Genomic DNA, 56,337 nt, shown 5'->3' with positions numbered 1-56,337 from the left:
GCCGGCACGTTCGGGATGATGGGAATGCTCGCTTTCATATTCATGCTGTCTATGCGCCCGCTTCGCAAAGCGTCTTGCCGAACAACAAACGCCCGCGCAGATGCGATACATCCGTGCGGTTCTGAATCAGCTCGAAGTACCACGCGCCGTCTTTCACGTCGCCGTATAGCACCGCGCCGATCACACGTCCCGCCTGCAGCACCACGCGCTTGTAGACGCCACGGCGCGGATCGCGCAACACGAGGTCTTCGCTATCGTCGCCGCCGATGAAGTCGCCCGCGGAATACAGGTCCACGCCCGTGACCTTGAGCTTCGTCGCGGTCGCGCGCTGCACATAACGCCGATGCCCCGCGCCCGCGAGATGCGCGCCCGCCACGCGCGCCTGATCCCAGATCGGCGCAACGAGGCCGAACGTGGCGGAACGATGCTGCACGCATTCGCCGACCGCATACACCCGCGGATCGAAGGTCTGGAGCGTATCGTCGACGACGATAGCGCGATCGCAATGCAAGCCTGCTGCTTTCGCGAGCGCGATATTCGGGCGCACGCCAGCGGTCATCACGACGAGGTCCGCGTCGATTTGCGTGCCATCGGCGAAGCGTACCGCGCGCACGCGCTCGTCGCCGATAATCTCCGTCGTCTGTGCGGCCATCACGAAACGCAGTCCCTTTTCCTCGAGCGAACGCCTGAGCAAAGCCGACGCGCTCGCATCGAGCTGACGGTCCATCAGGCTGTCGCTCGCATGAACGACCGTTACCGACATGCCCTGCCGCTGCAGGCCGTTCGCCGCTTCCAGCCCGAGCAAACCGCCGCCGACGATCACCGCATGACGATGATCGCGTGCCGCTTCGAGCATTACTTCGACATCCTGTATATCGCGGAATGCAATCACGCCGGGCAGATCGCAACCGGGCACCGGAATGATGAACGGTTTCGATCCCGTCGCGATCAGCAGACGATCGTATTGCGCCTCGACGCCGTTCTCCGAACGGACGATGCGCCGCGCGCGATCGATCTCGACGACCGCATCGCCCGCATGCAGCGTGATGCCGTTCGCCGCATACCAGTCGCGCGTATTGATGATGATGTCGTCCATGCGCTTCTCGCCCGCGAGCACCGGCGAAAGCAGAATGCGGTTGTAATTGCCATGCGGCTCCGCGCCGAACACGGTGATGTCGTACAGGTCGGGCGCGATCTTCAACAGCTCCTCGACGGTGCGCATGCCCGCCATGCCATTGCCGATCACCACGAGCCGCTGACGCGCCATCACCCCCGCCGCAGCCGCAACCGCGTATTCGGTCTTCATGCCGCGATCCAGACCTTGCCGGCCGCGACGCGCGCGCGATACGCATTCACCGAACGCTCGGGCGCTTCGAGGCATTCGCCCGTGCGCAGATCGAAGTGCTGCTTGTAGATCGGCGACGCGACGACGATGCGCTCACCCACGCTCCCGACGATGCCGCGCGACAACACGGCCGCTTGCGAATGCGGATCGAAGTTGTCGATGGCATACACGGACGAATCGCCCGCGACGTGAAACACGGCCACTTGTGCGCCGTTGACGAGCGCGCAGACGCCCGTGTCCGGGACGATGTCGTCGAGTGCGCAGATGGGCGTCCAGTCCTGTTCGATGCGATCGTTCATGGTGTGGTCCTCTCGTTCAGACGGTTTCAACGACTACGGGAATATCGATGCGCTTCATCGTGCGTTCTTCAGGCGTCGCAGGACGAATCTGGCCGCGCTCTTCGACGAAGCGAACGTTCGCATCGCGCTCGTCGCTGTTCACGAAGTGACGGAAGCGCTTGCGCGTATCGGGATCGGTGACGGCCTTCTTCCACTCGTCCTCGTAGCTGTCGACGACATGCTGCATCTCGGCTTCGAGTTCGGCGGCGATATCGAGCTTGTCGTTCACGACGACATCGATCAGATAATCGAGGCCGCCTTCGAGGTTGTCGCGCCATACGCTCGTGCGCTGCAGCCGATCCGCCGTGCGCACATAGAACATCAGGAAGCGGTCGATATAACGCACTAGCGTGTCCTGATCGAGATCCGACGCGAGCAGTTCGGCATGACGCGGCTTCATGCCGCCGTTGCCGCAGACATAGAGGTTCCAGCCCTTCTCCGTCGCGATAACGCCGATGTCCTTGCCCTGCGCTTCAGCGCATTCGCGCGTGCAGCCCGACACGCCGAACTTGATCTTGTGCGGCGTGCGCAGGCCCTTGTAGCGGTTCTCCAGTTCGACCGCGAGCCCGACCGAATCGCCGACGCCATAGCGGCACCACGTCGAACCGACGCACGACTTCACCGTGCGCAGCGCCTTGCCATAGGCATGCCCCGACTCGAAGCCCGCTGCGATCAGTTCTTCCCAGATGAGCGGCAGTTGCTCGACGCGCGCGCCGAACATATCGACACGCTGACCGCCGGTGATCTTCGTATAAAGACCGTATTTCTTCGCAATCTGCCCGACCGCGATGAGTCCATCCGGCGTCACTTCGCCGCCCGGCATGCGCGGCACCACCGAGTACGTGCCGTCGCGCTGGATATTGGCGAGGTAGTAGTCGTTGGAATCCTGCAGGCTCGCGTGCTCTTTCTTCAGCACGAATTCGTTCCAGCACGAAGCGAGAATGTTCGCCACGGCCGGCTTGCAGATATCGCAACCGAGTCCTTTGCCATGCTTGGCAAGCAGCGATGCGAACGTGCGATGCCCTTCCACGCGCGCAATGTGATACAGCTCCTGCCGCGAATAAGGGAAGTGCTCGCACAGATGGTTGTTCACGGCGAGTCCCTGACGCGCCATCTCCGACTTCATCACCTGCGTGACGAGCGGCACACAGCCGCCGCACGACGCGCCTGCTTTGCACGCGCTCTTCAACGCGCCGATACTCGTTGCGCCCGCGCACACGGCCGCGCAGATTTCAGCTTTGCTCACGTTGTTGCACGAGCAAATCTGCGCGGCATCGGGCAATGCTTCGACGCCGAGCGCAGGTCTCGCCTTGCCGTCGCTTTGCGGAAGGATCAGGAACTCGGGCGCTTCGGGCAGCTCGATCCTGTTCAGCATCATTTGCAGCAGCGTGCCGTATTCGGCTGCATCGCCGACCATCACGCCGCCCAGCAGATACTTGCCGCAACCGGACACGACGAGCTTCTTGTACACCTGCTTGCGCTCGTCGCTGAACTGGTACGAACGGCTGCCCGGCGTCTTGCCGTGTGCATCGCCGATGCTCGCGACATCCACGCCCATCAGCTTGAGTTTTGTGCTCATGTCCGCACCGGCGAACGCGGCTTCGTCGCCCATAATTCGTTTTGCGACGATGCGCGCCATGTCGTAGCCCGGCGCGACCAGTCCGAACAACTGGCCCTGCCACAACGCGCATTCACCGATGGCGTAGATGTCCGCATCGCTCGTGCGGCATGCGTCGTCGATGAGGATGCCGCCGCGCGGACCGATCTCGAGTCCCGCTGCACGCGCGATATCGTCGCGCGGACGAATACCCGCCGAGAACACGATCATGTCCGTGTCGAGATGCCCGCCATCCGCGAAGTTCATGCGATTCACGGCGTCTTCGCCATCGACGATGGCAAGCGTGTTGCGGTTCGTATGCACCGTCACGCCCAGTTCTTCGATCTTGCTGCGCAAGACGCGCCCGCCGCCTTCATCGACTTGCACCGCCATCAGGCGCGGCGCAAATTCGACGACATGCGTGGTCAACCCCATGTCACGCAGCGCCTTCGCGGCTTCGAGTCCGAGCAGTCCGCCGCCGATCACCGTGCCTGTTTTCGCGCGGGCGCCGAACGCCTGCATCGCTTCGAGATCTTCGATCGTTCGGTAGACGAAGCATCCATCGCGCTCCCGCCCTTCGACCGGCGGCACGAACGGGTACGAGCCGGTTGCTATCACGAGCTTGTCGTACGCAAGCGTCTCCCCGGTCGATACCGTGACCGTGCGCGCCGCGCGATCAATCGACGTGGCCTTCGCGTTCAGCTTCAGCGCATAACCGCTGCGCTCGAAGAAGCCCTCTTCGACGAGCGAAAGATCGTCCGCGGACTTGCCCGCGAAGAACTCCGACAGACGCACGCGATCGTATGCGGCACGCGGCTCTTCGCACACGACGGTGACATGCAGCGCATCGTTGCTGCTCTGCGCGAGACACTCGAGGAACTTGTGGCCGACCATGCCGTGGCCGATGACGACGATTTTCATGACTGGACCTTGCCTCAGTGGGCGACGCTGTTGTTGACGGCGAGTGCGCTTTCGCGCAGCGCGGCTTCGCGCGCCTTGTGTTCGGGGGAGAAGCGCACGGCGAGCGCACACAGCGCGGAACCGGCGACGAGCACGCCGAGCAGCGACAGCGTCTGCTGCACATCGCCGACGCCTTTCATCAGGAAGCCCGCCGCCACCGCGCCGACGTTGCCGCCCGCGCCGATCACGCCTGCCACGCCGCCGAGCGCCTTGCGGTCGATGAACGGCACGAGCGCATACGTCGCGCCGCAGGCCATGTGCGTGAAGAGACCGAACACGAGCATCGCGATGATGGCGAGCGCCGCGCTGCCCGCATGCGCAAAGGCATAGAGTCCGATGCCTTCGCCCGCGATCAGCGCGAACAGCAGCGTCGCGCGAATATCGAGGCCGCGTTTCGCGGCGGCCTTGTCGGAAAGCCAGCCGCCCAGCGCGCGAGCGAACAGCGCAAGCAGTCCGAAGCTGCCCGCCGCCATGCCCGCTTCGCCGAGCGTGAGCTTGAAGTGATCGACGTAGTACACGGCCGCGATGTTATGGATGAACACTTCGACGCCGAAGCACGCGCCATACGTCACGAAGAGCATCCACACGCGATAGTTCGTGCAGGCGGTGACGAAGCTGGCCCAGCCGCCTTTCTTGCCGCCGTCGATGGCGATGCCCGCACGGCGCAACTCCGCGAAATCGCCTTGCGGGCAGTCCTGCGTGTAGCGCCAGTAGAAGAACGCCATGACCGGCATCGCGATGCCCGGCACGATCAGCGCGATGCGCCATGCCGATGCCTCGCCCGCACCCAGCACGATCGCCGCGGCGACGAGAAGCGGCACGATGGCCTGCGCCGCGCCCGCGCCCGCATTGCCCCAGCCGGCGGTCGTCGCGTTCGCGGTGCCGACGACGTTCGGCGCGAACATCACCGACGTGTGGTATTGCGTGATGACGAAGCTCGCGCCGATTGCGCCAATCGCGAGACGGCACCAGAGAAAGCTGTCATATCCCGTCGACAGCGCCGCGCCGATCACGGGCAACGCACCGGCGAGCAACAGCGCGCTGTACACCTTGCGCGGGCCGAAGCGATCGCACATCGGGCCGACGACGAGACGCACGAGAATGGTCACCGCCACCGCCGCGATGTTGATGTTCGCGATTTGATCCGCGTTCAAGCCATATTCGCGCTTGATGAGCGGCATCAGCGGCGCGCATGCGAACCATGCGAAGAAGCATACGAAGAACGCCATCCACGTGAGATGGAACGCGCGCATCGGCGCACTGCGCATGCTGAAGAGATCGATTCGGGTGGCTTTATCCATTCTCTTGGTCGCAAAAAGAAAGGCGTCCCGCGCACCGAGCCTTTCGAGCCAGATGCGGGGGACGCCGTTGTCCAATGCCCGTCTGGCTCTACGAAGCCGGGGCGCTATGTTCAGGACGGATCGCCGTTGATCCGATGGCAGGACTAAAGGCAAGGCCTATGCCATGCGCGTTGCATCAGGCTGAGAGCCTTATGCGGCATGGCTTTGCGCGATGCGTGCACTGAGCGCGGGCATCGCAATCACGCAGCTTTGTGATGCGGCGCGGCACAGGCGTGGTGCGACGCAGCACTGATGACGTGCGGTGGTCGCTTGTGTCTCCGAACTTTGTACGATCCGGTTAGCCCGTTCGACGATCACCCGATGGAGGCATCCACGCGCCGCACGGGTGCGTCTCGCGCATGATCGGTGCGCGTTCAAGAAAAGGACATGCCGTAAAGCCTTATCGCGCTGAAATGGCCCGCTTATTGCATTGGTGAAAGCGCCACCGGCAACGGCGCTGGCGGCAACACAAGAACATGGAACTCAGGACAATGGCGTCCCTCGTGCCCGACACGAGCGGACGCTTTGCGTGTTCGCCGGGTCGAACCGTCTCCCGATACAAGCAAACACGACACGACGATGACCTCCGGAAAAGTCACCCTTCTCAGTGCAGGCCCCGGCGATCTCGACCTGCTGACGATCCGCGCCGCGAAAACGCTCGCCGCCGCCGATGTCCTGCTCGTCGACGACCTCGCCAACGCGGACATCGTGACGCTCGCGCCGCAAGCTCGCGTGATTCGCGTCGGCAAGCGCGGCGGCTGCAAGTCCACGCCGCAAGCGTTCATTCAGCGCCTCATGCTGCGTTATGCGCGAAAGGGGCTGCACGTGGTGCGCGCAAAGGGCGGCGACGCGCTGCTGTTTGGCCGCGCAGGCGAAGAGATCGCCGCCTTGCGCGATGCGGGGATCACGGTCGATATCGTGAACGGCGTGTCGTCGGGATTCGCGGCGGCGGCGGGCCTGGGCATTTCGCTCACGCATCGCGATCATTGCCAGGGCGTGACGTTCGTCACCGCGCACATGCAGGATCACAGCGAGCCCGACTGGCGCGCGCTCGCGGCCACCGGCATGACGCTCGCGATCTATATGGGCATGAGCCGCATCGCCGGCATCGCGCAGAGCTTGCTCGACGCGCTGCCGGCGACGACGCCCGCGGCGGTCGTGCAGCACGCGGGATCGTCGAAAGAGAAGCGGCTCGTGACGACGCTCGGGCGTCTCGCCGACGACGCAGCCGCCGCCCGCCTCGGCAGCCCCGCCGTCATTTTCGTGGGCGCGGCGATAGGCGAAGCCGCCGAATTTTCGGCGCAGCGCGAACGCCAGGGTCACGGCATGGCGCACGCGGCATGATCCGCGTGATTCGGCCTATGCCATTCGGCCAGATGTTCAGCGAAGGTGCATCGCGCTAAAGTCCAACGAACGGATACACCTCTAAACGCCTCACGATGCTTCGCGTTCTTCTCGTCACCGACACCGACAAGCCCATCGGCGATCTGCGCGACCAGCTCGCGCGTCTCGGCTATGAGATGCTCGCGGAAGCTGCCGCGCCCGCTCAGTTGCATGCGGCCGTGGAGAGTCAGAAGCCGGACGTCGTCATCATCGATACGGACTCGCCTTCGCGCGACACGCTCGAACAGCTCGCGGTGATGAACAAGGCCGCGCCGCGTCCCGTGCTGATGTTCAGCAACGACGCGGACCAGCAGTTCATCCGCGCGGCGGTTGGTGCGGGCGTGACCGCGTATTCCGTCGAAGGTCTCGCGCCGGAGCGGCTCGCGCCGATCATCGAAGTCGCGCTTGCCCGCTTCGCGCATGAAGCGCAGTTGCGTCAGCGGCTCGAGCAAGTCGAAAGCGAACTGGCGGAACGCAAGGTCATCGACCGGGCGAAGCGGCTCCTGATGGAACGGCGCGGCATGTCGGAGAACGACGCTTACGCCACCCTACGCAAGCGCGCGATGGATCAGGGCGTCAAAGTCGCCGAGATCGCGCGCCAGCTTCTTTCGCTTGCCGATCTGCTGCGGTAATCAAGAACCCCGAGCATCCATGAATTCGCCTGTCACGCCTCCTTCCGCCAGCCTCACGCCCGAACGCCCGCATGTGCGGCTCGGCTTCGTCGCCCTGAGCGACGCCGCGCCGCTCGCCGCCGCCGCTTTGCGCGACATGGGGCGGCGGCATGGCATCAGTATCGAACTGTGCCGGCAGCCCTCGTGGGCGGCGGTGCGCGACAAGCTGCTGTCGGGCGAACTCGACGCCGCTCACGCGCTGTACGGGCTCGTCTACGGCGTGCAACTGGGCATCGGCGGGCCGCGGGCGGACATGGCCGTGCTGATGGTGCTCAACCGCAACGGTCAGGCGATCACGCTGTCGAGTCCGCTTGCGGACGCCATCGAGCGGGGCGCGAGCGTGAAAGACGCACTCGCGTCGCTCGGACGCCCCCCGGTGCTCGCGCAGACGTTCCCGACCGGCACGCACGCGATGTGGCTCTACTACTGGCTCGCGACGCAGGGCGTGCATCCGCTTTCGGACGTGCGCAGCGTCGTGATCCCGCCGCCGCGCATGGCCGATGCGCTCGTCGAAGGCGCGCTCGACGGTTTCTGCGCGGGCGAACCGTGGCATGCGGTGGCCGAGGCGCGCGGCGCGGGGCGCACGGTCGTCCATACGAGCGAGATCTGGCCGGATCACCCGGAGAAAGTGCTCGCGTGCCGGCGGGATTTCGTCGCGCTGTATCCGAACACGGCCCGCGCGCTCGTTCGCACGATGCTCGACGCATGCGAATGGGTGGATGCGCAGGAGCATCGGCTGGAAATCGCGGACGCGCTGGCGGCGTCCGGCTTGCTCGGCGTGCCGCGTGAGCTGATCGCGTCGCGGCTCGGGCCTGTCGAGGGCGTCGCGCCGCTGCGTTTCTTCGATGGTGGCGCGGTGAACTATCCGCGCGTGTCCGACGGCCTGTGGTTCATCACGCAGTATCGTCGATGGGGCATGCTCTCAGGCAATGGCGACGACGACGCCGTCGCCGCAGCCGTCAACCAGACCGCGCTGTATGCGCAGGCGGCGCAGGAAGCAGGCGTCGCGCTTCCCGCCGAGCGTCGAATCTCGACGTTGTGCGACGGCCGCGTATGGGACGGCAGCGACGCGAAGGCGTATCTCGCCGGGTTCGACATGCGCGCATAGGAGCGTCGATGGCGCGCCGACCGCCTACCATTAGGGTTGCCATGCAGCGATCCTGAAACGGAGGTGCGCCATGCAACTGTTCGCCATCGGCATCGAGAAGCCGAACAACACCAACTTCATTCTCGGCCAGTCGCATTTCATCAAGACGGTCGAAGACCTGCACGAGACGCTCGTCGGCGCGGTGCCGGGCATCCGCTTTGGTCTCGCTTTCTGCGAGGCATCGGGCAAGCGGCTGGTGCGCGCGTCGGGCACGGACGAGGCTCTCGTCGAGCTGGCCACGCGCAATGCTGAGAATATCGGCGCGGGGCATAGCTTCATCATCGTTCTCGGCGATGGCTTCTTCCCTGTCAACGTGCTCAATGCGGTCAAGGCGGTGCCCGAGGTCTGCCGCGTGTTCTGCGCGACGGCGAATCCGACGCAAGTGCTCGTCGCGCAGACGGACCAGGGGCGCGGGATCATCGGCGTGGTGGACGGACTGCCGCCGCTCGGCGTCGAAAGCGCGGACGACGTGCGGTGGCGGAAGGACCTGCTGCGGCAGATCGGGTATAAGGCTTGAGGGCTTGAGGGCTTGAGGGCTTCTGATGGGCCGGGCGGGCGCGATTGTCAGGCGTCCCCGGAGCCGTCGCGCAACCGGCCGGGGCCGCGCCTTGACTTGCCCGCGCAAATCGCGAGAATGAGGCCCGCCCCGAAGCCGGGCGGCATCGGCCAGCGAGCGCCCGCCAGCGGCGGAACGGGCCGCCCCGCGCGTTTTCCCTCGCGATGCGCGACATCATGGACAATATCGGGATGCGGTGCGCTTGCACCCAACGATTTCGCGAGGCGGCAGCGCATCTGGAACAGCATCCACGGCGATCGGCGCGATTCCAGCCGATGCGCCACCGAACACGCCCACCGGCGCCGCTCCGAGGATAAGGTCGTCCCCGGAGCGGTCGACAAGAACACAGGAGCATCACATATGACCGACATGAATCCGTCCTTCTTCGGCCGGCTGTCCATTGCCTTCGGCGCCTTCTTCGGCATCCTCGGCAACAGCAATTTCGCGGGCCGCGTCCAGCGGCTGCGCGAAACACAACATGCGCCGGAAGCGCCGGACATGCACGTCCCGACGCCCGCGGCGGCCCCGGTTTCGACGCCCGCGCCATCGCCGCTGACGGAAGCGAACCCGGTCGCCGCGCTTCAGTTGCTGGGTCTTTTGCAACGGGACGCGCGCTTCATCGATTTCGTCGAAGAAGACATCGCCAATTACGGCGACGCGGACATCGGCGCGGCTGCGCGACTCGTCCACGATGGCTGCCGCGCCGTGCTGCGCGAGCATTTCACGATCAAGCCGGTGCGCAGCGAAGCCGAAGGCAGCCGCATCACCCTGCCCGATGGCTTCGATGCGAGCGCCGTGCGGCTCACGGGCAACGTCGTCGGCAAGCCGCCGTTCAACGGAAGCATCAGCCATCGCGGCTGGAAGGTCGAGCAAACGCGCCTGCCGAAGCTCGCGCAGACGCATGACGCGAGCATCGTCGCGCCCGCCGAGGTGGAGCTATGAGCGATTACAACGAACCGCATCGCGAGCAGGCTCGCTTTTCGATCGGCGTCGATCTCGGCACGACGCATTGCGCGCTGTCGTACGTCGACATGTCCGCGAGCGACGGCGAAAAGACCACGCAAGGCGTGCTGCCGATCGCGCAACTCACCGCGCCCGGCGCCGCCGAAGAGCGCGAGTTGCTGCCGTCGTTTCTTTATCTTCCCCATGCGAACGAACTCGCGCCGGGCGATCTCACGCTGCCGTGGACGCAGGAGCGGCCGTACATCGTCGGGGAACTGGCGCGCAGCCGTGGCGCGGGCACGCCGATCCGCCTCGTGTCGAGCGCGAAAAGCTGGCTCTGTCATCCCGGCGTGGATCGCCGCGCGGCGATTCTTCCCGCCGATGCGCCCGAAGAAGTCGAGCGCGTGTCGCCGCTCGAAAGCTCGGTGCGCTATCTGACGCATCTGCGCGAAGCGTGGAACTACGCGCATCCGGATGCGCCGTTCGATCAGCAGGACGTCACGGTGACGATCCCCGCCTCGTTCGATCCCGCCGCCCGCGAGTTGACCGCCGAAGCGGCCGCGACCGCAGGCTACGGCCGCATGACGCTGCTCGAAGAGCCGCAAGCCGCGCTGTATAGCTGGATTCAGAAGTCCGCTGGCGGCTGGCGCAAGCAGGTCCAGGTGGGCGATGTGATTCTCGTCGTCGATGTCGGCGGCGGCACGACCGACCTGTCGCTGATCGCGGTCGTCGAGCGCGAAGGCAATCTCGAGCTGCATCGCGTGGCGGTCGGCGAGCACATCCTGCTCGGCGGCGACAACATGGATCTCGCGCTCGCGCACGTCGTCGCGCGCAAGCTCGCAACCCAAGGCACGCAGCCCGATCCGTGGCAACTGCGCGCGCTTACCTACGCGTGCCGTTCGGCGAAGGAAACGCTGCTGTCCGATCCGAACACGGACACCGTGCCGCTCGTGGTGCCGAGCCGCGGGTCCAAGCTGATCGGCGGATCGCTGCGGACCGAACTCACGCGCGCCGAACTGACGCAGATTCTGCTCGAAGGCTTCTTCCCTCACGTCGATGCCGCCGCGCGTCCCGTCAGCCGTGCGCGCGTGGGTCTGACGCAGCTCGGCCTGCCGTACGCGCAGGACGCCGCCGTCACACGTCACCTTGCCGCGTTCCTCGGCCGTCAGGTGAATGCGCTCGCCGAAGTGGAGGGCTTGCAGCACGAGACGCCCGCCGGTGCGACGCTGCTTCACCCGACCGCCGTGCTGTTCAACGGCGGCGTGTTCAAGTCGCCGCTACTGGTCGAGCGCGTGATGACCACGCTCAACGCGTGGCTCGCCGCCGAGAACGCGCCCGCCGCACGGCTGCTCGAAGGCGCGGACCTCGATCTCGCGGTCGCGCGCGGAGCCGCTTATTACGGCTACGTGCGGCGCGGCAAGGGCGTGCGGATTCGCGGCGGCACGGCGCGGGCCTATTACATCGCGGTCGAATCGGCGATGCCGGCGGTTCCCGGCCTGGAGCCGCCCGTGCAGGCGCTATGCGTCGCGCCGTTCGGCATGGAAGAAGGCACCGAAGCCGCGTTGCCGGCGCAGGAGTTCGGGCTCGTCGTCGGGGAGCCGGTGCGGTTCCGCTTTTTCGGATCGTCGGTGCGCCGGCAGGACACCGTCGGCACGCTGCTCGATTACTGGCAGCCGGACGAATTGCAGGAGCTCGAAGAAATCGAAGCATCGCTGCCGACGGAAGGCCGTACGTCCGGCGAAGTCGTGCCGGTCAGGCTGCACGCCCGCGTGACCGAAGCCGGCACGCTCGAACTCGAAGCGCTGCCGCGCAATTCGCCGGAACGCTGGAAAGTCGAATTCGATGTGCGCGGCAGCGTCGGCGCGGATCAGGGCATGGGTCTGTAAGTGTCCGCCGCGCGCAAGAAGAAGCCGGTGCAGGCGCGCTTTCGCGTCGGCATCGATCTCGGCACGAGCAATACGGTCGTCGCTTACGCGGCGTCCGGCTCGAACGATATCCGCATCTTCGAGGTCGACCAGTTGATCGCCGCCGGCGAGGTCGCGGCGCAACCGCTGCTGCCGTCATTGCGTTATCACTTCGCGCCCGGCGAACTCAAGTCCGAAGACCTGCAATTGCCGTGGGGCGAGATGGAAGCGCCCGCCGTCATCGGCAGGTTCGCGCGGACGCTCGGCGCGCAGGCGCCGGGGCGGCTCGTATCGAGCGCGAAAAGCTGGCTGTCGCACGCGGCCGTCGATCGCCTCGCGCCCATTCTTCCGTGGGGCGCGGGCGACGACATCGAAAAGATCTCGCCGGTGGTCGTCAGTGCAAGCTATCTGGCGCATGTCCACGCGGCGTGGAACGAGCGCTTCCCCGACGCGCCGCTCGATGCGCAGGACGTCGTGCTGACCGTACCCGCTTCCTTCGACGAAGGCGCGCGCGCCCTCACGCTCGAAGCGGCGAAGATGGCGGGGCTCGAAACGCTGCGGCTGCTGGAAGAGCCGCAAGCCGCGTTTTATGACTGGCTGTTTCATCATCGCGAGACGCTGAGCGACGAACTCGCCGATACGCGGCTCGTGCTGATCTGCGATGTCGGCGGCGGCACGACCGATCTCACGCTCATTCAGGTCGAAGCCAACGCCAACGCCGGCGGTGAGCCGCTGCTGACGCGCATCGGCGTCGGCAACCATCTGATGCTCGGCGGCGACAACATGGACCTCGCGCTCGCGCATCTCGTCGAGAAGCGGCTCGCGGGCGATGACGGGCGTCTGTCCGCGGCGCGTTTGTCGCAACTCGTCGAACGCTGCCGCGCGGCGAAGGAACAATTGCTGGATGAGCACGCGCCGGCGTCCACGTCGATCACGCTGCTCGGCGCGGGATCGAAGCTGATCGGCGGCGCGCGCTCGGCGGAAGTGACGCGCGAGGAAATCGAGCGGATCATCGTCGAGGGCTTTTTTCCGCTGGTTTCAGGCAACGAGCGGCCGGGGCGGGCGCGCGGCGGGCTCGTGGAGTTCGGGCTGCCGTACGCGAGCGATCCGGCCATCACGCGCCATGTCGCCGCGTTTCTCGCGCAGCACGCGACGCAGGCGCGCGAAGCGTTGAGCAAAGATGAGCCAGCGGACGCCGCGCAAGAAAGCGGCGCGGATGCACGCGATGCGCCCCCGCTCGCCGTCCCCGACACCCTGCTCCTGAACGGCGGCGTCTTTCGCGCCGGGCCGCTTGCACGCCGCATCGCCGATACGCTCGGCAACTGGCGCGGCGCGCCCGTTCACGTGCTCGCCAACGACCATCCGGACGTGGCCGTCGCGCGCGGTGCGGTCGCGTATGCGCTCGCGCGTGCGGGTCATGCGCCGAAGATCGGCGGCGGATCGGCGCGCAGCTATTTCCTGCTCCTCGACGAGGAAGGCGACGCCACGCGCGGCGTCTGCGTGCTGCCGCGCGGCACCGAAGAAGGCCAGCCGATTCATCTCGCCGATCGCACCTTCGCGCTGAGGCTCGGCTCGCCGGTGCGTTTTCACCTCGTCTCGTCGGTGGCGGATACCGCGTACAAGGCGGGCGAGATCGCGGACGTGAGCGCATCGGCGGGCGACTTCGTGCGCCTGCCGCCGATCGCCACCATCGTCGATGCGCGCGGTGAGGCGCGCGCCGGTGCGAGCGTCGGACCGCGCGAGACGCCCGTGCAACTGACGACATCGCTGACCGAAGTCGGCACGCTGGAAATGCACTGCATCGCCATCGACGATCCCGCGAAACGCTGGCTCCTCGAATTCCAGCTACGCCGCGACGAACCGAACGCCGACGCGATGCAGACGCAACCGCAGACGCATCCGGCCTTGCCGAAGGCCATCGAACTGATCGACCGGACCTTCGGCACGCGCGCGAAGGACGTCAGCCCCAAGGAAGTGAAGCGCCTGCGCGCGCATCTGGAAGAGGCGCTCGGTCCGCGCGACACATGGGACATCGCGCTGCTGCGCGAACTCTTCGGTGCGCTGTGGGACCGCGCGAAGAAACGCCGGCGCACCGCCGATCACGAGCGGCTGTGGCTCAATCTCGCGGGCTACTGCATGCGGCCGGGCTTCGGGCATCCGCTCGACGAATGGCGCGTCGAGCAGTTGTGGACGCTTTTCGATCAGGGCATTCAGTACGTCAACGAAAACCAGGTCTGGTCGGAATGGTGGACGCTCTGGCGCCGCGCCGCCGGCGGTCTCGACGAAGCCGCGCAGTTGCGCCTGCTCGACGACATGGCGTTCTTCCTTCAGCCGCCCGGCGCGAGCCGTTACCGCCGTGCGGCGGGTGCGGCCCGCGCGGGTTACGAGGACATGGTGCGGCTCGCGGCATCGCTGGAGCGCGTGCCGGTCGAACGCAAGATCGAGGCGGGCGAGTGGCTGCTCACGCGCCTGAAAAAGCCGTCGGAGAATCTGCAGAGCTGGTGGGCGGTCGGACGCATCGGCGCGCGGCAGCCGTTTTATGGCAGCGCGCATGGCGTCGTGCCGCCGGGCATCGCCGAGGCGTGGCTGAAGACGATCCTCGCGCTCGACTGGAAAAAGGTCGAGCCGGCGGCGTTCGCGGCCGTGCAGATCGCGCGCATGACGGGCGACCGCTCTCGCGACGTGTCCGACGAGGTTCGCGCCGCCGTCATCGAACGACTGGAGACGATGGGCGCGGCGCAGTCGTGGATCGCGATGGTCCGCGAGACTGTCGCGCTGGATCGCGCCGACGAAGGCCGCGTGTTCGGCGAAACGCTGCCGGCGGGGCTGAAGCTGATCGGCTGAAGTATCGGCTGCGAAGTATCGGCTGTGAAGCGGCGGCTATGAAGCGGCGGCCAAGAAAGCGGCGGCGGGCCGCATCGAAATGCTTCGCTCTCAGAAGCTTTTTCGCGCGTCCGCCCGCGATCGCTTGAATAGCGGCTACCCGCATCCTATGGTTATCAGTGTGTCGCTTCGACACTTACTGAAGGAGGTCCCTCATGCCATCGCCACGCAAGGCTCAGGCGAGCCATCCCGCCGAAACGGAAATGTCCAGCCGCAAAAAGACAGCCGGCAGCAAAGCGTCCACCACCAAAAGCACGGGCGCCAAGGAAACCAGCGTCACGAAACGCACGACCAAGGCCAAACCGAAGTCGTGAGCATGCGCTGAACGCGCAGCGCCCGCGTTGCGCCGGGCATCGATCGTGGCTGTCCTTCGAAACGGCGAGCACCTTGTCAAGCGCTCGCCGTTCGGCATTTCTGCGCACCGCCCGCTCGCGCACAGCACCCGAAAAGTCCGCCGCCCGGCAAAAAAGACGTTTCTATCCGATCGCCGTAGCCTAAAGTAGTTATTCCCTCCGCTCTCGCCCGACCGGGCCCCGACGATGGCCGTTCCGCAACGCGCCGCCACCGTGCGCACCCGAGGCATGCTCGCCGCCGCCGCGCGTGAAGCCGGCGCGAGCCTCGTGCGCAATCTGTCGATTCCCGCGCCGTTCGCCGACGCAGCGCTCGAAGCGCAATTTCTCGAAGACCACAGCCAGCGCTTCTGCGCGTTTCGGCGCGCATCGGCGCTGCTCGCGCTCGTCATCTGGACGTGCTTCCTGTGGTGGGATTTCAGCTTCGTGCGCGGCAACAAGGCGCTCAACGTGCGCCTCGCCGACATCCTGGCGCTGCGGTTCGCGGGCGTCGCGCTCCTGATTTGCGTCGGCTTTCTGGTGCTGCGGCCGTCGTTCAGATCGCACGCGATGGCGCACCGGGTCATCCTCACCGGCATCTACGGGCTGCTGTGCCTCATCCTGACGATGGTCGCCATCACGCCCGCGCCCTATAACTACACGCAGTATTTCATCGGGCTGTATCTGGCGCTCTTCTTCCAGTTCAGCTTCTTCTACCTGCGCTCGCGGCTCGCGCTGATGGTCGGCGTCGTCACGATGGCCGCGGTCGTGTTCCTGCAGATCACCGTGCGCCTGCTCAATCCGGAAGACTTCTTCGCGGGCCTCTTCTATATGTTCAACGTGGTCGTCGTGGGCCACGGCGTCTGCGCGCACGCCGAGCGGGTATCGCGCGAACGCTATCTGGCCGAGCGCGCGCTCGCGTCGCTCAATGACGAACTGCGCTCCGCGAACGGCTCGCTCGAGCGCAAGAACCGCGAACTCGAAGTGGCGAAGAAGGATCAGGAGACGAAGACGCACGCGCTGCTCGCCTTGCGCGAACAACAGATGATCGCCGCGCAGACCGCGAGCCGCGAGAAGTCGAACTTCCTGGCCGCCGCGACGCACGACCTGCGCCAGCCGATGCACGCGCTCAACCTGTTTTTGCAGGCCGCCGCCGAAGCCATCCGCAACGGCGAGTTCGCGCAGGCCGAGCGGCTGATCGACGAATGCGGGCGCTCGTCGGTCATCCTCGCGCGGCTGTTGAACGCGGTGCTCGACCTGTCGCGGCTGGAATCCGGGCGCGTCGTGCCGCGCTACCACGTGTTCGACGTGCGGGAGATCGTCGAGGAAGCAGCCGAGCAGTTGCGCCCGTTTGCGGCGAGCCGCGGCGTCGACCTGCGCTTGCGTCTGCCGAAAGACGACGTCGTCTGCGTGCGGAGCGACTCGCACTGGCTGTGCCGTGCGGTCGCGAATCTGGTGTCGAACGGCATCAAGTACGCCGACACGGGCAAGCAGACGAAGCCGACGGTCATCGTGGGCGTGGTGCGGTCGCCGACGCGTGCGCGCATCGACGTGCTCGACAACGGCATCGGCATTCCTGCCGATTATTTCGACGCAATTTTTCAGCCGTTCTTTCAGCTCGACAACCCGGAGCACGATCGCGACAAAGGTCTGGGGCTGGGGCTGTCGATCGTCAACGCGGTCGTGTCGATGCTGGACGAACATCGCATCGAACTGAAGTCCGCCGAGGGGCGCGGCTCGCGTTTTTCGCTGGAGATGCCGCAGTGCGGGCCGTCGCCCGACACGCCTGCGGGCCGTGCGCCGGCGCGCACGGAGGCGGCGGAAGCGGCGCAACTGGAGGGGCGTTACGTGTTGCTCGTGGAAGACGATGGCCTCGTGCGCGCGTCGACCGAAGCGCTGCTGGCGCAATGGGGCGTGCTCTACGACTCCGCCGCGACCTTCGAGGAATACGAGGAGATTCTCGAGACGATCGAACGCTTCCCCGACCTCATCATCACCGATTACCGGCTGCGCGACTTCAAGACGGCGCGCGAAGTCGCGATGCTCGCCGCGCTCAGGCTCGGGCGCGCGTGCGCTTGCCTCGTCGTGACCGGCGAACCCGCGGCGACCATCGTGCCGCTCGCGTGCGAACACGACGTGCTGAGCAAGCCGGTCAGTCCGGCCGAATTGCGGCGCGAAATGGTGTCGCTCATCGCCGGGAACTAGCTTTTCGCAGCCGCGAGACGCGCGCCGAACCATTCGCGCAGCGCTTCGACTTCTTCCATGCAGACCGTGTGCGCCATCGGATAGGTATGCCAGTCGACAGTGCAACCCAGTTCGCGTGCGAACTCGCAGGCGTCCTGGCCGAGCTGCACGTCGAGCACGTCGTCGAATGCGCCGTGGGCCGCAAAGACCGGCGCATGGCGGTTGGCCTCGCTGACCGACGCATCGATCAAGCCTTTCGACGGGATGTAGCCCGACAGCACGATCAACCCTGCGAGCCGCTCCGGATGCGTGAGCCCCGCCTGATACGTCATCGCGCCGCCCTGCGAGAAGCCCGCGAGAAAGATGCGCTCGGAGGCGATGCCGCGCCGGTTCTGCTCCGCGATCAGCGCACGCACGCTTTTCACCGACGCATCGATGCCCGCCTCGTCCACGCGCCTCACGATGCCCTCGAAGGAGAGAATGTCGTACCACGCGCGCATCACGTAGCCGTTGTTCGCGGTCACGGCAATTTCCGGCGCGTTCGGAAACACGAAGCGCACGGCGGGGGCATCGGCGAGGCGCAGTTCGGGCACGAGCGGCACGAAGTCGTTGGCGTCCGCGCCGAGGCCGTGCATGAGGATCACGGCGAACTCGGGATTCGGCGCGGTTTCGATTTCGACGGTCGATGGTGAATCGGTCATGCGGACTCCGTATGCCTCAGATGATCGGGACGAGCACCTGCACGATGCCCACGATGGATATCAGCCACACCAGCGACCGGACGAACGGCACGCCCGCCGCATACAGCGGCACGTAGACGAGCCGCGCGCCGAAATAGGTCAGCGCGCCGGAATGCGTGAGCGCGTTCTCGCGTCCGGTTACATGGACGATCAGCACGGCGATCGCGAACACGGGCAGCGTTTCGAAGAGATTGGCCTGCGCGCGCATCAGGCGGCCGGTCAGCTTGCCGGGCGGCGGCGCGGGGCCATCGCGCGGGCCGGCGTTGTAGCGGATGCCCGTCTCGCGGTTGCGCACGAACGCGGGCAACAGCACTTGCACCAGGGCGAGGACGAGCGTCCACGCAAGCATGGTCAGTTCGAAGGTCATCGGGGCTCCGGGGCGGGTGGCGTGGCGGCGTCCATTCTGTCATGTGCGCAGCGCGCGTGCCCGGGGCGGCGGGTCATCCGGCGGACGTCACCGCCGCCGCTTGCGTCGCGCCATCGAGCGCCAGGTCGTGCTTCGCGCGCTGCTCGAAGCGGTCGCCGGTGTCGGCGTAGTCCCATCGTTCGACGACGACGCGCCGCCCGGCGGCATCGCTTGCATCGACGCAATAGCGGATCACGTTCACCGAATTGCCGATGCTTCCCCGCGTGCGCGACGACAGCGCCGTGCCCGCCTGCACCGCCCATAGCCGGCGCGGCAGATTGGCGAACGTATCGTGGAGCGGCAGCACATACGGCAAGTGAATATGCCCGCCGACGATCAGATCCGCGCCCGCTCGCGCCCAGCGCGGCACCGCGCGCTCGCGTCCGTGCAGCAGATTGTCTTCGTCCTGCGCGCGCGTGACGGCAACCGGCTGATGCGTCACGACGATCCGCAACTGCCGCGCAGTCGCCGACTCGAGCCGCGCCGAGACGCGCTTCACCTGCTGCATCGACACTTCGCCGTCCTTGTGCCGATACGGCCGCGTCGTGTTGACGCCCAGCACCATCACATCGCGCGATTCGAACGACGGCTCCAGTTCCGCGCCGAACGCGCGCTGATGATTCGCGTACGGCTGGAAGCATCGCGCGAACACGTTGAAGAGCGGGATATCGTGATTGCCGGGCACGACGAGCGCGGGCGTCGCGCCGAGCGTATCGAAGAACGCGCGCGCCGCCGCGAACTGGCGCTTGCGGGCGCGTTGCGTGATGTCGCCGGAGACGATCACGAGATCGGGCGGCATCGTCTCGATGAGGCGGGACAGCGCCGCGACCACCCGAGGCTGCTCGGTGCCGAAATGCGGATCGGAAATCTGCAGCAGCAAGGTCATGAGCGATTGGCTTCCGCCACGGCGGGTTCGGGCTTCAGGAGCAACAGCGGCTTTTCGGACACGCGGAATTCGAGCGGCAGGTCGAGCCACGCGATTTCGCCATCGGTCGCGATCTTGATGCGGCGGCGCTTGTCCTTCGGCCGCGTTGGCCGCGCCACGGTGATGCGGTCGAAGGTGAAGCTCATCACGTGGTCCGAATCGCTCAGGCGGCCCGCCGCTCCGCGCAGCGTGAGAATCAAATGCGCGAGCCGGCCAACGGGCCGAGGCGCAATCGCGACGAGCAAGCCATATTCCACCGCCTTCGCCTCGGCCATGCCGATCTGCTCCAGCTGCAATCGGTTATTGCCGACGAACAAGGTCGACGAACGCACTTCGCGCGTGCGTCCCTCATGCTCGATATGCAGGCGCAAATGCCGATGCCGCCGCAGCAGCGTGAAGAGCGCCGACCACATCGCGACCAGACGGCTGCGCCCGAACTGTTGCTTGTACGTCTCGCGATCTTCGAGCAGCTTCGGATAGAGGCCGAGACTCGCGTTGACGATGAACATGCGGTCGTTCACATAGCCGACCTGCACCGGATAGGCGCGCGCTTCGAGCAGAAGTTTCGTCGATGCGTCGAGATCGGCGGGAATGCCGTGATCGCGGCTGAAGTAATTGAACGTGCCGCGCGGCAGCACGGCGAACGGCACGCCCGCCGTGAGGGCGGCTTCGGCCACCGTGCAAAGCGTGCCATCGCCGCCCGCGCCGACGAGCACGCCGTCGTCCGTGCGAGCGCGCTCGGCGGCTTTGCGCGCGGTCGCGGCGAGTTCGCGCGGATCGGTGACGACGGAGAGGTCGAAGCGGCGGCCGGCTCCGCCCAGCTCGCGTTCGAGGACGGCGCGGGTTTCATCGACCTGTTTGCGGCCCGAGCCTGCGTTCATCACGACGAAAAACGGCGCGCCGGGCGAAAGCGCGCGTGCGCGTTGCTCGCTTTGAGCAATCGGGGCGGCGTCGGTGGATTCGGCGGGCACGTTCATCGGCAGCGCTCCTTGCGGTCGTCGCGTGTTTGCGCGCGCCGGCGAGGTGGCCGGCGAACCCTGCCGATTATAACGATACGCTTACAGTTTCAGCGCAAGCCGAACGTTCGATGCGATGCTCAGGTGTGTTCGCCGCGAATGTAGTACTCGAGTTGCTGAATGGTGAACTGCTGTTCGGAGATGATGTTCTTCACCAGATCGCCGATGGAGATCATGCCGACGAGCTTGCCGTTGTCGATCACCGGAAGATGGCGCATGCGCTTGTCGGTCATGAGCGCCATGCAGTCGTCCGTGGTCTGGTCGGGGCGCACGTAACGCACGTGCGAAGTCATGATGTCGCGCACCGGCGTTTCTTTCGATGACCGGTCCATCAGCACGACTTTGCGCGCGTAGTCGCGCTCGGTCATGATGCCGACGATTTCCTCGCCCTGCGTGACGAGCACCGCGCCGATGTGCTTGTCGGCCATGAGCTTGATCGCGTCGTAGACCGGCGACGTCTCGGAGACTGTATAGACCGTCTGGTCCGGTTTTGCGTTGAGCACTTCTGCGACTGTTGCCATCGACCGCCTCCGTTGGCTTCGCGTGTTCGCCGGCCCGGCGATGGCCGGTGAGCGCGCGCTTCGTTGTATCCGCGATGCGTTGCTGCGCCTGCTGTCGAGCGTAAGGCTTCCGACGCGATGCCTTCATCGGCATTAACCCGACCATTTGGGAAAAAGTATAGATCAAGCCCGGCGGCGGCATACGCGCTTTGCCCGACTTCAGTTTCGCCGAACCATGCCGCTAATCAGGCATCGCGCGGAAAAAGCAGCAATCCGCGAACGCCGTGCGCCCTGCGCGCGGAACCGCCACTGGTTGCACGCGGCGGAACGAGGCGCGCGTGCGCCCGTTCCCGCCCACAAAGAGGACAAGATGAGCAATTCACAGCAGGATATCGAGCAGCGCGTGCGGCTCGCGGGCAGCAACATGTTCGAGTTGCTCCTGTTCAGGCTCGGCGAGGCGCCGGGCTCGGAGCAGCGGGAGCTTTACGGCATCAATGTATTCAAGGTGCGCGAAATTCTGGCGATGCCGTCGATCACGGCCGTCGCCGGATCGAGCGAGGAAATTCTGGGCGTCGCGGATATTCGCGGGCAGATCATCCCCGTGATCGATCTGGCGCGCATCACCGGATGCCGTCCGAAGAACGGGCCGAAGATTCTCCTCGTCACGGAGTTTGCGCGGACGACGCAGGGTTTCGCGGTCGAGGAAGTCGACGATATCGTGCGGCTCGAGTGGAATCAGGTGTTGTCGGCGGAATCGCATTCGGGCGGACGCACGGTGACGAGCTTCGCGCGGCTGGACGGCAATGTCGACGGGACGCGGCTCGCGCAAGTGCTGGATGTCGAGCGCATCGTGCGTGATGTGTTGCCGGGGCAGGACGTGGATATCACCGAGGCGAGCACCGGCCGTCTCCAGTTGAAGCCCGGCGCGCGCGTGCTCGCAGCGGACGATTCCGGCGTCGCGCGGGCGCTGATCGAGCAGAGCCTGACCGCGATGGGCGTTCCGTACGTGATGACGAAAACGGGGCAAGAGGCGTGGGAAGTGCTCGAAGCGGCGCTCGACAAGGCGCGCAAGTACGGCACCGATGTGTCCGACGAAATCGCGCTCGTGCTGACTGATCTGGAAATGCCGGAAATGGACGGCTTCACGCTGACCCGGCGCATCAAGGCGGATACCGGCCTGCAGCGCATTCCGGTGGTGATTCACTCGTCGCTGTCCGGGTCGGCGAACGAGCAGCACGTGCGCAAGGTCGGTGCGAACGCGTATGTGTCGAAATTCGTGGCGTCCGAGCTTGCCAGCGTGATGCGCGGCGCGCTCGTCGACGCGGGCTGAAATGCATCGGCGCCCGTTGCGCACAGACCTTTTGAGTCTGCTGCAACGGGCGCCGAATGGGTCGCTTCAGTCTTCAGGGCCGGAGGATCATCCGGCCAGACCGGTTCGATCAGTGACCGAAGTAGATCGAGTTCGTGCTGTTGGTGCCTTGCGAGCGGTTGCCCGACTGAGCCAGCGAGTCGCGGGAACCGCCGAACGCGTTGGCGTCGATGCCGTGCGCGTTTTCTTCAGCGGCGATGGCTTGTGCGCTCGGGCCTTGTTGCGAAGCCGGTGCGCCGACAGACGGACGGTAGGACGGAGCCGGACCGTAGCCGCTCGCAAAAGCGGGCGCGGCGATCGAGGCGGAAACAGCGATAAGCAGGGTAGCGATCAGATTGCGTTTCATGGTGTGCTCCAAAGACGGTAGACGTTCGTGTCAGAAAGCGCCGCAGCGGATGGCGAGAAACTGTCTGCTACGTCGATGTAATGCAGTGTATACCCCTACTATCGTTTTTTTATCCCGATATCTTTCAATACACTTTTCACCGTGAGCCAACAATCGCTGGCCGCACGAATGTGCTGAAAACGCGCTCTGCCGTGTGGCATAGGGCTCTCGGGGGACGAACGCACGCGCCATTGCTGCCCCGCCGTTACGCGGGGACAGAATAATGTTTTTGCGCAACGGGGTGCGCAACCGGGTGTTCAGTGAACGAGGCGCTGCATGAGGTTGACCAGCGTCGCGGGCGAGTTGCCCTTCTGGCAGTAGGCGTCAAACCCAGCATTCAGGCCTTGCTGGCGCACCAGTTCCTCGCCGAGCGCAGTAAACGCGATGATGCCCGCGTCGCGCGTCCGGGCGATGCGCCGAAGCACGCGCGCGGTCGCGAAACCGTCGTGCTCGGGCATGCTGATATCGAGGACGACGATGTGCGGCACCCAGCCGTCGATGGCGTGCAGCGCGTCGACGCCGGAAAGCGCGACGCGTGTATCGAAACCATCCGCGGTCAGGGCCGCGGCGAGGGCTTCCGCGCTGGAAGCGTTGTCATCGACAACCAGGATGCGCCAGTTCTGGACCTCGACGTCGACGCTGCGGTTCGTCCACACGGCGCAATGAGGGGAATACAAGTTCACGGACATGGCGATTCGATGAATGGATCGTCCGCCATACAGCACGTTTTGCGCCTGACTTCGATTTCCCTTTCAGGCGTTGCTTTCCTTTTTGCTCTTGCGGCGCTTCGCCGGCGCGTCCTCTTCCTGCTCGCGCAGCCGCGCGTTGGCTTCGACGAGCGAGGCTGCATCGCGCTGGCGCAGCGCCAGATCGAGTTCGCCGATTGCCGCTAGAAGCGACTCGCGCGTGGCGCCGTCGAACGCTTCGTCGCCGCGTTGCGCGACCCGCCGCGCTTCCTTGTCGAGCCGCTTGAACAGCTTCGCGCCGAAGCGCGTGTCCACCGCGCCGTCGCGCGCCAGCGCCGCGAGCACCGATGAAAGGCGTATCAGTCCCGCTGCCGTCGTTTGTGTCACGCCGTCCAGATCGTCCAGATCATCCACCGCGCTTCTCCCCTAGTTGACCGACGGCGTATGCGCCTGAATCGGCGGACCGTCTCGCATCGTTCCATGATACGCCGCCAATATGACAGTCATTCTTGCATGGCAGGCGACCGATGTATCGACCGTTTCGGGCGCGAGCAATGGCACACTAGCGCCTGAACGCGCCAGCCGGCTGCCGCCCGTATTGCACATCGAACGCACGAACGCCCGCATGAATGCTGCCACCCTGCAAAGACCGCCCTACGGCTCCGACTTCACCGGCCTCGTCTGCGGCTTTCGATTCCCTGTCGATGAACCGGGCGAACCGATCGACGCCGAGGCCGCCAGCGAATGGCTCGCCCGCGACGATACGGCGAAGGAGTTCATCTGGCTGCACTTCGATCTCGCGAACAGCGCGTGCGAACGGTGGATGCGCACGCGCCTCGGCGTGCCGGACGCGTTCTTCGACACGCTGCACGAAGGCTCGCACTCGACGCGCATCGAGCATCAGGAAGGCGCGCTGTTCGCGGTCATCAACGACGTCATGTTCAACTTCGAACTGACTCCGTCGGAAATCGCGACGCTCTGGGTTTATACGCATCAAAAGCTGCTCGTCACGGCGCGCATGAAGCCGCTGCGTTCCATCGACTCGCTGCGCGAATCGGTGCGGCGCGGCGAGGTGTTTCGTTCGCCGGCGGAACTGCTCGCCCATTTGCTGCGCGATCAGGCCGATCTTCTCGTGCAGATAGTGCGGCGCACGAGCGCGGACGTGGACGGCATTGAAGACCGCTTTCTTTCGACGCATTCATCGAAGACGCGCTCCGACCTCGGCGCGCTTCGGCGCGTGCTCGTGCGCCTGCAGCGGCTGCTCGCGCCCGAGCCGGGGTCTGTGTTCCGCCTGCTCGCACGGCCGCCGCGCTGGCTGCACGCGCAGGACATTCAGGATTTGCGCGACGCAACCGAAGAGTTCTCACTGGTGCTGAACGATCTCGCGGGCCTCGTCGAGCGCATCAAACTCTTGCAGGAAGAGATCGCGACGCGCATGGACGAACAGAGCAATCGCACGCTGTTCACGCTGACGCTCGTGACCGTGCTCGCGCTGCCCATCAACATCGTCGCCGGCTTCTTCGGCATGAACGTGGGCGGCATTCCGCTCGCGGAGAATCATCACGGATTCTGGCTGCTCGTGCTCGTCGTCGCGACTTTCACGGCCCTCGCCGGATGGTGGGCCTTCCGGCGGCGGCGCGATATGTGAGCGTGTCCGGGCGTTACAGTCCGAGGTCGCTCAGGCCCGGATGGTCGTCGGGCCGGCGGCCGAGCGGCCAGTGATACTTGCGCTCGGACTCCTTGATCGGCAGGTCGTTGATGGACGCGTGACGATGCGTCATCAGCCCCGCCTCGTTGAATTCCCAGTTTTCGTTGCCGTAGCTGCGATACCAGTTGTTCGAGTCGTCGTGCCATTCATACGCGAAGCGCACCGCGATGCGATTGCCGGTGAACGCCCACAGTTCCTTGATGAGCCGGTAGTCCAGTTCGCGCACCCACTTGCGTTGCAGGAACGCTTCGACCTGCGCGCGCCCCGTGACGAACTCCGCGCGATTGCGCCAGCGCGTGTCTTCGCTGTAAGCCAGCGCGACGCGCTTCGGATCGCGCGTGTTCCAGCCGTCTTCGGCGAGGCGGACCTTTTGCGCGGCGGTTTGTGCATCGAACGGCGGAAGAGGCGGTCGGGATTCCATTGCGGCTCCTTGTCGGTAGACGGTAGACAGGTCTGTCTACTCGTCAACACTCTAGGCCAGGTAGACGAACCTGTCTACAATCGACGACATGAACCTCATCGAATCTTCCACGGATGACGCCGGGCTTTCGCCCGATGCGCGCATTCTTCGCACCGCGCACGACCTTTTCTATCGCGATGGCATACGCGCGACCGGTATCGACCGGGTGATCGCGGAATCGGGTGTCGCGAAGAAAACCTTCTATCGCTACTTCGCCAGCAAGGACGATCTGATCGTTGCGTTCCTGGAGTATCGGCACGACAACTGGATGACCTGGTTCCGCGACGCCCTCGCGCGTCACGGCGGCACGCTGTCGGCGCTCGTGCCGGCGCTCGCGGAATGGTTCAGCCATGAGACTTATCGCGGCTGCGCGTTCATCAATTCAGTGGTCGAAGTGGGCGGCACGCTGCCGCAAGCCGTCGATATCGCGCGACGGCACAAGCGCGACATGACCGCCGCCATTCGCGCGCTGATGCCCGCGTCACTCACCGCAAAGGCCGACGCCGAGGCGCTGGCGCTTGCGGTGGATGGGGCGATTGTCGCCGCGCAGTTCGCCGATTCCCCCGCCGATGCGTTGAAGGCGCTTGCCCGGCTCGTGCGCGCCGTGCGGCGGGGCGCAAATGGGGAGCCGCGCTAGCCGCACGCCCCCACTTCTCCGCAGGCGGTGCAGAAATCGCAACCGTCGCGGCGAATGACCGCGTTTGCGCCGCACGTCGCACATTTGCGTCCATGCATCAGTTCGAGGCCGTTTGGATCACCGGGCGATGCATCGGAGTCCGCAGCATCGTCGGTGACGACGTCATCTTCCGCCGTCAACGCGCGCACCGGTTGTGCGCCCTCGCTGCGCTTCTTCGCCAGCACGCGCGACGGCACCTGATTGCCCTCGGCATCGAGAAAGCCGCGCCGATGCAGAATCTGCTGGATCGCGAACGCAAGCGCCGCGACTTCCGAATCGTGCCAGCGTGGACTGCGATGACCGTCGAGCCGCTCGACATCGCCAAGCCGCACCTGGCCCCGATCCCACGACACCTTGCGCATGTCCTGCAGCGTGCGCGCCGCGAAACCGCCGCGTGCTGCAAGCGAAAGCGAACGCATGGTCGCGGTGATCCACTGCTGCGATTCGTCGCGCTGCCCCGTTGGAATGAAGAACTCGATGGGACGCTCGATGGTCACGTCCTCGCCCGCAATGCGCCCCGTCACTTCGATGAACGAGACCGCGAGATAAAGCGACTTCTTGCCGGCCTGCGTCAGATACTCGACCTTCTCGATGATCGCGGGCAACTCGCCGCGCGGCCGATGATCGATCGCTATGCGCAACGGATCGAGGTCCAGCTCGGGGTCGGGTGAATCGCTCGGCGTTGTTTCCGGCGTGACCGACAGCACCGCGCCCAGCGTCTCGTTCGGCCGGTACGTCGCGAGTCCTTTTAGACCGCGTCGCCAGGCATCGAAATAAAGGTCCTGAAACTTGTCGAACGGGTAATCTGCAGGCACGTTGACCGTCTTCGAGATCGACGTATCGACGAAAGGCTGGACCGCCGCCATCATCTCCAGATGATCGTGCGCGGACATTTGCAACGCATTCACGAAGTATTCCGGCAGTGCGTTCACGTCCCCGCCCATCTCGCGATACAGCCGATACGCATGATCCTCGACCGCGAAGCTCTGACGCGATCCGTCCGCCATGCGCTTGGTGCGCTGATACGTCCATGAGAACGCGGGCTCGATGCCATTCGATGCATTGTCCGCGAATGCAAGGCTCACGGTGCCGGTCGGCGCAATGGAAAGCAGGTGACTGTTGCGGATGCCATGCAGGCGAATCGCGCTCTTGATGTCGTCCGGCAGGCGCGATGCGAAGGTGCCTTGCTCGAGATACCGCTTCGCATCGAACAGGGGGAACGCGCCACGTTCGCGCGCCAGATCGACGGATGCGCGATACGCTTCGTCGCGCATCGCGCGGCCCACGCGCGCGGCGAAATCGCGGCCTTCCTGGGTGTCGTAACGCAATCCGAGCATGACGAGCGTATCGCCGAGGCCCGTGAAGCCGACGCCGATGCGCCGCTTCGCCTCCGCCTCCCGCGCCTGTTCGGTCAGCGGCCAGAGCGTGACGTCGAGCACATCGTCGAGGAAGCGCACCTGCGTGCGTGTGGCGCGCGCAAGGCCGTCCCAGTCGAATGCCGGCACGCCGCCTCGCATCTGCGCGAAGGGCTCGCGCACGAGCCGCGTGAGGTTGATCGGGCCAAGATTGCAGCAGCCATAGGCGGGCAAGGGTTGCTCGCCGCAGGGATTCGTCGCGCGGATGGATTCCACCGCGCGCAGGTTGTTATCGCCATTCATGCGCGAGATGAACACGACGCCCGGCTCCGCGACATCGTAAGTAGAACGCATGATCGTGTTCCACACCTCACGCGCCTTGACCTCGCGATACACCCACAGACCGTCGTCGCGTTGACGGATATCCGCCGATGACCGCTGCGCCGGCGATGGCTCCGCCTTGTGCACGAGCTGCCAGATCGCATCGTCGGCGACGGCCTGCATGAATTCATCGCTTACCGCGACAGAGACGTTGAAGTTGTTCCAGCGCCCTTTCGTGTGCTTGGCCGCGATGAATTCAAGCAAGTCCGGATGCGTGCAGTCCAGAATGCCCATCTGCGCGCCGCGTCGCGCGCCCGCGCTTTCGACCGTGCGGCACGATGCGTCGAACACGTCCATGTAGCTGCACGGCCCCGATGCGGCCGAGCCCGTCGAATGCACGCGCGCCCCACGCGGACGGATTGCCGAGAAGTTATAGCCCACACCGCCGCCGCGCCGCATTGTCTCCGCGGCTTGCAGAAGCGCGACATAGATGCCGGGCAGGCCGTTGTCATCGACGCCCTGTATCGCATCGCCGACCGGCTGTACGAAGCAGTTGATGAGCGTTGCATCGATGCCCGCGCCCGCCGCGCTCATGATGCGCCCGGCGCCCAAAGCGCCGCGTTTGAAGTTGTCGACGAACTCCGCCTCGATCTTCGCGCGCACTTCCGCCGGCTCTGCAAGGGCCACACCACGCGCGACGCGCCGGTAGATATCGTCGACGCGCGTCTCGTCGCCCTTGGCGTATTTCTCGAGCATCACGTCGGTGGAAAATTGCTGCGGCGCTATCGCGGTACTGGGATTGTCTTCGGCCATGTCTGATCCTATGGTATGTCGCGGGCTTGCCATGATTCGCAAACGCGATGCCCGACGATAGCGCGATTTCCCCGCCCTCGCCACCGAACCGCTACACTCGCCCTCGCCACGTTCGCCACGATATAAAACCATCGCATGAATTCGCCTCACCTGCCGTTCTTCGGCATTTCGGGCCGCTCGGGCCAGGGAAAGACCACGTTGATCGAGGCGTTGCTGCCGTGGTTTCGCGCGCACGGTCTCACCGTGAACGTCATCAAGCACAGCCATCATTCGATCGAATTCGAGCCGCCGGGGAAAGACGGTGCGCGGTTTCGTCGCGCCGGCGCGGGCGAAGTGCTGATCGCCTCGCCCTACCGCTATGCGATCCTGCATGAACTGAACGACGAAGCGGAGCCGCCGCTTGCTACGCTTGCCGCGCGGCTGTCGCACGCGGATATCGTGATCGTCGAAGGCTTCGCGCGTGAAGCGATGCCTCGGCTGGAAGTCATGCGGCCATCGACGGCGACGGAGCCGCTCTTCAAGACGGACGTGGACATTCTCGCCATTGCAACGGACGATGCATCGTCGATCGGCACGACGCTTCCGACGCTGCCGCTCGATGACATACCGCGCATCGGCGCGTTCATCTGCGAAGCATTGGGCATTGCGTTGAAGCCTTAGGCAAGCCGCGCAATCAATTCGCGATGCTGCGGAAAGCGCGCTTGCAATTCGCCTGGCGCCGCAAGCTCGAACTCACTGAATTCGAAGCCCGGCGCAACGGTACAGCCAACCAGCGCCGCGCCCGTTGCATCGCGGCATTCGGCGGCGAACCAGTCGCCCGCATTGACGACGGCCTGAAAAACCGCGTCCTCATGTACGAGCGCATTGCCCAGCCGATGCGTCAGCAGCGCGCCGTTTGCGTCGAGCACATGCACGTCGACCGGATCGCCCGCATAGAAGTGCCAGACCTCGTCCGAGCGAATGCGATGCCACGCGGAATGCGCGCCATCGCAAAGAAGATAGTAAATGGCGGTCGAAGCCGAACGCGCTTCGTTCGATGCTTCCCGCAACACCCGCTGATCCGCGCGATACGTCTCGCGAAAATAGCCGCCTTCCGGATGCGGTTTCAATTGCAGGCGCGCGATCAGCGCCTGACTGTCGATCGCTTCGTGCATGGTCGATTCCTCTTTCGCAAGTTTCGCGTATTCTGCACGTTCCACGGACGCTTCACTCTGCGTTATGAGCGACATCACCATTTCCGTCACCGACTGGATCGACGAATCGTTCGAGGCCGATGTCGCGGGCGGGCTCGCGGCGTTCAACGCATCGCAGCTTGGACCGAGCGGACATCGCGATCTCTCGGTATCGCTGTATGCCGATGACGACTTCGTCGGCGGACTGGCCGGCTTTACCGCGTGGGACTGGCTTTTCGTCAAATGGCTGTGGATACGCGACGACATGCGTGGCCGTGGACTCGCCGCGCGCGCGCTCGAAGCCGCCGAAATCGAAGCGAAACAGCGCGGCTGCCGCGCCGCCTGGCTCGACACGCTCAACCCGCAGGCCCGTAATCTTTACGTGCGCTGCGGCTATCAGACTTTCGGCGAGCTTGCCGATTTTCATGGCGGGCGCTCGCGCTTTTTTCTGCAAAAGCGCTTCTAACGGGCCTTCCAGACCGCGCATCCGCGTGTGTCGATCCCATCGCGCCTTACATTTTTTTTCGGCGATGCTCAAGCCTGTATGTTCCGTGCCGTTAGCCCGGTAAGGAGCGATTGCTTGATAAACAACTGAACGCGGACTCAGGCCCCCAGCGCGGCGGCCTGAATGCCCTATAAAAATGGCCTGGAGCGCCGATGAGTGTGTTTTCCGCGTATAACGCGACGCCGATTTCGGCTGCAATCGCGGCCCGGACGGACGACGTGACCGAAGTGACCGACGCCCAGCCCATCGAAGCGCTGCTGCGCGATGCCGTGTCGACGGACTGCAGCCGCGAGTGGGCATGGTACCGCGCGGGCGAGCAGTTGCATCTTGCGCATCGCGGTGACGCGTCCCAGAAATGGCCCCGCAGCATCCCGGAAGAAGGGCTGGATGAGCAATGCGCGGCGCATGGCTGGCATCGCTGGCCGACCGGGCGCGGTGAAGCCGTGCTCGGATGGCTCGTCGCGCCGGCGGCGCACAAAAACGATGCACAACTGGCCGGCCTCGCGCGGTGTCTCGGCGAACGCGTGCAGGCTGACGCGCTGGCCCGCGCGCAACTGACGCAACGCGTGTTGTATGAGATTGCCTATCTCGCAAGCTCGGTGCGCGACCGCGCCGAATTTCTTCGCTGCGTGCACGAGCGCCTCGGCACGCTGATCGACGCTGAAAACTTCTATCTCGCGCTTTACGATCGCAAGACCGGCAGAATCACGTATCCGTATTACGTCGATGTCATCGATACCGACGTGCAGGCCGCCGAGAATTACGACATCCTCGATCCATCGCATCTCTCGATGACAGGCCGCGTGCTGACGAGCGGTCAGCCGCTCTTCGTCACCCATGCCGACATTACCGCCGCCGAGCGCGACGGACGCTTCTACTGCCTCGGCGACCGCCCCGAATTCTGGATGGGCGCGCCGCTCAAGAACGCGTCGGACGAAGTGTTCGGCATGCTCGCGATGCAGGTCTACGACGTGTCGCGCATCTACACGGCCGAGGACCGTGCGCTCTTTCTCGTCGTCGCGCGTCACGTAGCCATGGCGCTCGATCGCATTCTTCACCGTGCCGATCTCGAAGAACAGGTTGCACGGCGCACGTCCGAGCTTTCGCAACTCAACGCCGCGCTGCGTCATGGCATTGCCGAGCGCGAGCGGTCGGAGCACTTGCAGGCCGCGCTCTATCAGATCGCGGAACTGTCGAGCCGGCCCGGCGACATGATGGAGTTCTTTCGCAGCCTGCACGGCATCGTCGGCGAGTTGCTCTATGCGCGCAATTTTTATATCGCGCTGATCGAACCGGAAACCGGTGAAGTATCGTTTCCCTATTACGTCGACGAGATCGTGCTCGAACGCCCTGCTCCCCGAAGCGGCCAGCGCGGGCTGACCGAGTATGTGATCGGCGAGCGGCGTGCGCGGCTGATCGACCATCAGGAAGCCATGCGGCTCATCGACGAAGGCGCGTTCGAGACCGAAACGGGCACCGTGCGCCTGCGTTCATGGCTCGGCATTCCGCTCTTCGACGGCGATGTCGTGCGCGGCGTGCTGGCCGTGCAAAGTTACTCGCCGCTCGTGCGCTATTCACTGCGCGATCAGGAATTGCTGACCTTCGTATCGCGTCATATCGATACCGCATTGTCGCGCCGCCGCGACGCTGAAGCCTTGCATGCGGCGAATCTCGAACTCGAAGCGCGCGTGCAGGCCCGCACGCGCGAACTCGATGAAGCCAATGCGCGTCTGCTGTACGAGAACGCGCATGATTCGCTGACGAGCCTGCCCAACCGTAGCCACCTGATGCAGCGGCTTCGTGGCGCATGGGACGACTATCGCACGCGCGGGCACGAGCTGTCGGTGATGTTCATCGACCTCGATCGCTTCAAGGTCGTGAACGACAGTCTCGGGCATCACTTCGGCGACATGCTGCTCGTGCAAGCCGCCGCCCGCCTGCGCGACTGCGTGCGCTCCGGCGACCTGCTCGCGCGGCTCGGCGGCGATGAGTTCGCGGTGCTGTCCGTGAATGCGCCGGTCCACGATGCAGTCGCGATTGCAAGGCGCATTCTCGCTGCCTTCGATCTGCCGTTTCATATCGAAGAGCATGTTGTATTCTCGTCGTGCAGCATCGGCATCGTTACCGCGGACAGTCAGTTTCATACCGAGCCTGCCGATCTCTTGCGCGATGCCGATACGGCGATGTATCGCGTGAAGAATGCGGGACGCGACAGCTTCGTCGTGTTCAATCAGGAACTGCGGCGCGAGGTATCGGATCAGGTGGAACGCGAAGGCGCGCTGCGCAATGCGATGAAGCGCGACGACGAATTGCTGCCCTATTTTCAGCCTATCGTCGATGCCAGGAGCGGCGAAGTCGTCGCACTGGAAGCGCTCATACGCTGGCGTCAGCCGGATGGAAGCATCGTGGGGCCGGGCGAATTTCTGCCGTCCGTCGAAGGGCTCAGGCTGATCGGCCGCCTCGATCTTTATATGCTCGAACGCGTGGCCGCCATTCTTTCGAACGAGCGTTACGCTCACTGGCCGCCGGTGCACGTGAATTGTTCGAGCTATAGCATGACGCGTCCGGAATTCGCGGATGACGTCCTTGCCTTATTGCGGCGCTATTACGTTTCGCCTTCGCGTGTATGTCTCGAACTGACCGAAGGCGCGCTCGTCGCCGAGCCGGATCTGGCGCGCCGCACGATGCAGCGTCTTGCCGATAACGGCATGTCCGTCGTGCTGGATGACTTCGGCTCGGGATTTTCGTCGCTCAGCTATGTGCATCAGTATCAATTCAGCGGTCTGAAAATCGACAAGTCATTCATTCTCGAACTGACGAAAAGCGCTCGCAGCCGCGCGATCGTGCGTGCAATCGTCAGGATGGCCGAATCGCTCGACTTGACGCTCGTCGCTGAAGGCGTGGAAGACGCAGCCACGCTTGCCGTGTTGCGTGAGATGGGTGCGGCGCAGGCGCAAGGCTATTTTTTCGCGAAGCCGCTGCCGTTGCACGCACTCACTCGCGCATCGCTTGCGCCGCGTGCGACGAACAGCGCGGCGCTGTGAAGCGCGTTGCGTTCAAGGCATGCCGCCCATCGACGGCGAGATGATGCTGCCCGGCTCGCCGCCGATCGCACTGTCGCTCGGGACAGCGGCGCGCGTCGATAACGGCGCGTGATCGGCCGCGCAAGTTTCGACGGTATCGCCGCCCAGACACTGCTGGAACGCGTCGGCTTTGTCCTTGCTGTCGAATGTATAGATCGTGCTCTCGACTTTGACTTCCGTGTCCGAGATGCGGTCTGCGCTAATGGTCATCTGCTTGTCCTCCTATTTTATGCGTCGATCGGTGGGAGCAGTGCAGCATCAAACGCGCCCGCAAACGGGTACGCGTGTTGCTGCCGATATCGGCGTTATCGTCACATCGAAAAGGAGGCGTTATGTCTCAGCATCCCGCGCATTCGCAGGATCAGCGGCATGAGGACGAACCGCGCATGGATGAAGTCGCTCAGGCGCTGAAGGGCGCCGAATATCCAATGGGCAAGGAAAAACTCATTGCGCTCGCGCAACGCAACGGAGCAAACGGTGAGGTCCTGGCGCTGCTTCAGAAAATGCGCGATCACAAATACGACAGCGATGCAGCGGTATTGCGCGAAGCCTCGCGCGCCGAATGACTCTCGACGAGGAAACGTGATGGCTCAAACACCCGAAGCACCCGATACGCATGACAAGCCCCACGCACCGGGCGGCAATGAACTGAACAACATTACGCCTGAAGAAGCTGACAGGGTAATCCCTCGTCCTGGTGAGGCACTGGAACGCGATGAAGCGACCGACCCGGACAAAGCGAGCGTAAACCCTGACGACTCAGGCAATCGTCCGAGACCGCTATAAATAAATTAAATGAACGGCCAGGCGATTTCCAATCATGCAAGCGCCAAACTCCGCTAGCATGTAAGAGCGTCGAATTGGGGGCGCGGCTTTGCACGGCGCTTGCAGTAGAACACCGCGCAACGGCCCGGCATCCGTCAGGCCGCTTCTTGCACAAGGAGGCTTTATGAAGTGGGAAACTCCGAGCTTCACCGACATGCGTTTTGGCTTCGAAATCACGATGTATATTGCCACGCGCTAATCGGCAAAAAGAACGGCCGCGATAAGCGGCCGTTCTTTTTGCTTGTCATGCGTTTGCGTTAGTTCGCGCGTGGAGGAACGTCCTGGCCTGTTTGCGGGCCTTGGCCGCCCTTGCCAGCCGGCTCAGGCCGGTCGCCGGAGCCCAGCGGTACCTCAGCGGTCTGATGCGGGTCCTGTTCCAGACGCCGGTTCTCTGGTTCGACTTCGCCCGCATTCGGCTGTCGAACGCCTTGCTTCGGATCGCCACCTGTTGCCGCGCCCGGCCCGGGAAGATTCCCGATAGACCCGCCACCGCTCGCGCCGCTGCCGGCATCGCCGAGTGGCTTATCTGTACTGCCTTCCCCTTCCAAACGTTCGTCGATACCCATTGCAGGCCTCCTGTCGAGTTGATAACTCGAAGCTGAGCAACGAGCATTCCACTCGGGTCTTCAAAGGTCCGCTAATTGCTTCGCGCTCTGCATTAATCGACGGAGGTTGCAAATGCCTTGTTCCCTTCGAACGCCCTTTCGTGCCGCGCGTAGTGCGTTGAACGCCTGACCCTCATGGCGACGATCAGACAACCCGGCGTCGAACCGGATCAAACGCCGGAATCGCTCGATACGTGTCACCGCTGCGCGCTCTACAAGGATGCCACGCAGGGCGTGCCCGGTGCAGGCCCGCGTCACGCGCCATTGATGATCGTCGGCGAGCAGCCCGGCGATCAGGAAGACCTGCAAGGCAAGCCCTTCGTCGGTCCCGCGGGCGCAATGCTCGATCGCGCGCTGGAAGAGGCAGGCGTCACGCGAAAAGACGTGTATGTCACGAACGCGGTCAAGCATTTCAAATGGGAACCACGCGGCAAACGGCGCATGCACAAGACACCGGCACAGCGCGAAATCGACGCGTGCCATTACTGGATGGACCGCGAAACCGCCGATATCGATCCGAAGGTCATCGTCGCGCTTGGCGCAACGGCGCTTAAATCCGTATTGAGCGATTCGAAGGCAAAGTTGCAGGCTTCGATGGGCCATCCGATCGAACATGACGGACGCGTGGTCATAGCGACTTATCACCCGTCGTATGTATTGCGGGCGCCCGACCCTGAGACGCGGCATGCGGCGTATCAGGCCATCGTCGATGCGTTGCGCGAAGCGCATCGTCTGCTCAAGCCTAAACGTTGATCGGGATATCTCATGGCAACGACTCGCAAGAACACGAAGACAGGCAGCACACGCCAACGTCATGCGCTCGCAAGCGATCGCAAGAAGAAGACGGGCAGTGCATCGAAGAAGTCCGCCAAGCCGAAGAATGCCAGTCATCGCTGGTCGCATCATGTGATGGAAACCAGCGATGCGATGGATATCGAACGCGACATCTTCAAGACCGGCAGCGCCGAAGAGATTGCTCAGTCGCTCAAGCATTCTTCGACGGGCAGCACGCGGCGCAAAGGCACGCCGTATCAGTCGGCTATGTCGATGCTCAACTTCTATATCAATCGCGCGGGGCGTAATTTGCCCAAGACTCGCCGCAACACCTTGGAGCGTGCAAAGAAACACTTGCGCGATGCGTTTGGCCGCAAGCCTTGAGCGCGTCGTGACCTAGTGGGAACACAAGTTGCTGTAAGCCGTTCAACCGACAAGGAGACGACCATGGCGCAAGAACCTCCTCTCAGTCCCGGCGACGAAGCCGAACCCGGCGTGCCCGGCACCGGCGAAGACCTCTGCCCCGATTGCAACGGCACCGGCAAGCAAAACGGCGGCGACTGCCCGACCTGCGACGGCACGGGCAAAGTCATACAAGGCATCGGCGGGGGCTGATGAAGCGCCGCATCGATCGGCTGGCGGTCGCAGCGATAACCGTCCTCGCCTTCGTAAGCCCGGCAGCGAGCGCCGACGATTACCCTCCCGGCTTCGGCCCGAATCCGTCGCTACCCGCGCCGAAACGGGCGCTATTGCCGACGGTGAACATTGCGCCCGCAAAACCGTGGGCGCAAGGTCAGAAGCCCGTTCCGGCAGAAGGCTTCGGCGTGACCGAGTTCGCTTCAGGACTCGATCATCCGCGCTGGCTCGCGACGCTTCCCAACGGCGATGTTCTGGTCGCCGAGGGCAACACGCCTGCACTGCACGATGAAAACGCGGGCCTCAAGGGCGTCATCACGAAGAAGGTGATGAAGCGCGCGGGCGCTGCGGGGCCGAGCGCGGACCGCATTACCTTGCTGCGCGATGCCGACGGCGATGGCATCGCCGAAACACGCACGGTCTTCATCGACAAGCTGCATTCGCCCTTCGGCATGGCGCTCGTCGGCGACTATCTCTATGTTGCGAATACCGATGCCGTCGTGCGCTTCCGGTATCAAAGCGGCGACACGCAGATCGCATCACCGGGCGAAAAATTCATCGACCTGCCTGCTGGCCCGATCAATCATCACTGGACCAAGAACATCATCGCGAGTCCGGATGGCAAGCGGCTTTACGTGACGGTCGGCTCGAACAGCAATGCAGCGGAAAACGGCATCGACGCCGAGAACGGCCGCGCGGCAATCATGGAAGTGGATATCGACACGAGAGCACCGCGGCTCTATGCAACAGGCTTGCGCAATCCTAACGGCATGGCGTGGCAGCCGCAGACCGGCGCGTTGTGGACCGCTGTCAACGAGCGAGATGAACTCGGCAACGAGCTCGTGCCCGACTATATGACGTCCGTAAAAGACGGTGGCTTTTATGGCTGGCCGTATAGCTATTATGGCCAGCATGTCGATGACCGCGTGAAGCCGCAACGCGCCGAACTCGTGGATGTGGCGATCGTTCCCGACTATGCGTTGGGCGCACATACCGCATCGCTCGGACTCGCGTTCTACGATGCCAAAGCGTTCCCGCAACACTACTGGAACGGCGCGTTCATCGGTCAACACGGATCGTGGAACCGCAAGCCCAAGAGCGGCTACAAAGTCGTGTTCGTGCCATTCGAAAACGGCAAGCCTTCGGGCCCGCCCGAAGACATACTGACCGGCTTTCTTGGGTCCGATGGGCGTGCGCTCGGACGTCCGGTTGGCGTTGCGGTCGATCATGCGGGCGGCCTGCTCGTCGCCGACGATGTCGGCAACACTGTGTGGCGGGTCGCGCCCGCCTCGAAGTAATGGCCGCGCGCAAGCCTAAAAAGCAGGCTCAAGCCGAGGCCCCGCCTCAGCCAACGCTCTTCGCGCTCGCGGAGCGGCAGATCGTCGGCTTATACGATGCGGGCGTGTTGTCGCCGGCGGTGCTGCATCACGTGGTAGCCGCGTATGCGGATAGCGGCATCGACTGGAACGAGCCGGGCTCCTTGCATACCGTCGATGAACGCACCGTTCAGGAAGCGGTCGTGCTCATCATGATGCCGGGGCGCGCATTGCGTTCGGCGCAGAAGGATTTCGTGTCGGTAGTCGAGCATCTTGCGGGCAAGAGTGCACCGAAGGCGCACGCCACGGACGATACCAACGAAGAGCCTGGCGACGACGAAGACCTGCTCAGCCAGCTAGGCGGCAATCGCAGCGATGAGGGCGGGAAGAAGCAAGAGACATCGTCGCGCAAGTCTGCGGGCTTCAATCCACTGGTCGGCGCGCGTGCACTGCCCAAGCATGCCAAGGGCTAGTGATTCGCTCAATGCGGCACGCCGTCCGCCATCAGATCGCGCAACTCATCCATATTGAACGGCTTGGCGAGAATGCGCACGCCCAGATGTTTTGCGCGTTCGATGTCGTCCGCATAGCCCGTCATCAGCACGAGCTTTTGCATAGGCAGGCGCTGAATGATCTGTTCTGCCAGGTCGATGCCGTTCATCCGCCCCGGCATCTGCACATCCGACAACACGAGATCGAAGCCATAGCCCTCGCCCAATAACGCGAAGGCCGCGTCCGCGCTTTCTTCATGATGGACCGCACAGCCGAATACTTCGAGCACCGCCGTGATGCCCGCCGCAACGTCGACGTTATCTTCGACGAGCAGCACGGACATGCCGCGCAGCGGATGGTCATCGGCAATAGGCGGCTCCGATGCAGTTTGCTCAGGTTCCCTAACTTCTTCTGGCTTCGACGACGCGGCCGGCCCTTGATAACGCGGCAAATACAAGCGCACCGTCGTGCCCGCGTCCGGCACGCTCGTAATGCGCGCCGTGCCGCCCGCCTGCTCGCAAGCCGCGAGCACTTGCGCGAGGCCGAGGCCCGTACCCGTTCCGCGTTCCTTCGTGGTGAATAACGGCTCGAATGCGCGGCGAAGCACTGGCTCGCTCATGCCCTCGCCATTGTCCGTGACGGAGATGAGGATATATTCGCCATCGGGCAAGTCGTTCTCCGCGCCGCGCACGCGCGCGTTCTGGCAACGAATGACGATGCGGCCGCCATGCGGCATCGCATCGCTCGCATTCACAGCGATGTTGACGAGCGCAAGCTCCAGTTCGACCGCATCGGCCATTACGTTCCACAAGTCCGCGGAGCACTCGACCGTGAGCGGGATAGACGGATGCACCGCGCTTTTCACGGTATCGAGCACGCTTCTCAGCCACGCAGCGGGTTCGATGACTTCCTGCTTGCGCGGATGCTTGCGCGCCACGCTCATCAGCCTGCGCGCCAGCGATTCCGCGCCGGCGGTGGCGCGTTCGACCGCGAGCACTTCACTCTCGACATCGTTGAAATGCTTGCGACGTGCAAGCGTCATATTCGACGACACCACCATCAGCAGGTTGTTGAAGTCATGCGCGACGTTCGCGACCAGATTGCCGAGCGCGCCCATTCGCCGCAATTGACGGCTCGACGCTTCGACGGATAGGCGCATCGCGACTTCCGCCTGCCAGCGTTCCCATGCCGCCTGTTCCGAATCGAGGCGACGAATCGAGTAAGCAATCAGCAGCCACACCGCCATGCAAGGCAGCGCGGCAATCGCCGTGACGAGCGCGAGGTTATGCCGCCATCGCGCTTGCACGGCGGAAGTCGCATAACCGGTTGCAACGTAAAGAGGAAAGTCTCCGACACGGCGATAAGCCAGCACGCGTTCGACTTGATCGATTGTCGATGTCATCTGCAAACGGCCGTATAGCTCGTTATTGCGGAACGCCTGTGTGAACGGCGTATCGGGCGCGGGCTGGGCGCCGTTGCCGGCTGCCGGGAAGCGCACGAGCAGGCCGCCATCGCGTCGATAGAGGCCGATGACGAGCGCGTTATCGCCCGCAGCGATCTCGTGATAGAAGTCGGTGAAATAGTCACGCTTCAGCGCAATCGATACGACGCCGAGGAAGTGGCCATCGCGGCTGACGCGTCCCATCGTCGCCGTGAAGACGTCGGAGTTCGCGACCTTCCCGCGCAACGGCAGCGAGAAGTACGTGACGGGTGCAATCGCGCGCGCCGAGCGAAAGTCGTCGCGCTCCGCGATGGAAACTTGCGGCGCGGGATACCAGCGGCTGTTCGCGAGCAGCGCGCCATTCGCACCGAACACTGAAATGGCAGCCACTTGAGGCAGCGTGCCGCTCATGTCGTCGAGCGCGCGATGCAGCGCTTGCTGCCGGCTGGCGATGTCCGCATCGTCGCTATCGCCGAGCGTATCGACGACGCGCGTTTCGAGTTGCTGATTGAGATCGAGTACCTTTAGCGCGTGTTCGTTTGCGACACGCGCGAGACGTTCAGTCAGTTCTTCCGCATCGGCGAAACGGCGCTGATAGTCGTAATAGCCATAGATGCAGAGACACGCCATGGGTATCAGCACCGACGCCGCAAGCACGAGCAGCAGCACCCGCCGCGTCAACGCGAAGTTGCGCGATGGGAGCGGCAAATCCAGGGTCCCGTTCTCGGTTGGGTTCAAGCGTTCGGCCTTTTCGTGTGTCGGCCGTATATCGTAACCGGCGCGTGCGTGTGGCGCATAGCCACGCGCGCGCTGTCAGCGGTCCATCACCCTGCCATTTCGCGATCCGGCGTCGACGAGATGCGATGTATCGCGAGGTCTGCGCCGTTGAATTCGTCTTCGCGTTCGAGCCGCAAGCCGACGGTCATCTTGATCGCGCCATAGACGGCGGCGCCGCCCGCGAGCGCGAGCGCCACCGCGCCCAGCGTGCCGATGCATTGCGACCACACCGACACGCCGCCGATGCCGCCGAAAGACCGTTGTCCGAACACGCCCGCCGCCATACCGCCCCATGCGCCGCACATGCCGTGCAACGGCCACACGCCGAGCACGTCGTCGATACGCCAGCGGTTCTGGACGCAGGTGAACATCTGCACGAACAACACGCCCGCCACTGCGCCGACGATCAGCGCGCCCAACGGATGCATCAGGTCCGAGCCCGCGCACACCGCGACCAGACCGGCCAGCGGCCCGTTATACGTGAAGCCGGGATCGTTGCGGCCCGCGAACCATGCAGCGAGCGTGCCGCCGACCATCGCCATCAGCGAATTGACGGCGACGAGGCCGCTGATCTTGTCGACAGTCTGCGCGCTCATCACGTTGAAGCCGAACCAGCCGACTGCGAGCACCCATGCGCCCAGCGCGAGAAACGGAATGCTCGACGGCGGATGCGCGGCAATGCGCCCGTCCTTGTGATAGCGCCCGTGACGCGGCCCGAGCAGCAGCACGGCAGGCAACGCAACCCAGCCGCCGAACGCATGCACGACGACGGAGCCTGCGAAGTCATGGAACGGCGCGCCGAAGGTCTGCGCAAGCCAGTGCTGAATGCCGAAACGTTCGTTCCACGCGACGCCCTCCAGCAACGGATAGATGAAGCCGACGATCACGCACGTCGCGAACAATTGCGGGTTGAACTTCGAACGTTCCGCGATGCCGCCGGAGACGATCGCGGGAATCGCCGCCGCGAACGTCAGCAGGAAGAAGAAGCGCACGAGCGCATAGCCGTTGTGCTCGGCGAGGATGTCGGCGCCATGCATGAACTGCACGCCATACGCGATGTTGTAGCCGATGAAGAAGTATGCAAGCGTCGACACGGCGAAGTCGACGAGGATCTTCACGAGCGCGTTCACCTGGTTTTCACGGCGGACGGTGCCGAGTTCGAGGAATGCAAAACCTGCGTGCATCGCGAGCACCATTGCGGCGCCCAGGAGCAGGAAGAGTGTGTTGGTGCCGGTTTGAAGGGCCTGCATGGCGCGTGGCTTATCTCGAAAAGCGGCGCTTTTTGCAAGTTCCGGGCCATGCTGGCGCATTTTGCATGCAATTGGTGCTCTGTCCAGGCTGCACGTGCGCGGATGCGGTGCGTCTGACTCTCGCGGTGCGCACGCATTCGGCTCTCATTTGGTGCGCGTGGAACGTTACTGTGCATGCTTCGCACAGTCGGCGTGCATGCGGCATGCCGAATTCAATTTCGTTTTAACTCGCGCAAGCGAGAACACAACGTGTCGATACATTTTTTTCCGAATATTTCCTTAATGTGTAATGATACTGATTCGCATTAACAAATTGCGATCATAGCTTGACCAATAACGCTTCCCGCCCGTCGAACATGATGCGCGGGCGGGCGAGGTCGCGTCATCGCTTTCGGCGACGAATCCCGTTTCGCGCCGGTCGGAAATCACTAACAAGTATCGGGGAACGACATGTTGAGGAAAACGCCGCTTGCAGCGGCATGGGTCACTATTGCCGCGGCGCCGATGGCCGCACCGCTTTATGCTCAGACCGCACCGCAAGGCGCTTCAGTCACGCAAGCAGCATCGCCCGCAACGGAAGCCTCTTCCGCCAGTCAGACCATCGCTCAGGACGCCACCCTGCCGGCCGTTACCGTGAACGGACGAAGCGACGCAGCAGCCGACTTCCAGGCGGAAACGTCGAGCGTCGGCGCGAAGGTGCCGACCGCGCTGCGCGACATCCCTCAGGCCGTCGTCGTCGTGCCGAAAGCCGTGCTGCAATCGCAGGCAGTGAGTTCCTTCTCCGACGCCTTGCGCAACGTGCCGGGCGTCACGCTGGGCGCAGCCGAAGGCGGCCAGATCGGCAATAACATCAACTTGCGCGGCTTCACCGCACGCACCGACATCTATCTCGACGGCTTTCGCGACCGGGGCCAGTACTATCGCGATACGTTCAATCTAGAATCGATCGACGTGCTGTACGGTCCTTCGTCGCTGTACTTCGGACGCGGCTCGACGGGCGGCGTCATCAATCAGGTCAGCAAGCAGCCCAACCTGAAGCCGCGCGCCGACGTGTCGTTGCAGGCGGGCACGCATGACCGCTATCGCACGACGGTCGACATCAATCAGCCGTTGACCGATACCGCCGCGTTTCGCATCAACGCATTCGGCCAGTCGCTCGGCTCGACGCGCGATGAGATGAAGAACAAGGATTTCGGCATCGCGCCCGAAGTGAAGTTCGGCATCGGCACGCCCACGCAGGTGACGCTGTCCGCGCTGATCCAGCACAACTACGATCAGCCCGACTACGGCATTCCGCCTTTGAACGGCCATCCTGCTCCTGTCGACAGGAAGACCTTCTACGGTTTCACTGACGACCGCACCATTCAGGACGTGCAGACGTTGAACGCGCGCATCGAACATCGCTTCAACGACATGTTCACGTTGCGCAACCAGACGCAGTTCAGCCACTACAGCACCGAGGCACGCGCGACCAATGCGGCGGCCGTGCTGACCGGTCCGCTCGGCACATCGCCGGCGCTCAGCAACGGCAATTACACGACGCTGCCGCTTTCGTCGTTGTACGTGCGCTTGCAAGGCAAGGACCGCAACATCAACGATCACTCGGTCTATAACACGACCGATTTCCAGGGCAAGTTCGCGACCGGCTTCCTCAAGCACGACATGCTCGTCGGCGTCGATCTGAGCCACGAGACATACAGCAATCAGAGCTTCACCGCGACGACGCCCGGCCTGCCGTCGAACACGCTGGCCATCGTGCCGCTCGTGAATCCGGCCTATACGACGCGACCATCGAACTATCGCGAACGTGCGACCAATCTTGCGGAGTCGAGCGCGAACGGCATCGGCCTCTACCTGAACGATACGATTTCGATCGGCGAGAACTGGAAGTGGATCGGCGGCGTTCGATGGGACCGCTACGAAGCATCGATCAACAACTCGATCAACGCGCCGCGTTACGCGACGCAAACGAACTACTTCACGAGCGTGCGTACCGGCGTCGTGTGGCAGCCGACGGAATGGCAGTCGTATTACGTGTCGTACGGGACGTCGTTCAACCCGTCTCTCGAAGCGCTCACGCTCACGAACAATCAGCAGAACACGCCGCCCGAGAAGAACCGCTCGTATGAAATCGGCTCGAAATGGGACTTGCTGAACGGCGGGTTATCCGTGACGCAGTCGCTTTTCAACATCGAAAAAACGAATGCACGCACGCAGGTATCGACGGGTGAATACACGCTCGATGGCGATGTGCGCGTGCGCGGCTATCAGCTCGGCGTCGCAGGGCACATCACGAACAAGTGGCAGCTCTTCGGCGGCTATACGTACATGAACGGCACCGTGGAGAAGGCACTCGACGGCACCACCGGCAACACGCTCGCCAACACGCCGCACAACATGCTCACGTTGTGGTCGACGTATAACTTCACGCCCAACTGGGAGTTCGGCGGCGGGCCGTCGTATGTGTCGTCGCGCTATGCGGCGAACAACAATTTCGTCAACGTGGGCGGTTATACGCGCTGGGACGTGATGGCCGCGTATCATCAGAAGCGCTACGATATCCAGTTCAACGTGTGGAATATGACGGACAAGAAGTACTACGACGCCCTCATTCCTTCCGATGGCGGACGCGCGGTGCCGGGCATCGGCCGCACGTTCCTTGCGACGGTGAACTACCGCTTCCGTTGATGCGCACGCGCGCCGTCTCAACGATCCACGAAGCGGCGCGCGCGTCATCTGACTTACCGAATCATGATTCTTTCGATACCGAACGTACTCAGTCCAGAAGACGCAGCAGCGATGCGCGCACGTCTCGATGCCAACGACTCATGGGTCGATGGCCGCGCCACCGCGGGCTATCAGGGCGCGCCGGTCAAGCGCAATCAGCAGATCGCCGAAGGATCGCCCATTGCGCGTGAACTCGGCGATGCGATCGTCGGTGCGCTCGAACGGCATCCGCTCTTCATCAGCGCGGTGCTGCCGAACCGCGTATATCCGCCGCTATTCAACCGCTATGAAGGCGGCATGCACTTCGGCAGTCATGTCGATGGCGCCATTCGCATCGTGCCGGGACATGGTGCGCGCGTTCGCACGGACGTATCCGTCACGCTGTTTCTTTCACGCCCCGAAGACTACGACGGCGGCGAACTCGTCATCGAAGACACTTACGGCGTGCAGGAAGTGAAGCTGCCGGCGGGACACGCAATCGTGTATCCCGCCACGAGTCTGCATCAGGTGCGTCCCGTTACGCGCGGCGCGCGCGTGGCGAGTTTCTTCTGGACGCAAAGCCTCGTTCGCGACGATGCCCAGCGCGCGCTGCTATTCGATCTCGACAACTCCATTCAACGCCTGAATGCGACCAACGGCGATGAAGCGGCCAAGCGCACGCTCGTCGGCTGCTATCACAACCTGCTGCGCATGTGGAGCGAGACGTGATCGCTCAGTGAGGCTGCCCCAATTCCTTCAGCAAGGCTTCATCGCGTGCAATGACATCCGGAAGATGCGCGCGCAGGAATTCAACCCATGTGCGCGTCTTTGCATCGACGAACTTGCGCGATGCATAGAGTGCAAAAAGATTGGTGTGCTGCAACGTGTAGTCCGACAGCACGCGCACGAGGGAGCCATCACGCAGGCCGTCGATCGCAGCATAAAGCGGCAATATGCCGATGCCCATGCCTTCGCGTATCGCCACGACGAGCGATTCCGCGATATTCACCTGCACGGTCCCGCTGATGTGCATGGTCTCGCGGCCTTGGGGTCCTTCGAGCGTCCATTCGCGTGCGGGAAACGCAGGGGTTTGCAACGTGAGGCAATCGTGGCTGGCGAGATCGGCGGGCTGTGCGGGCGTTCCGCGTGCATCGATATAAGCGGGCGATGCGCACAGAATGCTGAAGGTGCTGCCAAGCCGATGCGAGATCACCTCCGAATCCGATAACGTCCCCGCCGACACCACCGCGACATCGCTGCTGCCTTCGAAGAGATCGGGCATGCGCTGCGAAAGCGTCAATTCAACTTTCACGTCGGGATAGAGCGCACGATATCGCGCGATGGCCGGCAGAATATAGTGCTGCCCGACGCTTGCGAAACTGAACATGCGCAGCGTGCCGGAAGGATGCTCATGCGCGTCGCTTGCTTCTTCTTCTGCGCCGTCGATATCGGCGAGTATCTGCAAAACACGCTTCAAATAGCGCTCGCCTGCCGACGTCAGCGCAAGACGCCGCGTCGAGCGGTTCATCAATCGCGTGCGCAGATGAGCCTCGAGTTCCGATACGGCGCGCGACATGGCGCCGGTCGTGGAATTCATCGATTGAGCCGCAGCCGTAAAGCTGCCGGCTTCGATCACGCGGGCAAATACCCGCATGTTCTGTAGGGTGTCCATCGAACCGTCACAGTTGCCAGAGGGACGACATTGTCCGCTCAATTGCCCGAAGCATTGTTATTGAATCTGGAAAGAATGTTCCCTGATTCCCTCGTTAATTGATATTGCCGCCCTGCCTACAATCGGCCACTTCACGAAAGGGAAGTAGCGGGCTCAAGCATGTCGTTCATGAATCATCCGCGTGCGAGCCGGGCTTGCGCACGAGACGTCATCGACGGACTGCGCGACTGGCTCGCCACCGAAGGCAACGTCTGGCTGCATCTGCTGAAGACGCTCCTTGCCTCTTTCATCGCGATGGGCCTTGCCATGCGCTTCGAGCTTTCGCAGCCACGCATTGCAATGACCACGACGTTCGTGCTGATGCAGCCGTTCTCCGGCATGGTACTCGCAAAGAGCGTGTATCGCTTCGCCGGCACCGCGTTGGGCATGCTCGCCGCGCTCGTGCTCGGCGCGCTGTTCGTGCAGACCGCGGAGCTCTATGCGCTCGGACTGACGGTGTGGGTCGCGGCATGCACGGCGCTCGCCGTGCGGCATCGGCAATTTCGCTGGTATGGTTTCGTGCTCGCCGGATACACGGCCGCGCTGATCGGCGTGCCTGTCGTCACTGCGCCGGATCAATTGCTGCTCGCGACGCTCACGCGCGGCGCCGAAGTGATGATCGGCATTCTCTCTTCGAGCGTGGTCAGCGCGCTCGTGCTGCCGCGTCATGCCAGCGCGAGGCTTACCGCAACGCTCGCGCAACGCGAGTCCGACTTCATCGCGTTTGCTGCGAGCGTGCTGCGCGGCGGACTGACTCGCCGCGCTCGTGAGCGTCGTTATGCGAACCTCGTTGAAGAGATCGCCGGATTCGAATCGACACGGCGTATTGCGGCTTACGAAAACCCTTCGCTACGCCGACAAAGCCTGTTGCTTGCTCGATTAAATAATGCGTTTATGGACGCGTGTGCGCGTCTGCATGCGCTCGACCAGTGCATCAAGCGGCTGCGTTCGCTCGATGAACATCCCGCGCTCGCGGCTTGTCTCGGCGAACATGCGAACCTGCTCGCTTCGTCGCGTTGCGATGAACTCGCGCTCGCGCGGCTCGGCGCGTCGCTCGACGAACGTATCGCGGATTCGTCGAATATCGATGTCACGACGTGCGTCGAACTGCTTGATCGCTTCAACGGCGACATCGTTCGCCTGATGCGCCTTCGTTCATCGATTGCGAACGGGCAGCACGATGCATCATTGCCCGCCGGGGGCACGAGTCCGCGCTATGTCGCGACGACGAATCGCTTTGTCATTGCGGCCACGTTCGTTCGCTCGGGCATCGTTATCGCGGCGGTCGCGTGGTTCTGGATCGCGACCGCATGGCCGAGCGGCGGACTGGCCGTCATCGCCGCGACGCTCGCCTGTGCGTTGTCGTCCGCATCGGCAAGGCCGGCGAAGTTCGTCGCGCAAATGGCGGCTGGCGCGGCATTCGCAACGATGCTCGGCTATGTCTACCTGTGTCATGTCTATCCCGCGATCGACGGCTTCCCGCTCTTATGCGCGGCGCTTGCGCCGCCCCTTGCCGCAGGCGCTTTCGTCGCGATGCGCCCCGCCACGGCCGGATATGGCATCGGCTTTTGCGTGTTCTTCTGTCTTCTTGCGGCACCCGATAACGCCATCGTCTACGATCCGGGCCTCTTGCTGAACAACGGTATTGCAATCGTCGTTTCGATGCTCGTGACCGCGATCGCATGCGCGATCATCGTGCCGCCGCATACGCCCTGGCTCGTCGGCAAAACGCTGGCGGCATTGCGCGCTCAGGCCGCGCTCGCCTGTGAAGGCAGGCTTCCCGGACTGAATGAACGCTTTCATTCGGGCACGCACGATCTGATGTCGCAATTGCTCGGCCTCTTGCTGCCGTCGTCGCGCGAGCACCGCCGTGCGCTTGCGTGGATGCTCGTCACGCTTGAAGCGGGACAGGCGATGATCGACCTGCGCACGCTGCGCGCCGCACTGAACGTCGATGATGCACCGGTGTCGCTGCGCATCGTATGGTCGTCATCGGTCGCGCAGATGCTGCATGACATGGCGATGCTGTTTCGCACGCCGTCGAGCGCGACGCTGCGCCGTGCGATCAACGCCGTGGTGTCGTCGATCTTCGCAAGCGACGCCTTGCTCGAACACCTCCCCTCACACCAGCCAGCGCGCGATCTGCGGCGCTTCCTGGCGTGCCTGCATTTTATTCGCAGCGCGCTCGTCGATCCCACTGCGCCCTTTGATGCGCAACGCTGAGCCCATCCTTCCTCGTGCTGGAAATGTGCCTTGCACGCAGGACGATTTATCCGCCGGATAGCGCGACTTATAGTGTTTGCGTGCCCGAACCATCCGACGCACGGCACACGTCTCAAAGGAGAAGTACATGAAGCCGTTGAAGATCACCCTTGCAGCCATCCTGCTGACGAGCGCAACGCTCGCGATGGCGCAAACGTCCACGCCCGCCGCTGGCAACGCTGCCAGCGACACGAATCAACAGTCCACGCAAACGCCGCAGCGAGGGCAGGAATGCGTGGGGCCTGCCAGCTATTGCAGCATCTTCTTCGGCGGCAGTTGATTCTTTGTATTGGTTATCGGCGCCTTCGCAGCATCGAGACGCCGAAATTAGACAAAGCGCAAAGAGTGGCATGACGAAGGTTGCGCTTTCGATACTGCGCCTATGAAAACGCCTAGGGATAACGAATAATTGCGCCGTTGCCCCGCCGTCTCCGTCCGCAGCATCCGAGCATCGCGCATTGCCGCGAGATCATCGAAGCCTACGCAAGACACTCCCGATCAACGCGCCGCGTCCAAGCACGCTGAACGAAGCACGCGCCTTCGTGCGCCGTTTCGCTAGCGGACGACGAGACTCACTCGGGGCACGAGCCAGTCAGTGTTAGTGGAGATATCGATGTTGGATGACCGTATTCGTTGTGCCGCCTTGCGCGGAAAAATCACTTCTGCAGCCGAGGCTGCACAGCTCGTACACAACGGCATGCGCGTAGGTACAAGCGGCTTTACGCGTGCCGGCGATGCCAAAGCCGTGCCGCTCGAAATCGCACGGCGTGCGCGTGAGGAAAGCGATCCGCTTCGCATCACGTTGATCACCGGTGCATCGCTTGGCAGCGACACCGATCGCATTCTCACCGAAGCGGGCGCGCTGGAACGCCGCCTGCCCTTTCAGGTCGACGCCACCTTGCGACGCGCGATCAACCGCGGCGAAGTGATGTTCATCGATCAACATCTGTCCGAGACGGTCGAGCTATTGCGCGACAATCGCCTGGGCCCGCTCGATCTCGCGATCATCGAAGCCGTCGCCATCACGGAGACAGGCGGTATCGTGCCGAGCACGTCGGTTGGCAATTCCGCGACGTTCGCGATGCTCGCGAAGAAAGTCATCGTCGAGATCAATCTTGCACAGCCGATGGGCCTCGAAGGTCTGCATGACGTATGGTCGCCCGCGCCGCGTCCGGAGCGCGCGCCGCTGCCGTTGATGCGCGTCGAGGATCGCGTCGGAACGACCTGCATCGAGATTGCGCCCGAGAAGATTGCGGCAATCGTCGTGACGAATCAGCCCGACAGTCCATCCACCGTGCTGCCTGCCGATGAAGACACCGCGCTGATCGCGGGCCATCTCGTCGAATTCTTTCAGCATGAAGTGTCGCGCGGCCGTCTGCCGAAACGGTTGCCGCCGCTGCAAGCGGGCATCGGCACGATTGCCAATGCCGTGCTGTCCGGCTTCGCTGCGTCGCCGTTCGAAGCACTCACGCTCTACTCGGAAGTGCTGCAGGACTCCACCTTCGATCTCTTCGATGCAGGCAAGCTCGCGTTCGCATCGGGCGCATCGATTACGCTTTCGGCTAAGCGCCAGGAGCAGGTCTTGAGCGACATCGACCGCTATCGCGAGCGGCTCGTCCTGCGTCCCCAAGAGGTCAGCAATCATGCCGATGTGATTCGCCGCCTAGGGCTGATCGCGATCAATACGGCGATCGAAGCCGACATCTACGGCAACGTCAACTCGACGCATGTCGGCGGCACGCACATGATGAACGGTATCGGCGGCTCGGGCGACTTCGCGCGCAATGCGTCGTATGCGGTGTTCGCGACGAAGTCGATCGCAAAGGATGGCCGCATCTCGAGCATCGTGCCGATGGTTCCGCATTGCGATCACAACGAACACGATGTGGACGTGATCGTCACCGAACGCGGTCTTGCCAATCTGACGGGTCTTGCGCCGCGCGAACGCGCGCTCGCGGTCATCGAACATTGCGCTCACCCGCTCTATCGCTATCTCCTGCGCGACTACTACCGCGATGCAGCATCGCTCGGCGGACACACGCCGCATCGGCTTGACGCGGCGTTCGCGCTGCATACGCGCTTTGCGCAAACAGGGTCGATGCTGCCCGACGGTTCGCAATAAGCCCAAACATTCGCAAAGGGGAAGATTCGGCGCACAATGCCTGAAGGTCGCCCGAAGGTGGGCGTACAGGAGGAGCATCATGACCGCCATTACGTGGGTTCTCGCCGCCGACAGCAGTCGCGCCCGAATCTTCGAAACGCGAGGCCTCACACTCGATCTTCAACAGGTCGAGGACATCAGAAATCCCGCGGTGCGTGCCGCCGATTCAACCGACAAGGACCGTGAGTCTTTCGCCAGATCGGTGGCCGCGTTTCTCGAGGAAAGCCGATTGCGTCATCGCTTCGACCGCTTGCGGCTTGCGGTCGAGTCCAGCTTCCTCGACGTATTAGATGAACACTTGAGCAGCGAAACGCGCAAGCTGGTGTACGAAAAACGCAGTAACGACGCATCGAGCATCGACACGCAGGACGCACGTCATGCGCGCCGCTGAAAGTTCCTGGCGGCGCGCATCGTTTGATTATGCAGGCGGGATGTTCTGATTGCTGCGGAACACGTTATTCGGATCGTAACGCCGCTTGACCTCGGCAAGCCGCTCGAAATTCGGCCCATACGCCGCTTTCACACGATCCCCTTCATCGCCCGTCAGGAAGTTCACGTAGACGCTGCCTGTGGCATACGGCGTCAACGCGGCGAACATCTCGCGGGTCCATTGCGTGCATTTCTCGTCGTCGGCGGGGTCGGTCCATCGGCCGTGTATGTTGATCGTATAGATCGAGTCGCGATTCGCATACGCGGTGGCATCGACGGGAACGCGGTTCGTCTGCCCGCCCATCGCTCCGATGAAGACCTCGCAATGCGGCGACGGCACCGCGAGCACGGCCTTCGTGAGCACGTCGAACGTCTCGTCGGGCAGGGACGCGAAGTTATGCGACTTCCAGTAGTTGCGGGCGCCCGGCGTCAGCAGCGGATCGAACGCCTTCTGCCACGTGGCGAAGGGCATCGGTCCGAGATGTTCTCCATACGGCGTGCCGAAGGATCGCACCGGCTCGATTGCCTTTGCGCCATCTTCGACCGGACCGATGAAACAGCATGCAAGCGCGATGATCGGCTTGCCATGCACGTCTTCAGGAAGAAATGGCAAAGGCGGCGCAAGGCGCATGACGGCCCATACGGTCATCTCATCGGGGCTTGAAGCGACGAAGTCGCGATACTTTGGCAGCACCTGATCCGCCTGTTCTAGCGGATAAACCACGAGCCCGCCGTACACTTGCGGTCCCACTTCGTGCAGGCGGAATTCGAATAGCGTGACCACGCCGAAATTGCCGCCGCCACCGCGCAACGCCCAAAACAGCTCAGGCTCCGATTCGACGCTTACGCGATGCCATTGTCCATCCGCCGTAATGATCTCGGCGGCGACGAGATTGTCCACCGTGACGCCGAACTTGCGGCTGATCCATCCAAACCCGCCGCCAAGCGTGAGGCCGGCGACGCCGGTCGTCGAATTGATGCCTAGCGGCGTCGCCAGTCCGAACGCTTGCGCCTCGTGATCGAAGTCGGATAACAACGCGCCCGGCTCTACATACGCGCGTTTCGCTTGCGGATCGACGCGCACGGATTTCATCGCGGATAGGTCGATCATTAATGCGTCGTCGCTGACCGCGCTGCCTGCAATGTTGTGTGCGCCGCCGCGTATCGATATCAGCATGGCGTTGTCGCGAGCGAAGGCAAGCGCCGCGATGACATCGGCGGTGCCGGCGCAGCGCACGATCAACGCGGGACGCCTGTCGATGGCTGCGTTCCAGACCTTCCGCGCTTCGTCGTAGTCGGAGTCTGCGGGCGCGATGAACTTGCCGCGCACCGCCGTCTTGAGGGTATCGATCGATTCGACCGGGATGTTGACCATGAAGACCTCGCTGCATATAAGACCGCGCCGCGACGTGCCCGACCCTGCCACCTGGAACGCTAGAGCGCAAGGAATCCGCTCGAGCGGCCAGCGCCGCTGTGAGAAGCGGAATTGCGATGACGGACACGCATGTCCGCTCGTTGATTAAAGGCCCGGCATTGCGGAATGTAAAGTGCGCGCCCAGTAAAATTACGCATTAGACCTAGCATGCATCGGCCAAGTTTGCCGAAGCGAGGCTCTAATTAACGTTATGGATCGCTTACTTTCTTCCTTGCAGCATTAATTGAACGAGCACTTAAAGCCAGTTCGGCAATAAGTGTTAAATGTCCTTACAGGAAGGCAGCAAACGTCAACCGGCGGAGATTGCCGGCGTTTCTCGTGGCATGCAGATCATTTCGATCTGCTTCTCCTTAAGAAGGTATTCCATGACGAAGAAACTGCTTGTCGCCGCTGCTGTTTTTGCAAAGCCGCACGAATTCAAGCATTACGAGAAGGTCGAGCACAAGGAACGTCGCGAAAACATCGAGCACGCGCGCGAGCATCGCGATGAGCGCGAGCATCGTGAAGTGCGTGACGAACACAAGCGTGCTGAAGAGATCGGCCGTCGCGATACGACGGTCGGCAATGCGCGCGTCGACATCCGTAACGATCACGCGAACGGCTTCCAAGTGACGCACTAAGCGTCGCAGTCGAAAGACCGTTGACGAAGACGAGCGCCGCGCGGCGCTCGTTTCAGGCACGCAACATGCAACTCCCGGCGCCTGACGCTGGGCATTCCACTTGGGAGAACCGCATGAAGAATCCCTGGACGAAGAAGAATCCTTTTATGAGCATGTGGCTTTCCGGCGCGAACGCGATCGCCGGATCGGCGCGTGGCCATGCGACTGCCGCCGTCAAGCGCCAGTCGCAGAAGCAGGTCGCGGACTTCTGGACGGCCGCGCTGACGCCGCCCAAAACAGCACGGCGAAAGAAGCGTCGCTAACAGGTACGATCAATAGCCGAGCGCGCCGCCACCAGTGGGAAAGTCGATCGCGCCCTTGTCCGAAAAGCGCGCACCGCCAAACGCGCCGCCAGCGAGCCGGCCGCGTGCTTCATAGGCGACCTTGGTCGATGCATCGCCGCTTGCAAACCCGAGCGCCTGCCGCGCTACCGACCACGCCGATACCGTCACCGGCACCGATAGCACCGCCTCGCCGAAACGAGGCACGGTGCCGCGCTGCGGACTGACGCCGCTCGCGAACGGGCGACCGTTGAGGTCGAGATCGAGCGCGACGCCGTCGAAATCGATCGGCGCATCGTTGGGGTTCTGCACGCGCAATTTGACGGCGAAGCGCATTTCCAGCCCCTGCCCTTCGAGCGGTTCGATACCCGCAACATTCACACGCAGCGGATCGCGATTCATGAAGCCCGCGCAACCGCCGAGCGCGAGCATTGCGAAGAAAACGAAAAGAGCGATAAGACCGTTGCGTACCGCGTGATTCGATTGCATGGGCGATTTCCGTAAGCGTTCAGGAGACAGCGGACGTTCTAGGCACGCATCGCATGAAGCAGCAGGCGGCCATACTCGTGATGAAACCAGACGCCATCGGCAACGTAGAACGCCGCGATCCACGCCGCGCCGACGACGATCAGATCGCAGTGACCGCTCGTCCATAGCTTGAGCGAATGACGGCCTGCGATCCACGGCACACCCATCGGATTGGGCCAGTCCGCCAGCAAATGGATGATTCCGCCGCATGCGAAACCCAAAGCGAAAGGCACCGCCGGATGACGCCCGAGGTAGTGCCAGCATAAAGCGAAAAGCGCGGCCCATCCGAGGCCCCAGTGCGTGAGCGTCCGGTGCGTGATCCACAGCTTGCGCTTTCTCGTCCACCAGGCTACTTCGAGCCAGTCGGGCGCGGTTGCTCCCACGACGCCGCCGAGAACCGCAAGCGCGCACGACACGTAGTCGATGCTTGTTGCGGCCTTGCTGGCGAGCGCCGCCGCGATGATGCCCGCCGCCCATCCGGTCGCGTGATGGGCCTTGCTCGATGCCATGTGCAACCTGCCTTGTAACGCATGCTGTGGAAACCGCGCATGTTCGCACGACGGTTCATTCCTTGCGCGTGCGGATACATAAACTTACGCAATAGCTCGGTCTTGAGGCGGCCATTGACGCACATCATCGGCGAGCCGTCGCGGCAATGACTAAAATGATTGCAAGAACCGTTGCGGCGGAGGCCGTGCGCGATTGAAACTTTCCTTCGATTCCTACTAGAAAAGCCGTCATGCAACACCTGAAATACCTGAGCGCCTATCCGAACACGCTACAGGACAAGGTGCGCCGACTCATCGCCCAGCAGCAACTCGGGCCGTATCTCGACGCGCGTTACCCGAAGCGGCATGCGGTTCAGTCGGACCGCGCGCTGTATCAGTACTGCACGGATCTGAAGAATGAGTTTCTGCGTGTGGCGCCCGCCATCGACAAGGTGTGTTACGACAGCAAGCTCGATGTACTGCGGCATGCGCTGGGCCTTCACACCGCGATTTCACGCGTGCAAGGCGGCAGGCTCAAAGCCAAGAAAGAGATACGCGTCGCCTCGCTGTTCAAGGACACGGCGCCCGAGTTTCTCCGCATGATCATCGTGCACGAGCTTGCGCATCTGAAGGAGAGCGAGCACAACAAGGCGTTCTATCGTCTATGCGAACTGATGCAGCCTGGCTACCATCAGATTGAATTCGATCTGCGGCTTTATCTCACGCATCGCGATCTGATCCGCACTAAGGTTGAGTGATCTCTGACCAGGCGAGCGCCGCCGCATAGCCTTGCGGGACTGCAAGCGATATCGCCTGGAACGTGCCCGGACCGGCCGATACTGCATAACGTGCGTCGTTGCGCGGCAGAACGGAGAAGTCCTGCATGCCTATCGCCTTGCCGCCGATGCCGTCGCCATGCGCCTTCAGTACCGCCTCTTTCGCGGTCCAGCATGCGAAGAATGCGCTGCTTGCATCGGCTTGCGGCATCGCGTCGATGATTCGCTTGTCAGTGGGATGAAGCACCGAGGCTTCGAGTGAGCGCCAGTCGAGCGAAGGCGGCGATTCCTCGATATCTACGCCCACGCGCCGCCTGAACGACACGGCGATCAGGCCATGCGCGCCCGAATGCGATACGTTGAAATCCGGGGCATCGGGCATCGAGAGTGATGGTCTGCCGTTCGTGTCGGCGGTGAAGGCGAGGCCGGCTGGATCGACGTTGAGTTCGGCTGCGAGCAGGCGTCGCAAGGCGGCACGCATCGTCACGAAGCGAGCTGCATCTTGGTGGCGCAAGAAGCGGTGCGCGCGTGCGAGTTCGCTGGCATGCAGGCCGTTTGCGCCTGCGTGGATGAGCGGCGCGTTCAGGTCGATGTCGACGAGCCAGAGGCGTACGTCGGGAGGTGCATCGGCTGGTAGAAGGTGTATCCGCATTTTTTGGATTACGTTGCGTGTGATGCGGCTTCGCCGTTGATAGCGGAGGGTTAATATACAACGGAAGCGTCTTGCGGATGGAACCGGGACGTCGTGGAGCTTGGTCATCCCGTCCCGCCCGGTTCACGCTGACGTCAAAGCCGTCACTAGAGTCTGCGACACTGGAGCACAGGCCAATGTAAGCGGCCTAGTCTCGCTGCATTCCTCTGATGCAACGATTCCTTGCCATCGCTCCACTCCCATGATCGTGCCCTGACGATCATGGATGCCATCGCGTCGCTTTTACGAAAGTTCGCGGTAACAGTGAGGTTTGACTGCACGCTGGGTCGCATTCCACCGCAACTCACGCATGTATTGCTCGGGTTCGAAACGCATGCCGGTGATCGGCGCGTTCGTCGGTGACGCGCCCAACCAGCTCGACCAGCCAAGCTGCT

56 protein-coding genes (1 of these 56 only partly in view) are annotated in these 56,337 nt (G+C 63.5%); 31 read left to right on the top strand and 25 right to left on the bottom strand.

All coding sequences use genetic code 11. From position 1 onward, the window contains the following. The 5 genes in view from BG57_RS23005 to BG57_RS22985 are tightly spaced (at most 16 nt apart) and all read right to left on the bottom strand, a layout consistent with a single transcriptional unit that may run on beyond the window. On the bottom strand, positions 1-44 hold the beginning of the coding sequence (locus BG57_RS23005) for a nitrate reductase (RefSeq protein ID WP_035968468.1). Its footprint begins 2,704 nt before the window's first position; 44 of the gene's 2,748 nt are visible here — the first part of the coding sequence; it begins with the start codon at positions 42-44; its stop codon lies beyond the left edge, outside the window. 5 nt (positions 45-49) lie between these two features. Continuing rightward, positions 50-1,306 (bottom strand): NAD(P)/FAD-dependent oxidoreductase, encoded by a 1,257-nt coding sequence (locus BG57_RS23000; RefSeq protein ID WP_052005948.1) that lies wholly within the window; start codon positions 1,304-1,306, stop codon positions 50-52. Continuing rightward, positions 1,303-1,644, bottom strand: a complete 342-nt coding sequence (gene nirD / locus BG57_RS22995; protein ID WP_035968466.1) for a nitrite reductase small subunit NirD — start codon at positions 1,642-1,644, stop codon at positions 1,303-1,305. Before nirD ends, BG57_RS23000 begins: the two co-directional genes overlap by 4 nt. 16 nt (positions 1,645-1,660) lie before the next feature. After that, complete coding sequence (nirB, locus tag BG57_RS22990; RefSeq protein ID WP_035968465.1) at positions 1,661-4,201, bottom strand: nitrite reductase large subunit NirB; 2,541 nt, start codon at positions 4,199-4,201, stop codon at positions 1,661-1,663. 14 nt (positions 4,202-4,215) lie between these two features. Further along, positions 4,216-5,541 (bottom strand): MFS transporter, encoded by a 1,326-nt coding sequence (locus BG57_RS22985; RefSeq protein WP_035968491.1) that lies wholly within the window; start codon positions 5,539-5,541, stop codon positions 4,216-4,218. A 618-nt stretch (positions 5,542-6,159) separates the two neighbouring features. Here BG57_RS22985 and cobA point away from each other — a divergent pair. The 9 genes from cobA (at position 6,160) to BG57_RS22940 (ending at position 17,600) form a co-directional block, all read left to right on the top strand. After that, entirely contained in the window at positions 6,160-6,924 is a 765-nt protein-coding gene (gene cobA / locus BG57_RS22980; protein ID WP_035968464.1) for a uroporphyrinogen-III C-methyltransferase, read from the top strand. A 95-nt stretch (positions 6,925-7,019) separates the two neighbouring features. Then, positions 7,020-7,595 (top strand): ANTAR domain-containing response regulator, encoded by a 576-nt coding sequence (locus tag BG57_RS22975; RefSeq protein WP_035968462.1) that lies wholly within the window; start codon positions 7,020-7,022, stop codon positions 7,593-7,595. Between the two features lie 19 nt (positions 7,596-7,614). Then, positions 7,615-8,742, top strand: a complete 1,128-nt coding sequence (locus BG57_RS22970; protein WP_035968459.1) for a CmpA/NrtA family ABC transporter substrate-binding protein — start codon at positions 7,615-7,617, stop codon at positions 8,740-8,742. A 70-nt stretch (positions 8,743-8,812) separates the two neighbouring features. Then, positions 8,813-9,298, top strand: coding sequence for an adenosine-specific kinase (locus BG57_RS22965; RefSeq protein WP_035968457.1), 486 nt, complete (start codon positions 8,813-8,815; stop codon positions 9,296-9,298). Between the two features lie 399 nt (positions 9,299-9,697). After that, entirely contained in the window at positions 9,698-10,279 is a 582-nt protein-coding gene (locus BG57_RS22955) for a DUF2760 domain-containing protein (protein WP_035968453.1), read from the top strand. Further along, positions 10,276-12,165 carry an Hsp70 family protein gene (locus BG57_RS22950; RefSeq protein WP_052005947.1) on the top strand — a complete coding sequence of 630 codons (1,890 nt, stop codon included), beginning with the start codon at positions 10,276-10,278 and terminating at the stop codon, positions 12,163-12,165. The genes BG57_RS22955 and BG57_RS22950 overlap by 4 nt, the downstream gene beginning before the upstream one ends. Beyond that, positions 12,166-15,027, top strand: a complete 2,862-nt coding sequence (locus tag BG57_RS22945) for an Hsp70 family protein (RefSeq protein ID WP_052005946.1) — start codon at positions 12,166-12,168, stop codon at positions 15,025-15,027. Positions 15,028-15,221: 194 nt separating this feature from the next. Further along, positions 15,222-15,380 carry a hypothetical protein gene (locus BG57_RS33095; RefSeq protein ID WP_160174742.1) on the top strand — a complete coding sequence of 53 codons (159 nt, stop codon included), beginning with the start codon at positions 15,222-15,224 and terminating at the stop codon, positions 15,378-15,380. 225 nt (positions 15,381-15,605) lie between these two features. After that, positions 15,606-17,600: an ATP-binding response regulator gene (locus BG57_RS22940; protein ID WP_035968452.1), complete on the top strand. Its 1,995-nt coding sequence runs from the start codon at positions 15,606-15,608 to the stop codon at positions 17,598-17,600. Here BG57_RS22940 and BG57_RS22935 read toward each other — a convergent pair. From BG57_RS22935 to BG57_RS22915, 5 genes are all read right to left on the bottom strand, one after another. Then, positions 17,597-18,280 carry an alpha/beta hydrolase gene (locus tag BG57_RS22935; RefSeq protein WP_035968450.1) on the bottom strand — a complete coding sequence of 228 codons (684 nt, stop codon included), beginning with the start codon at positions 18,278-18,280 and terminating at the stop codon, positions 17,597-17,599. The genes BG57_RS22940 and BG57_RS22935 overlap by 4 nt on opposite strands. A gap of 16 nt (positions 18,281-18,296) precedes the next feature. After that, positions 18,297-18,686, bottom strand: coding sequence for an MAPEG family protein (locus BG57_RS22930; RefSeq protein ID WP_035968446.1), 390 nt, complete (start codon positions 18,684-18,686; stop codon positions 18,297-18,299). Positions 18,687-18,759: 73 nt separating this feature from the next. Further along, complete coding sequence (locus BG57_RS22925; RefSeq protein ID WP_035968444.1) at positions 18,760-19,611, bottom strand: metallophosphoesterase family protein; 852 nt, start codon at positions 19,609-19,611, stop codon at positions 18,760-18,762. Next, positions 19,608-20,627 (bottom strand): diacylglycerol/lipid kinase family protein, encoded by a 1,020-nt coding sequence (locus BG57_RS22920; protein WP_035968443.1) that lies wholly within the window; start codon positions 20,625-20,627, stop codon positions 19,608-19,610. The genes BG57_RS22925 and BG57_RS22920 overlap by 4 nt, the downstream gene beginning before the upstream one ends. Positions 20,628-20,746: 119 nt before the next feature. Continuing rightward, a complete protein-coding gene (locus BG57_RS22915) occupies positions 20,747-21,187 on the bottom strand; it encodes a CBS domain-containing protein (protein WP_035968441.1) in 441 nt (146 codons plus the stop codon). A gap of 349 nt (positions 21,188-21,536) precedes the next feature. On the opposite strand from BG57_RS22915, the gene BG57_RS22910 reads away from it, so the two are divergent. Continuing rightward, positions 21,537-22,496: a chemotaxis protein gene (locus tag BG57_RS22910; RefSeq protein ID WP_035968485.1), complete on the top strand. Its 960-nt coding sequence runs from the start codon at positions 21,537-21,539 to the stop codon at positions 22,494-22,496. A gap of 109 nt (positions 22,497-22,605) precedes the next feature. Here the strand turns inward: BG57_RS22910 and BG57_RS22905 are convergent, their stop codons facing one another. The 3 genes from BG57_RS22905 to BG57_RS22895 form a co-directional block, all read right to left on the bottom strand. Further along, on the bottom strand, positions 22,606-22,881 hold the full coding sequence (locus tag BG57_RS22905) for a hypothetical protein (RefSeq protein WP_035968435.1): 276 nt from the start codon (positions 22,879-22,881) through the stop codon (positions 22,606-22,608). A gap of 296 nt (positions 22,882-23,177) precedes the next feature. After that, positions 23,178-23,645 carry a response regulator gene (locus BG57_RS22900; protein WP_308743622.1) on the bottom strand — a complete coding sequence of 156 codons (468 nt, stop codon included), beginning with the start codon at positions 23,643-23,645 and terminating at the stop codon, positions 23,178-23,180. A 27-nt stretch (positions 23,646-23,672) separates the two neighbouring features. Next, entirely contained in the window at positions 23,673-24,020 is a 348-nt protein-coding gene (locus tag BG57_RS22895) for a hypothetical protein (RefSeq protein WP_035968430.1), read from the bottom strand. 211 nt (positions 24,021-24,231) lie between these two features. Here BG57_RS22895 and BG57_RS22890 point away from each other — a divergent pair, with 211 nt between their 5' ends. Then, positions 24,232-25,254, top strand: coding sequence for a transporter (locus BG57_RS22890; protein ID WP_035968484.1), 1,023 nt, complete (start codon positions 24,232-24,234; stop codon positions 25,252-25,254). Positions 25,255-25,267: 13 nt separating this feature from the next. On the opposite strand, the gene BG57_RS22885 is transcribed toward BG57_RS22890, so the two are convergent. Beyond that, complete coding sequence (locus BG57_RS22885; protein WP_035968428.1) at positions 25,268-25,735, bottom strand: nuclear transport factor 2 family protein; 468 nt, start codon at positions 25,733-25,735, stop codon at positions 25,268-25,270. Between the two features lie 88 nt (positions 25,736-25,823). Between BG57_RS22885 and BG57_RS22880 the strand changes: the two genes are divergently transcribed. After that, a complete protein-coding gene (locus BG57_RS22880; protein WP_035968426.1) occupies positions 25,824-26,411 on the top strand; it encodes a TetR/AcrR family transcriptional regulator in 588 nt (195 codons plus the stop codon). Here the strand turns inward: BG57_RS22880 and BG57_RS22875 are convergent. Continuing rightward, positions 26,408-28,939, bottom strand: a complete 2,532-nt coding sequence (locus tag BG57_RS22875) for an adenosylcobalamin-dependent ribonucleoside-diphosphate reductase (RefSeq protein ID WP_035968424.1) — start codon at positions 28,937-28,939, stop codon at positions 26,408-26,410. The genes BG57_RS22880 and BG57_RS22875 overlap by 4 nt on opposite strands. Before the next feature lie 135 nt (positions 28,940-29,074). Here BG57_RS22875 and mobB point away from each other — a divergent pair, with 135 nt between their 5' ends. Further along, entirely contained in the window at positions 29,075-29,599 is a 525-nt protein-coding gene (gene mobB / locus BG57_RS22870) for a molybdopterin-guanine dinucleotide biosynthesis protein B (RefSeq protein ID WP_035968422.1), read from the top strand. Here mobB and BG57_RS22865 read toward each other — a convergent pair. Then, entirely contained in the window at positions 29,596-30,093 is a 498-nt protein-coding gene (locus BG57_RS22865; protein WP_035968483.1) for a cupin domain-containing protein, read from the bottom strand. The genes mobB and BG57_RS22865 overlap by 4 nt on opposite strands. 64 nt (positions 30,094-30,157) lie before the next feature. Here BG57_RS22865 and BG57_RS22860 point away from each other — a divergent pair, with 64 nt between their 5' ends. Together BG57_RS22860 and BG57_RS22855 are read left to right on the top strand one after the other, a co-directional pair. Then, the gene (locus BG57_RS22860; protein WP_035968421.1) at positions 30,158-30,577 is read left to right on the top strand and encodes a GNAT family N-acetyltransferase; all 420 of its coding nucleotides are present in this window, start codon (positions 30,158-30,160) and stop codon (positions 30,575-30,577) included. A gap of 191 nt (positions 30,578-30,768) precedes the next feature. Next, on the top strand, positions 30,769-33,660 hold the full coding sequence (locus BG57_RS22855; protein ID WP_035968419.1) for a bifunctional diguanylate cyclase/phosphodiesterase: 2,892 nt from the start codon (positions 30,769-30,771) through the stop codon (positions 33,658-33,660). A gap of 12 nt (positions 33,661-33,672) precedes the next feature. Here the strand turns inward: BG57_RS22855 and BG57_RS22850 are convergent, their stop codons facing one another. Next, on the bottom strand, positions 33,673-33,909 hold the full coding sequence (locus BG57_RS22850) for a hypothetical protein (RefSeq protein ID WP_035968416.1): 237 nt from the start codon (positions 33,907-33,909) through the stop codon (positions 33,673-33,675). Between the two features lie 122 nt (positions 33,910-34,031). Here BG57_RS22850 and BG57_RS22845 point away from each other — a divergent pair, with 122 nt between their 5' ends. Further along, positions 34,032-34,265 carry a DUF2795 domain-containing protein gene (locus BG57_RS22845; RefSeq protein ID WP_035968415.1) on the top strand — a complete coding sequence of 78 codons (234 nt, stop codon included), beginning with the start codon at positions 34,032-34,034 and terminating at the stop codon, positions 34,263-34,265. 383 nt (positions 34,266-34,648) lie between these two features. Beyond that, positions 34,649-34,723, top strand: coding sequence for a pyrroloquinoline quinone precursor peptide PqqA (gene pqqA, locus BG57_RS34170; RefSeq protein ID WP_008353049.1), 75 nt, complete (start codon positions 34,649-34,651; stop codon positions 34,721-34,723). 58 nt (positions 34,724-34,781) lie between these two features. On the opposite strand, the gene BG57_RS22840 is transcribed toward pqqA, so the two are convergent. Then, positions 34,782-35,090: a hypothetical protein gene (locus tag BG57_RS22840; protein ID WP_075583188.1), complete on the bottom strand. Its 309-nt coding sequence runs from the start codon at positions 35,088-35,090 to the stop codon at positions 34,782-34,784. A gap of 174 nt (positions 35,091-35,264) precedes the next feature. On the opposite strand from BG57_RS22840, the gene BG57_RS22835 reads away from it, so the two are divergent. From BG57_RS22835 to BG57_RS22820, 5 genes are all read left to right on the top strand, one after another. Continuing rightward, on the top strand, positions 35,265-35,882 hold the full coding sequence (locus BG57_RS22835; protein WP_035968411.1) for a UdgX family uracil-DNA binding protein: 618 nt from the start codon (positions 35,265-35,267) through the stop codon (positions 35,880-35,882). Between the two features lie 12 nt (positions 35,883-35,894). Then, positions 35,895-36,287, top strand: a complete 393-nt coding sequence (locus tag BG57_RS22830; protein WP_035968406.1) for a DUF3175 domain-containing protein — start codon at positions 35,895-35,897, stop codon at positions 36,285-36,287. Positions 36,288-36,350: 63 nt separating this feature from the next. Continuing rightward, positions 36,351-36,518 (top strand): hypothetical protein, encoded by a 168-nt coding sequence (locus BG57_RS33395; RefSeq protein ID WP_167569272.1) that lies wholly within the window; start codon positions 36,351-36,353, stop codon positions 36,516-36,518. After that, positions 36,518-37,837, top strand: a complete 1,320-nt coding sequence (locus BG57_RS22825) for a PQQ-dependent sugar dehydrogenase (protein WP_035968403.1) — start codon at positions 36,518-36,520, stop codon at positions 37,835-37,837. The genes BG57_RS33395 and BG57_RS22825 overlap by 1 nt, the downstream gene beginning before the upstream one ends. Then, entirely contained in the window at positions 37,837-38,328 is a 492-nt protein-coding gene (locus BG57_RS22820) for a hypothetical protein (RefSeq protein ID WP_035968397.1), read from the top strand. The genes BG57_RS22825 and BG57_RS22820 overlap by 1 nt, the downstream gene beginning before the upstream one ends. An 8-nt stretch (positions 38,329-38,336) precedes the next feature. Here the strand turns inward: BG57_RS22820 and BG57_RS22815 are convergent, their stop codons facing one another. Continuing rightward, on the bottom strand, positions 38,337-40,526 hold the full coding sequence (locus BG57_RS22815; RefSeq protein ID WP_035968393.1) for a hybrid sensor histidine kinase/response regulator: 2,190 nt from the start codon (positions 40,524-40,526) through the stop codon (positions 38,337-38,339). Positions 40,527-40,612: 86 nt separating this feature from the next. Beyond that, positions 40,613-41,815, bottom strand: a complete 1,203-nt coding sequence (locus BG57_RS22810; protein ID WP_035968387.1) for an ammonium transporter — start codon at positions 41,813-41,815, stop codon at positions 40,613-40,615. Positions 41,816-42,265: 450 nt separating this feature from the next. On the opposite strand from BG57_RS22810, the gene BG57_RS22805 reads away from it, so the two are divergent. Together BG57_RS22805 and BG57_RS22800 are read left to right on the top strand one after the other, a co-directional pair. Then, complete coding sequence (locus BG57_RS22805) at positions 42,266-44,503, top strand: TonB-dependent receptor (protein ID WP_035968382.1); 2,238 nt, start codon at positions 42,266-42,268, stop codon at positions 44,501-44,503. A gap of 63 nt (positions 44,504-44,566) precedes the next feature. After that, positions 44,567-45,250, top strand: coding sequence for a Fe2+-dependent dioxygenase (locus BG57_RS22800; RefSeq protein WP_035968379.1), 684 nt, complete (start codon positions 44,567-44,569; stop codon positions 45,248-45,250). Positions 45,251-45,254: 4 nt separating this feature from the next. Here BG57_RS22800 and BG57_RS22795 read toward each other — a convergent pair whose 3' ends face one another. Continuing rightward, entirely contained in the window at positions 45,255-46,193 is a 939-nt protein-coding gene (locus BG57_RS22795; RefSeq protein ID WP_035968374.1) for a LysR family transcriptional regulator, read from the bottom strand. Positions 46,194-46,361: 168 nt separating this feature from the next. On the opposite strand from BG57_RS22795, the gene BG57_RS22790 reads away from it, so the two are divergent. The 4 genes from BG57_RS22790 to BG57_RS22775 all read left to right on the top strand — a co-directional run bounded on the left by BG57_RS22790 (position 46,362) and on the right by BG57_RS22775 (position 51,046). Continuing rightward, the gene (locus BG57_RS22790) at positions 46,362-48,455 is read left to right on the top strand and encodes an FUSC family protein (protein WP_052005950.1); all 2,094 of its coding nucleotides are present in this window, start codon (positions 46,362-46,364) and stop codon (positions 48,453-48,455) included. 127 nt (positions 48,456-48,582) lie between these two features. Continuing rightward, positions 48,583-48,774: a hypothetical protein gene (locus BG57_RS22785; RefSeq protein ID WP_035968371.1), complete on the top strand. Its 192-nt coding sequence runs from the start codon at positions 48,583-48,585 to the stop codon at positions 48,772-48,774. Positions 48,775-49,107: 333 nt separating this feature from the next. Beyond that, positions 49,108-50,616, top strand: coding sequence for a succinate CoA transferase (locus BG57_RS22780; RefSeq protein ID WP_035968365.1), 1,509 nt, complete (start codon positions 49,108-49,110; stop codon positions 50,614-50,616). Between the two features lie 79 nt (positions 50,617-50,695). Beyond that, complete coding sequence (locus BG57_RS22775) at positions 50,696-51,046, top strand: host attachment protein (protein ID WP_035968362.1); 351 nt, start codon at positions 50,696-50,698, stop codon at positions 51,044-51,046. 27 nt (positions 51,047-51,073) lie between these two features. Here the strand turns inward: BG57_RS22775 and BG57_RS22770 are convergent, their stop codons facing one another. Next, on the bottom strand, positions 51,074-52,459 hold the full coding sequence (locus BG57_RS22770; protein ID WP_035968359.1) for an FAD-binding oxidoreductase: 1,386 nt from the start codon (positions 52,457-52,459) through the stop codon (positions 51,074-51,076). 425 nt (positions 52,460-52,884) lie between these two features. On the opposite strand from BG57_RS22770, the gene BG57_RS22765 reads away from it, so the two are divergent. Beyond that, complete coding sequence (locus BG57_RS22765) at positions 52,885-53,139, top strand: hypothetical protein (RefSeq protein ID WP_035968355.1); 255 nt, start codon at positions 52,885-52,887, stop codon at positions 53,137-53,139. Positions 53,140-53,252: 113 nt separating this feature from the next. Next, complete coding sequence (locus BG57_RS22760; protein ID WP_035968479.1) at positions 53,253-53,441, top strand: hypothetical protein; 189 nt, start codon at positions 53,253-53,255, stop codon at positions 53,439-53,441. A 9-nt stretch (positions 53,442-53,450) separates the two neighbouring features. Here the strand turns inward: BG57_RS22760 and BG57_RS22755 are convergent, their stop codons facing one another. Both BG57_RS22755 and BG57_RS22750 read right to left on the bottom strand, forming a co-directional pair. Further along, complete coding sequence (locus BG57_RS22755; protein WP_035968350.1) at positions 53,451-53,948, bottom strand: LEA/WHy family protein; 498 nt, start codon at positions 53,946-53,948, stop codon at positions 53,451-53,453. Positions 53,949-53,986: 38 nt separating this feature from the next. Then, positions 53,987-54,496, bottom strand: a complete 510-nt coding sequence (locus tag BG57_RS22750; RefSeq protein ID WP_035968347.1) for a metal-dependent hydrolase — start codon at positions 54,494-54,496, stop codon at positions 53,987-53,989. 230 nt (positions 54,497-54,726) lie between these two features. On the opposite strand from BG57_RS22750, the gene BG57_RS22745 reads away from it, so the two are divergent. Next, complete coding sequence (locus BG57_RS22745) at positions 54,727-55,233, top strand: YgjP-like metallopeptidase domain-containing protein (RefSeq protein ID WP_035968345.1); 507 nt, start codon at positions 54,727-54,729, stop codon at positions 55,231-55,233. Here BG57_RS22745 and BG57_RS22740 read toward each other — a convergent pair. Continuing rightward, a complete protein-coding gene (locus BG57_RS22740) occupies positions 55,220-55,903 on the bottom strand; it encodes a 4'-phosphopantetheinyl transferase family protein (protein ID WP_035968340.1) in 684 nt (227 codons plus the stop codon). The genes BG57_RS22745 and BG57_RS22740 overlap by 14 nt on opposite strands. Positions 55,904-56,337: the final 434 nt, after the last annotated feature.

Source organism: Caballeronia grimmiae (assembly GCF_000698555.1).
Taxonomy (GTDB): Bacteria; Pseudomonadota; Gammaproteobacteria; order Burkholderiales; family Burkholderiaceae; genus Caballeronia; species Caballeronia grimmiae.
Note: the sequence above shows the minus strand (reverse complement) of the source record. Positions and strands in the feature narration are given on the sequence as shown.

Excerpts from the sequence above, each read along its gene's own strand:
- BG57_RS23000 (WP_052005948.1), bottom strand. The coding sequence starts at position 1,306 with ATGAAGACCGAATACGCGGTTGCGGCTGCGGCGGGGGTGATGGCGCGT.
- nirD (WP_035968466.1), bottom strand. The coding sequence starts at position 1,644 with ATGAACGATCGCATCGAACAGGACTGGACGCCCATCTGCGCACTCGAC.
- nirB (WP_035968465.1), bottom strand. The coding sequence starts at position 4,201 with ATGAAAATCGTCGTCATCGGCCACGGCATGGTCGGCCACAAGTTCCTC.
- BG57_RS22985 (WP_035968491.1), bottom strand. The coding sequence starts at position 5,541 with ATGGATAAAGCCACCCGAATCGATCTCTTCAGCATGCGCAGTGCGCCG.
- cobA (WP_035968464.1), top strand. The coding sequence starts at position 6,160 with ATGACCTCCGGAAAAGTCACCCTTCTCAGTGCAGGCCCCGGCGATCTC.
- BG57_RS22975 (WP_035968462.1), top strand. The coding sequence starts at position 7,020 with ATGCTTCGCGTTCTTCTCGTCACCGACACCGACAAGCCCATCGGCGAT.
- BG57_RS22970 (WP_035968459.1), top strand. The coding sequence starts at position 7,615 with ATGAATTCGCCTGTCACGCCTCCTTCCGCCAGCCTCACGCCCGAACGC.
- BG57_RS22965 (WP_035968457.1), top strand. The coding sequence starts at position 8,813 with ATGCAACTGTTCGCCATCGGCATCGAGAAGCCGAACAACACCAACTTC.
- BG57_RS22955 (WP_035968453.1), top strand. The coding sequence starts at position 9,698 with ATGACCGACATGAATCCGTCCTTCTTCGGCCGGCTGTCCATTGCCTTC.
- BG57_RS22950 (WP_052005947.1), top strand. The coding sequence starts at position 10,276 with ATGAGCGATTACAACGAACCGCATCGCGAGCAGGCTCGCTTTTCGATC.
- BG57_RS33095 (WP_160174742.1), top strand. The coding sequence starts at position 15,222 with ATGCCATCGCCACGCAAGGCTCAGGCGAGCCATCCCGCCGAAACGGAA.
- BG57_RS22940 (WP_035968452.1), top strand. The coding sequence starts at position 15,606 with ATGGCCGTTCCGCAACGCGCCGCCACCGTGCGCACCCGAGGCATGCTC.
- BG57_RS22935 (WP_035968450.1), bottom strand. The coding sequence starts at position 18,280 with ATGACCGATTCACCATCGACCGTCGAAATCGAAACCGCGCCGAATCCC.
- BG57_RS22930 (WP_035968446.1), bottom strand. The coding sequence starts at position 18,686 with ATGACCTTCGAACTGACCATGCTTGCGTGGACGCTCGTCCTCGCCCTG.
- BG57_RS22925 (WP_035968444.1), bottom strand. The coding sequence starts at position 19,611 with ATGACCTTGCTGCTGCAGATTTCCGATCCGCATTTCGGCACCGAGCAG.
- BG57_RS22920 (WP_035968443.1), bottom strand. The coding sequence starts at position 20,627 with ATGAACGTGCCCGCCGAATCCACCGACGCCGCCCCGATTGCTCAAAGC.
- BG57_RS22915 (WP_035968441.1), bottom strand. The coding sequence starts at position 21,187 with ATGGCAACAGTCGCAGAAGTGCTCAACGCAAAACCGGACCAGACGGTC.
- BG57_RS22910 (WP_035968485.1), top strand. The coding sequence starts at position 21,537 with ATGAGCAATTCACAGCAGGATATCGAGCAGCGCGTGCGGCTCGCGGGC.
- BG57_RS22905 (WP_035968435.1), bottom strand. The coding sequence starts at position 22,881 with ATGAAACGCAATCTGATCGCTACCCTGCTTATCGCTGTTTCCGCCTCG.
- BG57_RS22890 (WP_035968484.1), top strand. The coding sequence starts at position 24,232 with ATGAATGCTGCCACCCTGCAAAGACCGCCCTACGGCTCCGACTTCACC.
- BG57_RS22885 (WP_035968428.1), bottom strand. The coding sequence starts at position 25,735 with ATGGAATCCCGACCGCCTCTTCCGCCGTTCGATGCACAAACCGCCGCG.
- BG57_RS22880 (WP_035968426.1), top strand. The coding sequence starts at position 25,824 with ATGAACCTCATCGAATCTTCCACGGATGACGCCGGGCTTTCGCCCGAT.
- BG57_RS22875 (WP_035968424.1), bottom strand. The coding sequence starts at position 28,939 with ATGGCCGAAGACAATCCCAGTACCGCGATAGCGCCGCAGCAATTTTCC.
- mobB (WP_035968422.1), top strand. The coding sequence starts at position 29,075 with ATGAATTCGCCTCACCTGCCGTTCTTCGGCATTTCGGGCCGCTCGGGC.
- BG57_RS22865 (WP_035968483.1), bottom strand. The coding sequence starts at position 30,093 with ATGCACGAAGCGATCGACAGTCAGGCGCTGATCGCGCGCCTGCAATTG.
- BG57_RS22860 (WP_035968421.1), top strand. The coding sequence starts at position 30,158 with ATGAGCGACATCACCATTTCCGTCACCGACTGGATCGACGAATCGTTC.
- BG57_RS22855 (WP_035968419.1), top strand. The coding sequence starts at position 30,769 with ATGAGTGTGTTTTCCGCGTATAACGCGACGCCGATTTCGGCTGCAATC.
- BG57_RS22850 (WP_035968416.1), bottom strand. The coding sequence starts at position 33,909 with ATGACCATTAGCGCAGACCGCATCTCGGACACGGAAGTCAAAGTCGAG.
- BG57_RS22845 (WP_035968415.1), top strand. The coding sequence starts at position 34,032 with ATGTCTCAGCATCCCGCGCATTCGCAGGATCAGCGGCATGAGGACGAA.
- BG57_RS22840 (WP_075583188.1), bottom strand. The coding sequence starts at position 35,090 with ATGGGTATCGACGAACGTTTGGAAGGGGAAGGCAGTACAGATAAGCCA.
- BG57_RS22835 (WP_035968411.1), top strand. The coding sequence starts at position 35,265 with ATGGCGACGATCAGACAACCCGGCGTCGAACCGGATCAAACGCCGGAA.
- BG57_RS22830 (WP_035968406.1), top strand. The coding sequence starts at position 35,895 with ATGGCAACGACTCGCAAGAACACGAAGACAGGCAGCACACGCCAACGT.
- BG57_RS33395 (WP_167569272.1), top strand. The coding sequence starts at position 36,351 with ATGGCGCAAGAACCTCCTCTCAGTCCCGGCGACGAAGCCGAACCCGGC.
- BG57_RS22825 (WP_035968403.1), top strand. The coding sequence starts at position 36,518 with ATGAAGCGCCGCATCGATCGGCTGGCGGTCGCAGCGATAACCGTCCTC.
- BG57_RS22820 (WP_035968397.1), top strand. The coding sequence starts at position 37,837 with ATGGCCGCGCGCAAGCCTAAAAAGCAGGCTCAAGCCGAGGCCCCGCCT.
- BG57_RS22810 (WP_035968387.1), bottom strand. The coding sequence starts at position 41,815 with ATGCAGGCCCTTCAAACCGGCACCAACACACTCTTCCTGCTCCTGGGC.
- BG57_RS22805 (WP_035968382.1), top strand. The coding sequence starts at position 42,266 with ATGTTGAGGAAAACGCCGCTTGCAGCGGCATGGGTCACTATTGCCGCG.
- BG57_RS22800 (WP_035968379.1), top strand. The coding sequence starts at position 44,567 with ATGATTCTTTCGATACCGAACGTACTCAGTCCAGAAGACGCAGCAGCG.
- BG57_RS22795 (WP_035968374.1), bottom strand. The coding sequence starts at position 46,193 with ATGGACACCCTACAGAACATGCGGGTATTTGCCCGCGTGATCGAAGCC.
- BG57_RS22790 (WP_052005950.1), top strand. The coding sequence starts at position 46,362 with ATGAATCATCCGCGTGCGAGCCGGGCTTGCGCACGAGACGTCATCGAC.
- BG57_RS22785 (WP_035968371.1), top strand. The coding sequence starts at position 48,583 with ATGAAGCCGTTGAAGATCACCCTTGCAGCCATCCTGCTGACGAGCGCA.
- BG57_RS22780 (WP_035968365.1), top strand. The coding sequence starts at position 49,108 with ATGTTGGATGACCGTATTCGTTGTGCCGCCTTGCGCGGAAAAATCACT.
- BG57_RS22775 (WP_035968362.1), top strand. The coding sequence starts at position 50,696 with ATGACCGCCATTACGTGGGTTCTCGCCGCCGACAGCAGTCGCGCCCGA.
- BG57_RS22770 (WP_035968359.1), bottom strand. The coding sequence starts at position 52,459 with ATGGTCAACATCCCGGTCGAATCGATCGATACCCTCAAGACGGCGGTG.
- BG57_RS22765 (WP_035968355.1), top strand. The coding sequence starts at position 52,885 with ATGACGAAGAAACTGCTTGTCGCCGCTGCTGTTTTTGCAAAGCCGCAC.
- BG57_RS22760 (WP_035968479.1), top strand. The coding sequence starts at position 53,253 with ATGAAGAATCCCTGGACGAAGAAGAATCCTTTTATGAGCATGTGGCTT.
- BG57_RS22755 (WP_035968350.1), bottom strand. The coding sequence starts at position 53,948 with ATGCAATCGAATCACGCGGTACGCAACGGTCTTATCGCTCTTTTCGTT.
- BG57_RS22750 (WP_035968347.1), bottom strand. The coding sequence starts at position 54,496 with ATGGCATCGAGCAAGGCCCATCACGCGACCGGATGGGCGGCGGGCATC.
- BG57_RS22745 (WP_035968345.1), top strand. The coding sequence starts at position 54,727 with ATGCAACACCTGAAATACCTGAGCGCCTATCCGAACACGCTACAGGAC.
- BG57_RS22740 (WP_035968340.1), bottom strand. The coding sequence starts at position 55,903 with ATGCGGATACACCTTCTACCAGCCGATGCACCTCCCGACGTACGCCTC.